We start from the raw sequence: 52,085 nt of genomic DNA, 5'->3' as shown, positions 1-52,085 counted from the left end.
GTGGGCGGACGCGGTCGTCGCGGCCGCCACGGGGGCTGCGATGGCGACGAGCGCGGCGACGGCAGCGGCCGCCGCCCTGTGGATGGTGCGACGTCGAGCGTCGCGCGTGCATGCACGCATGGTGTCCTCCTCCTGTCGGACACGGAGCGTCGGCCGTCGATGCGGCACGACGCAGCGAGAGGCGGGTCGACCGCTCGCGCCACCTGTCGGCGGCACGCACGATCGACGCCGGGATCGACGGGATCGTCGACCCTGCAGCGCTACGAGACGAGCGCCGCCGGAGGCCCGCGGAGGAGGGAGGGCGCGGAGCGCCGGGCGATGGACCAGGTACGCGGCTGCGCCCAGGTCGCGGCGAGCGCGACCGTCGAAGGCGGCCGCACGGGCACGAGCACGGCGACGAGGCGTCGCAGCACGAAGAACGCGAAGGATGCGAGACGCGCGAGCGCACGCTCGCCACGGGCGATGAGCGCGATCGTCGCGATGGCGGCGAGCGCGTGGTGGAGCCACATCGTCCCGTCGCCGTGCATCGCGTGCGCGCTGGCTGCCGTTGGGGCGGCGGCGAGCGCCGCAGCCATCTGCGCATCGGAGTGGCCGGCGTGGCCGGCACCCGACGTCGCGAGCGACGCGGCGGGCGTGCCGAGCACGAACAGGGCGTGGAAGAGCAGCTGGCTCGCGGCGACGGAGGGGATGAGGCGCCAGAGCGAGTGCACGCGACCCGACAGCAGCACGCACGCGAGGATCGCGAGCACCGTCGGCACGACGATGCCCACGAGGCCGGGCACGGCGCCACCGGCGCTCACGTGCGACAGCAGGGCGGCGAAGGTGGCGAGCAGCGCGACGACGAGGCCGCGCAGTGCGCGCACGTGCCTGGTCGCCATGCCTCGATCCTGGCACGATGCCGCGCACGCCACGCGGGTGCACCTCCTGCGCCGCCGAGGCGGCCACGACACGCAGAAGCCCGTCCGAACCGCGTCCGGACGGGCTTCATGGATCTCAGCGCCGGCGGCGCTCCTGGCCCTCGACGAAGAGGAGCGCGAACGGGCTGTTGCCGGCGCCGGTCGGCGAGGCGTCCGGTCCGCGCCAGCGCTCGAGGTGCGCGGCGATGGCGGGCAGCGCGACCTCGGGGATGTCATGCATCTCGAAGCCGACCGCGAGGTCGACGTGCGTCAGCTCCAGCCACGCGAGGTGGTCGCGCGCGCACAGGTCGTCGCCCTCCTCCTCGGGCATGCGTGCCTGGGGCTGGTCGTCGAGTCGGCGCACGACCGTCGTGAGCGACGTCGCGAGGGCGTCGACGAGGTCGGCGGCCGGCGCGCGCAGCAGCGAGTCGCTCGCGAGTCGCTGCGCGGCGTCCTCGCCGGGCGAGGCCGTGATGCGTCGTGCGTGGCGCACGAGCCGCGCGATGACGTGCCGACGCGTGCCGAGCCCGCTCGCCGCGGGATGCAGCAGCTCGACGTCGCCCAGGCGCATGGTGGCGCCCAGCAGTCGGTGCGTCGACAGGCGCACCTGGCGGTGCAACGCGCCCGCGTCGGGCTCGTCGCGGTCGATGGTCCCTCGCTCGGGTGCCGTCATCGTCATCGTGGATCCCCTCCCTCGACCACGCGTCGAGAGCCTCACGACGCCGTGGGGACGAGCGATCGTCGCATCGGATGGGGGACTCGATGCACGACGGTGGCTGCCCATCCATAGGAAACCGCGTGCCACCGACAGTCGCCAGCCGTTGACAGGGGGACACTGCCGTGCATGTCGCACGCCGAGACAGTTCTCCTTGTGGTAGTTGACCTGCGAGCCCGGGGGCTGAACGACTCCCACCCCCGGCCACGTCGCTCGCGGCCCTCCCGGGTCGACGCGAGGGACGCCCGTCGCGCGCGAGTCAAGACGGATGCCGCGTCAGGCGACGGCCTCCGGCCGCTTCTGCCGGAACATGCGCGCCGGGGTGTCCGGGCCGTCCCACACCTGCGTGATGCCCCACGCCACCGCGGCGATCGGCACCGACAGCACGGCGCCGACGATGCCGCCGAGCACCGTGCCGATCGTGAGCGCGATGAGGATGACGAGCGCGTGCAGCTTGAGCGAGCGGCCCATGACGACCGGCTGCAGGAAGTTGCCCTCGAGCTGGTTCACGAGGATGACCGCGCCGAGCACGATGAGGGCGGTCACGAGGTCGTTCGCGACGAGGGCGACGAGGGTGGCGAGCGCCCCGGCCACCGTCGCGCCGACGAGCGGGATGAAGGCGAGAAGGAAGACGAGCACGGCGAGCGGCAGCGCGAGCGGCACCTGCAGGATCGCGAGCGCCGCGCCGATGCCGATGGCGTCGACGGCCGCGACGGTCGCCGTGCCGCGCACGTAGCCGCCGAGCGTGCCGACGGTCTTGTCGCCGATGCGCTGCGCTCGACGGTACGACTCGCCCTCGAACGGGCGCAGGAGGAACTCCCAGATGCGGGGGCCGTCCTTCAGGAAGAAGAAGAGCACGACGATCATGAGCACGAGGCCCGTGAGGAAGTTGGCGGCCGCGCTCACGCCCGCGAGGGCGCCCGAGCCGAACTGCGCGCTCGTGACGAAGTCGATGACCGAGTCGCGCGCATCGGTGAGCTGCTGCTCCGACGGCGCGATCGGCAACGTCGACACCCACTCGACGACCTGGTCGAACCCGGCCACGGCCTGGTCGCGCAGCTCGCCGAACTGGTTGCGCACCGCGTTGACGATGAGCGTCACGACGCCGCCGAGCACCACGACGATCGCGAGCAGGGCGAGGATCGTCGCGAGGATCGAGGGCACGCCCTTGCGGCGCATCCACGACATCGCGGGGGCGAAGGCCGACGCGAGGATGAGCGCGAGCACGACGGGGATGATGACGAGCGTCAGCTGGGTCATCGCGAAGACGAGGCCGGCGACGACGATCAGCACCAGGATGATCTGCAGCGAGCGCGTCGCGAGCCGGCCGAACGAGTCGCCCCAGAGCGACCATGGTGCACGCGCTGCGCGCTGCACGACCTCGGTCGGACCCTTGTGCTGCTGGAACAGTCCCATCGCATCCCCCTCGCGGAATGCGACCACGCTATCCGCGACGGCGCTCGCGAACGCTGAGGCGCCCGGCGCTGGCGGCGGATCGACGGATGCGCTAGGTCGTCGCGCTCGGCGAACGCTCGACGACGCGTGGAACGCTGGGACGAGCAGGAGGGAGCCGCGTGGCGCGCAGGACGAAGGAGCGGAAGCCCGACGACCGGCGCTTCGTGCAGGTGGCGCAGCTGCCGAGCCTCGGGGTCGAGACGTCGACGGGGCGCGCCTGGGTGGGCGTCGACCAGCAGGTCGGTCACTTCTCGGCCGATGCCCTCTTCGCCCTCACCGACGACGAGTACGCCGGTGCGCTCGTCGACGCGTGGACCATCCGCGGCGTCATGTCCGAGTGCTGGCACGGGCGGCAGCCAGAGCGTCTGCTCTTCCATCCGGGCGGTCGCTCGCCGCAGCCCGAGCACCTCGCAGGGCGCCGGGGGCGTATGCTCCGCCCGCCCTTCGAGGGCGAGCTGTGGTGGCACCTCGACGCGCTCGCCGCGGTCGACGACGAGCGGGCGCTCGAGGTCAGCCGCGCGCTGTCCGGCGGCACGGCCCTCGTGCGGATGGACGACGACGGCGTGCAGGCGATCGCGCTGCCCCTCGTCGGCGACGGCGCGTACCCGCGACCCGCAGCCCTCGTCGGCGGGCTCGGCCCGGGCAGCGACCGCTCCCGCGTCGCGGCGATCCTCGGCGAGCCGAGCGCCGACGACGCGCACCGCGTCGAGGGCCACCGCGTCCGCGCGAGGTACCGCGACGACGGCCTGACCGAGATCGTCCTCGAGCGACTGCCGACCCCGCCTGCACCCGATGGTCCGCTGGGCGACGTCCTCGCCGCCCTCGGCGAGCCCGAGGAGGGCGAGGCGTTCCAGGTGCTGGCAGCGCTCGCGGGCGGTCGGAGTCGGCGCTGGGCCGTGTCGTCCGGGCATCCGCGTCGCCTGCTGGCGTTCGAGGGCGGCGTCGAGGTGCAGGTGGAGGCCGGCCGCGTGCTCGGCGTGCGCATCGACCTGCGGTCCTTCCCGATCGCCGCTCTCCTGCCCGGCTCCGTCGCGACCGCGTCGCGTGCGGCGCTGCAGCGCGAGCTCGGCGCGGCCGTCGACGTGCGGGGCTCGACGGCGCTGCACCGCTTCGGCCGGCGCGAGCTGCTCGTCGAGCACGACGGCGTCGGCGACGAGGCGGCCGTGATCGCCGTCACGGCCGTCCTCGGCGGCATCACGGTGTCCCCGAGCATCCATCGCTGGCGCTCGGGCGACTTCACCCGCTTCCTCGACGTGCTCGGTCGGCCGCCGAGCGACCCGCTCGTCGCGGCCGTCCGCAGGCTGCCCGGCGTCGACGTGCGCGAGTGGGCCGGGGTCGTGTCGGCCGTCGAGCTGCGCGTGCGCCAGGCGACGCCGGGATCGTTCGTCGACGGGATGCCGGACGCGCCGACGCGTCGCGACGTGCCGTTCGGTCGACCATGGGTCACGCTCGAGCGCGACGACGTCTGGGATCTCGACGTCGGCGTGGTGCATGTGCACGCCGGCGACGGCGTCCTCGTCGATCGCATCGTCGTGTGCCGCGAGGTGCCGCCGCACCTCGACGTCGACCGGTGGGTGCCGCTGGAGGATCGCGGCGCGTGGAGCACGAGCGGGGAGTGAGGGTCGCCGGGCTCGACCGCGGCGGACGTGGGTCGGAGGCCGGTCGGGTCAGCCCGCCGCGTCGCCTGCCCCGGGGCTCGCGCGCTCGGCGTCCTCGGCTTCGAGTCGCCGCGCGATGGCGACGGCCGCGGCCCGCCCTGCGCGGTTCGCGCCGATCGTGGACTGCGAGGCACCGTAGCCCACGAGGTGCACGCGCGCGTCGAGCGCCGCCTGGGTGCCCTGCAGCGGGATGCCGCCGAGCGGCCCGCGCAGCGCGAGCGGATCGAGATGGTCGAGGTCGCCGCGGTACCCGGTCGCCCACACGATGGCGTCGAGCGGCGTGCGCGACCCGTCCGCCTCCACGACGCCGCCCGGCTCGATCGCCGTCGGCATGGGCCTGCGCACCAGCACGCCGCGGTCGCGGGCTGCGAGCGCGTACGACGTCCAGCCGAGGCCCGTGTACGACACGATGCTGCCGGGCACGCGGCCGGCCGCGGTGTCGGCGGCGACGCGACGCTCGACGTCGACGCCGTCGGTGCCGTGCGCGAAGTCGTGGTCGAGGAACACGGGCTCGCGACGCGTGTACCAGCGCGTCTCGGCGACGCGGCTGATCTCCTCGAGCAGCTGCACGGCCGAGATGCCGCCGCCGACGATCGCGACGCGCATGCCCGCGAACGCCGCGGCCTCCACGTAGTCGCGGCTGTGCAGCTGGATGCCCGCGAAGCCGTCGCGCCCGGGGAGGTCCGGGATGCTCGGCGCGTTCCAAGTGCCCGTGGCGTTGACGAGCGCACGCACGGACCAGGAGCCGGCGTCGCTCTCGACGAGCAGCGGGCCGTGCGGGTCGGCGTCGGTCGCGCGCACGGCGGTCACGTGCACGGGTCGGAGGATCGGCAGCCGCTGCGCCGTCTCGTACGCGGCGAGGTAGCGCGGCACGGCCTCGCGGCTCGGCTCCTCCGGGTCGATGGGCGGCACGGGCATGCCCGGCAGGGCGAAGATGCCGTTCACCGTGGCCATCCGCAGCGACGACCAGCGGTGCTGCCAGGCGCCGCCGGGACCGGCGTTCGCATCGAGCACGACGACGGTGCGCGGCGCATCCGGCTCGCTCGTGGCGGGCGCGAGCCCGCGGCGCAGCAGGTGGTGGGCGGCGGACAGCCCTGCCTGCCCGGCGCCGACGACGGCGACGGTGACGGTGGCGGTGCGCGGCGCGGTGCGCTCGGACACGGGCGGCTCCTCCAGAACGTTCAGCGGAGCACGACGAACCCGAGCACCGCCGCGACGATCGACAGCCCCGCGAGCACGGCTGCCGGCACGGCGGACTCGCGCCTGCGCACATGGACGACGACGGCACCCACCATGATCGCGGCGAGCGCGACCGCGGCGACCGGGCTGAGGAGCGGCGCGACGCCGGTGAGCAGCGGCAGCACGAGGCCGAGGGCGCCGACGACCTCGAGCGCGGCGATGGCCTTGATGGCGCCCGGGGCGACGTCGGCGGCCCACGGCATCCCGCCGTCGACGAGGGCGGCGCGGGGGCGGACGAGCTTCATGACGCCCGCGGCGCCGAAGGCGAGGGCGAGGAGGGCGACGAGGATCCAGAGTGCGACGAGCATGGTGCGTTCCTTGGTGCGAGCGACGGCGCGCGCCGTCGGAGGGGTCAGTCGGTGGACGTCTCAGGCGCGGCGGCCGCCGCGCGTGCGTCGAGATGGCGGTGCAGGGCGGCCGTCGTGGTGCGGACGGCCTCGAGCTGCTCGGGCGTCAGGGCATCGACGAAGACCTCGCGCACGAGACGGAGGTGCGCGGCGGACGAGCTGCGGAAGATGCGGGCGCCGACGTCGGTGAGCGCGACGATCGCGCTGCGAGCGTCGTCGCCGGCCTGGCGGCGCGCGACGAGGTCGCGCTCCTCCATGCGCCGGAGGTGGTGCGAGAGCCTGCTGCGCTCCCATCCGCACAGGTCGGCGAGCGCCGACGAGCGGAGCTCGCGATCCGGCGCCTCGCTGAGCGCGAGCATGACCGAGTAGTCGCCCGGCGAGATGCCCGACGACGACTGCAGCCCTGCGGCGAGCGTGCGGCGGACGGCCTCGGAGGTCTCGACGTAGTCGCGCCAGACGGCGAGCTCGTCGACCGTCGGCGACCGACGGGCGGTCGCCCGTGCTGCTGGCTGCGCCATGCGTCCTCCTCTTGACATCCCCACCCTAGGGACTGATGATTGACACGTCAACCAATTCGGTCGACAGCAGGGGAAGAGGCAGCATCATGGGCGACATCGTCTTCGGGCTCGACACCTTCGGCGACGTGCCGACGGACGACGCCGGCGAGCAGGTCAGCCACGCGAGGTCCATCCGGCAGCTCGTCGAGGAGGCCGTGGTCGCCGACGAGCTCGGCGTCGACGTCTTCACCGTCGGCGAGCATCACCGGCCCGAGTACTCCGTCTCGTCGCCCGAGACCGTGCTCGCCGGCCTCGCGACCGTCACGCGCCGCATCCGGCTCGGCTCGGGCGTGACGGTGCTGAGCTCCGACGACCCGGTGCGGGTCTTCCAGCGCTTCGCGACGGTCGACGCCCTCTCGAACGGCCGGGCCGAGGTCATCCTCGGGCGCGGATCGTTCACGGAGTCGTTCCCGCTCTTCGGCTACGACCTGGCCGACTACGACGTGCTCTTCGAGGAGAAGATCGCCCTGTTCGCCGAGCTGCTGCACGAGACGCCCGTGACGTGGAGCGGCACGACGCGCGCGCCCCTCGTCGACGCCGACGTCTTCCCGAAGACCGAGCACGGCCTGCGCACGTGGGTCGGGGTCGGCGGCTCGCCGCAGTCGGTCGTGCGCACGGCCCGCTACGGCTTCCCGCTCATGCTCGCCATCATCGGCGGCCAGCCCGAGCGCTTCGCCCCCTACCTCGACCTGTACCGACGCGCGACGGCCGAGCTCGGCACGACGGCGCACCCCGTGGGCATGCACTCCCCCGGATTCGTCGCCGACACCGACGAGGAGGCGATGGCCGCGTACTGGCCGCACTACCGCGTCGTGCGCGACCGCATCGGCGCGCTGCGCGGCTGGCCGCCCGTGACGCTCGCCGAGTTCGAGCGCGAGGTGCGCAGCGGCTCGATGTACGTCGGCTCCCCCGACACCGTCGCCGCCAGGATGGCGCGCGCGATCGACGTCATGGGCGTCGGCAGGTTCGACCTCATCTACACGTCGGGCGCGCAGAGCATCCGCGCGCGCTCGCGTGCCGTCGAGCTCTACGGCAGCGTCGTCGTGCCGCAGGTGCGCGACCGTCTCGCCGCAGCCGCGGATCGTCGGGAGGACGCGGCATGACCCGCACGATCGCGATCCTGGGCGCCGGCAAGCTCGGCACGGTGCTCGGACGCCTCGCCGCCGCCGCCGGTCACCGCGTGCTCGTGGCCGGCTCGGGCGACCCCGAGCGCATCCGCCTCATCCTCGAGGTCGTCGCGCCGGGCACCGAGCCCGCATGGGCGGCGGATGCCGTGGCGCAGGCCGACCTCGTCGTGCTCGCGCTGCCGCTCGGCAAGGTCGACGCCCTGCCCGCCGACGCGATGCGCGGCACGGTCGTCGTCGACGCCATGAACTACTGGTGGGAGGTCGACGGCCACCGCGACGACCTGCAGGATCCGCGCGTCTCGACGAGCGAGCTCGTGCAGCGGCGCCTGCCGGGCGCGACGGTCGTGAAGGCCTTCAACCACATGGGGTACCACGACCTCGACGAGGGACCCAGGCCCGCCGGGGCGCCGGATCGGCGCGCCATCGCGGTCGCGGGCGACGACGCAGCGGCCGTCGCCGCGGTGTCGCAACTCGTCGACGAGCTGGGCTTCGACCCCGTCGCCGCCGGGTCGCTGCACGAGAGCATCGCGCTCGAGCCGCATGCCGAGGCGTTCGGCGCCAACGAGTCGGCCGCTGCGCTCGAGGCGATGCTCGCGCGCTTCGACGGCACGGCCCGCGGCCGCGCGGTGGCCCTGGCCCGCGCGGCCTGAGTGGCGTGGGAGGCCGCCGCTGGCCTGACCGCGTGAGCGTGGTCGGAGGCCGCCGCTAGCCTGACCGCGTGACCGACGACGCCCTCGCCTCCGGCTACCGCATGCTGCTCGAGCCGCCCACGATCGACGAGTATCGGCACCTGCGCGCGGTCAGCGGCCTCTCGCCCAAGACGCACGGGCAGGCGGAGGGGGCGATCGCCGGCAGCTGGACGTGGCGCACCATTCGAGTGGGCGGCGGCGAGGCCGGCGTCGGTGTCGGGGCCGGGGCCGGGGCCGGGGAGGCTGTCGCGATGGGCCGGGTGCTCGGCGACGGCGGCTGGTACTTCCTCGTCGCCGACATGGCGACGCTGCCCGAGCACCAGGGCCGCGGCATCGGCAAGGCCGTGCTGCGATCGCTCCTCGCCGAGATCCGCGAGCGCGCCGAGCCCGGCGCCTACGTCACGCTCACGGCCGACCCTCCGGGCCGCCGCCTCTACGAGGCGCACGGCTTCGCAGACGTCGCCCCCGCCCGCACGGGCATGTCGCTGCTGACCTGACCCCGCGGTCCGCGCCGCCCACCGTCGACCGTCGATCGTCGATCGTCGATCGTCGATCGGTCACGATCCCACCCGGACTGGTCACGATCTGCGCTGACTGGTCGCGATCTGCGCTGACTGGTCACGATCTGCGCTGACTGGTCACGATCTGCGCTGACTGGTCACGCTTGCACCCGGAGTGGTCACCGTTGCACCTCGACTGGTCACCGTTGCACCTCGACTGGTCACGGTTGCACCTCGAGAGGCTCGTCTGAGGTGCAATCGTGACCAGTCATGGTGAGGATGCGTCCATAGGCGACCTTTCGACGCAGAACGCGACCGATCGACGCAGAACGCGACCAGTCAGCGCAGAACGCGACCGATCGACGCAGAAGGTGACCAGTCAGCGCAGATCGCGACCGGTCGACGCAGGACGTGACCGGTCGCACGCTGGCGCCCCGCACCGCAGCCCGGTATCGTCGCCACCCGACCAGGCCGCGGTGAGAGCGCGGGCCCTTCGAGACGAAGTCGAGAGCATGACGGAGATCCTCCGCGACGCGACCATCGCGCGCTGAGAGCGGCACACGCACCGCATCGTCCTCAGCGCGCCACCCGCGCTCATGGAGGACACCGTGTCTTCGACCATCCAGCTCACCCACGTCTCCGTCGTCTGGCCCGACGGCACCGTCGCCCTCGACGACGTCTCCGGCACGTTCGGTCCCGGCACCACAGGGCTCGTCGGCCGCAACGGCACCGGCAAGTCGACGCTGCTGCGCCTCGTCGCCGGCGACCTCGACCCCACCTCCGGCACCGTGACGGCCTCGGCATCCGCCGTGACGCTGCCGCAGTCGCTGCCGTCGCATCCGGGCTCCGTCGCCGACGCGCTCGGCATCGCGAGCATCCGTGCCGCGATCGCCGCGATCGAGGGCGGCGACGTCGACCCGGCGCGCTTCGACGCCGTCGCCGACCGCTGGGGCGTGGATGCGGAGGCGCTCGCCGCGCTGCAGACCGCCGGCGTCGCCGGCGACGCCTCGCTGCTCGACCGGCCCATGCGGTCGCTCTCGGGCGGGGAGGCGATCCGCGTCGGCCTCGCCGCCATCCGTCTCTCGGGCGCGCCGATCGCGCTGCTCGACGAGCCGTCGAACAACCTCGACGCCGACGCGCGAGCCGATCTCGTCGCGGCGATCCGCGGCTGGCCGGGCACCCTCGTCGTCGCGAGCCACGACCGCGCGCTGCTCGAGCACGTCGACCGCATCGCGGAGATCCACGGGCACGAGCTGCGCACCTTCGACGGGCCATGGTCGGTCTACGAGGAGGCCGTCGCGATCGAGCAGGCGGCCGCCCGCCGGCACCTGCAGGATGCCGATCAGCAGCATCGCCGCGAGCGCGCGGATCGCATCGTGGCCGCCGAGCGTCGGCAGCAGGCCGAGGCGGCGGGGCGCCGCAGGCAGGCGGCGGGCGGCATCCCGAAGATCGTGGCGAACGGCCTCGCGGGACGCTCGGAGCAGACGAGCGCCGCGAGCCGGCGCCTGCACCGCGGGCGGGAGGCGACGGCGATGGCGGCGATCGCGACGGCCGAGGAGGCGGTTCGCGACGACCGCTCGATCCGCATCGCCATGCCCGAGACGCGCGTGCCGAACGGCACGACGGTCGTCGAGCTCGCTGCGCCGGGCGGCCCGATCGTCGTGCGCGGGCCGGAGCGCATCGCGCTGGCCGGTCGCAACGGCTCGGGCAAGACGACGCTGCTGCGCGCGATCGCCGAGTGGCCTGCGAGGCCGTCACGCGCGGCCGTCGCCACGGTGTCGCATCGCATCGCGGAGGTGGGGATGCTCGCGCAGCGCACCGAGGTCGACGAGTCGGCGACGCTCGTCGAGGTGCTGCGTGCCGCGAACCCGCAGGCGTCGCCGCACGCGGCGAGGGCCATGCTCGCGCGCTTCCTGTTCCGCGGCGACGACGGCGCCCGCACGGCCGCAGGGCTGTCGGGCGGCGAGCGGCTGCGGCTCGCGCTCGCCCGCCTGCTGCTCGCGGATCCGGCGCCGCGCCTGCTGCTGCTCGACGAGCCGACGAACGACCTCGACGTCGACGCGATCGGCAGCCTCGTCGAGGCGCTCGCCGGCTACGAGGGTGCGCTCGTCGTCATCAGCCACGACGAGCGGTTCCTCGCCGACGTCGGCGTCACGCGGCGCTGGACCGTGGAGGGAGGAGCGGTGCGCGACGAGCCCGTGCGGTGACGACGAGGCGTCCGTCCACGGCGGACCCAGGCTCGCCTGGCAGCATCGGGCAGACCCGAGGAGGAGCATGGCCGTCGAGATCCCGAGCGCCGTCGAGTGGGCGCGCGCCGTGCCGCGCGAGCGGCTGCGGCTCGCCGATCTCGACGCGCACCTGCTGCGGCACGATCACGATGCGCTGCGCGCGCTCGGCAGGCGGCGCCTCGACGACGCGGGCGGTGGCGCGGGCAGCGGCGTCGGTCGGGGGCGCGCGATCCTCCTCGGCCTGCTGGCGCTCGTCGCGCTCGTCGCTCCCGCGGCGGGGTTCGCGATCGCGGCGTCCGACGGCCGCGTCATCCTGCCCGGCACCGCGGCGCGACCCGACGTGTCGGATCCCGTCGACGCCGCGGTGGCCTTCCCCGTGGTCGCGCTCTGCTTCGCGATCGCGACGCTCCTGCCGCTCGCCTCGCTCATCGCGTGGGCGCGACGCCGGCGCATGCGCATCCTGTCGGATCTCGCGCTGCCGATCGTGACGCTCGGCCTCGCGCTGCTCACGATCCCGGTGCTCGTGCGGCGCGCGGGCGAGGGCGCCGACGCGACGGGCGCGCTCGTGGCGACCTCCCTCGCCGCTGCGACGAGCGTCGCGGTGCTCGCAGCGCTGCTGCTCGCCTCCCGCGCGGCGGAGCGCACGCGCGACTGGTTCCCCGCCGCGGGCACGCCGGACGTCGCGAAGGCCGCCGCCGCCATCGCGCTGCTGCCCGAGTCGGCGCGCGCGGGCATGGTCGCCGAGCGCTCCGACGCCCTCGCTGCGCTGGTCGAGCGAGGGCTGCTGGATGCCGCGGCGCGTCGCCGTGCCGAGGAGGCGCCGCTGGGCTCGCTCGTCGCGATCGATCGCGACCGCACGGCCTGAGCTCAGAGCGTCGCGGTGCCGTCGAGCGCGGCGAGCGCACGGTCGTAGATCGTCTCGAGCCGTTCGTCGCCACCCTCGTCGGCGACGCGCAGCCACTCCTCGATCGCGAGGCGGATGAGCACGGAGAGCCACTCGGCGAGCGCGCGCAGCTGCAGCAGGTCGCGCCCGGTCGATGCGGCGAGCGCGGCGACGAACGCCTCGTCGCGCTGATGCTCCTGCCGCAGCGCCGCCGCGAGGAGCGTCGGCTCGTCGGCGATGAGCCTGCGGATGCGCAGGTGGCGGCGGTGTCCCTCGACGTCGGCCTCGATGTCCGCGAGCCGGCCGCGCCAGGTGGCGACCAGCTGGGTGCGCAGCGGCGCGGCGGCGTCGACCTCGGCGGCGGACGCGAGCATCGAGGCGGCGAGCTCGACGTCGTCGAGCACCGCCTGCTCCTTCGTGCCGCACAGCCGGTAGAAGGTGCGCGGCGAGATGCCCGCGGCCTGGGCGATGTCCTCCACGGTCGTCGCGGCGACGCCCTGCCGCTCGAAGAGGTCGAGCGCGGCGTCGGCGACCTCGGAGCGCGTCTGGGATCGACGCCGCTCGCGCAGGTCGACGCCGTGCGGCTCCTCGATGGTCATGCGGCCATGCTACGGTAGTCCCCGCCTACTTGGCAGTCACTGCCAAGTAGGCACGACGCGCGGATCGACGTGGCTCGGCGCGGGCGGCAGGCGGCGACGCCGACCGCACCCGAGGCAGACGAGACGCAGCGCGACGACGAGGATCACCATGACCAGCTCCACCACCGCATCCATCCCGACGGTCGACCCGTCCCAGGGCCGGGCCGCCACGCCGCCGCGCCCCGGCCCCGTGCTGGCACTGCTCGTCGCGAGCGCCTTCGTCGTCATCCTCAACGAGACGATCATGGGCGTCGCGATCCCGCAACTCATGGTCGACCTCGACATCACCACGTCGTCGGCGCAGTGGCTCACGACCGGCTTCCTGCTCACGATGGCCGTCGTCATCCCCACGACCGGGTTCCTGCTGCAGCGCTTCCCGCTGCGCCACCTCTTCTTCGCGGCGATGGGTCTGTTCACCGCGGGCACCGCGATCGCAGCCCTCGCGCCCGGCTTCGAGATGCTGCTCGCAGGCCGCATCGTGCAGGCGTCGGGCACGGCGATCATGATGCCGCTGCTGTTCACGACCGCCCTGTCCGTCATCGCGCCCGAGCGTCGCGGCCGCATCATGGGCGTCATCTCGATCGTCATCGCGGTCGCGCCCGCCGTCGGCCCCACGGTGTCGGGCCTCATCCTCTCGGCGTTCGAGTGGCGCTGGCTGTTCGTCTTCGTCCTGCCGATCGCCGTGCTCTCGCTCGTGCTCGGCGCCGTCTTCGTCCGCAACCTCACCGAGACGCAGGCGAGCCACCTCGACGTGCCGTCCGTGCTGCTGTCGGCGATCGGCTTCGGCGGCCTCGTCTACGGCCTCGCCTCGATCGGCGAGTCGGCCGAGGGCCACGCCGCGGTGCCCGTGTGGATCCCGATCGTGATCGGCGTGGCCTCGCTCGCGACGTTCGTGTGGCGCCAGCTGCGCCTCGGCTCCACCGACCGCGTGCTCCTGAACCTCGGCGTCTTCCGCACGCGCTCGTTCTCGCTCGCCGTCGTGCTCGTGATCGTCGTCTTCGCGGTGCTGCTCGGCACGCTCATCCTCCTGCCGCTCTACCTGCAGCAGGTGCTCGGCCTCGACACCCTCGCGACCGGTCTCATGCTGCTGCCCGGCGGCGTGCTCATGGGCGTCGCGGCGCCGATCGTCGGTGCCCTCTTCGACCGCTTCGGCCCGCGCCCGCTCGTGCTGCCCGCCGCCATCGTCACGAGCGGCGCCCTGTGGTGGATGACGACGCTCGACGCCGACTCGACGGTGCCGACGATCATCGCGATGCACCTCGTGCTGAACCTGGGACTCGCGTTCATGTTCACGCCGCTGCTCACGTCGGCGCTCGGCTCGCTGCCGCGCCACCTGTACTCGCACGGCTCGGCCATCATGTCGACGCTGCAGCAGGTCGCGGGCGCCGCGGGCACCGCACTGTTCGTGACGCTCATGGCCGTCGGCGCGTCGGCAGCCGTCGCGAGCGGCACGACGGATGCCGCGGCGTCGATCGCCGAGGGCGTGCACCTCGCGTTCGTCGTGGGCGCGAGCCTGTCGCTGCTCGCGATCGTGCTCGCGGCCTTCGTGCGCGGCACCCCCGCGCGCGCCGAGGCATCCGCCTCGCACTGACGCACGAGCCCGCCGGGCGTCCCGCTGCACGCGGGGCGCCCGGCGTCGTGCGTCGCGGGCATGCGCAGGTACCGGCAGGCCCTCCCACGCGCCGCTCCCCCGTCGTACCGTGGGCGCATGGGCGACATGCGCGGCGAGATCCGGGAGTTCCTGACTACCCGGCGGGCGCGGATCACGCCGGAGCAGGCGGGGCTGCCGGCCTACGGCGGCAACCGCCGCGTCGCAGGGCTGCGTCGCGAGGAGGTCGCGATGCTCACGGGCGTCTCGGTCGACTACTACGTGCGGCTCGAGCGCGGCAACCTCGGCGGCGCCTCCGAGAGCGTGCTCGACGCGCTCGCCCGCACGCTGCAGCTCGACGAGGCCGAGCGCACCTACCTGCACGACCTCGCCCGCTCCGTCGCACCGTCGACGAAGGCACCCACCCCGTCGGCGACGAGCGTGCGAGCGTCGGTGCTGCAGGTGCTCGACGCCTTCTCGGGCGCCGCCTGGGTGCGCAACGGCAGGCACGACATCATCGCGGCGAACGCGATGGGCCGGGCGCTGTACCAGCCGGTGTTCGACGATCCGAGCAGGCCGGTCAACACCACGCGCTTCACCTACCTCAATCCCGCCGCCCGCACGTTCTGGCGCGACTACGACCAGGTCGCGAACGACGCGGCGGCGATGCTGCGGCTCGAGGCCGGGCGCGCGCCGCACGACCCCGACCTCATCCGGCTCGTCGGCGAGCTGTCGACGCAGAGCGAGACCTTCCGCGAGCGGTGGGCGTCGCGCGACGTGCACCTGCACCGCTCGGGTCGCAAGCGCCTGCACCACCCGATCGTCGGCGACCTCGACCTCGACTACGAGTCGATGGAGCTGCCCAGCGAGCCCGGCCTCGTGCTCAACGTGTACACGGCCCCGGCGGACACCCCGTCGGCGGACGCCCTGCGCATGCTCGCATCGTGGGTCGCGACGCATGACGCGGAGCCCGCCCGGGCGACGGCCGTCGAGGGCTGAGCCCGTCGGGGGCACCCGCGCCCTTCGGAGGCCTCGTCCGGTTCGGCCCTCCCCCGCTCCTGCCAGCGCGAGCGCAGGTCGCCCCCAGGTCCCGTGCGGTCGAATGGAGGCGGTGCGCCGCCCGGACCAGACGCCTCGAGGCGCGGCAGCCGCCGCCAGGAGACCGAGGACACCGTGACGATGCCGCATCCGCCCGCGTACCAGCCGCCCTCCGCCGTGTTCGCGGGAGCGCTCGGCGATCCCGCCTCGGGAGGCTGGTTCCCCGCGCGGGCCGAGGTCGCAGGCGGCGTCATCACCCTGTGGGTCGCGATGCCGAACGGCTGGACCCAGCACTTCAGCGTCCCGGCGCAGGAGGTCACCGTGAAGTCCGCAGCGCAGCGGATCACGCTCGTCGTCCACGGTCGGAGCTACCCGCTGCTGGCGGACTCCCGCACCGTGGGCAGGGGCATCCGCCACGGCATCGTCGGCGGCGTCGCGAGCGTGCTCGACAAGCCTGTGCTCGGCGCGGGCGTCGACGTCGCCCGCGGCGTCAACGTCGCGGCCGGCGCGCACTCCTTCCAGCTCGGCGGCGGACCGGCGTTCCTCGCCGCTGCGCAGCAGTCGGGCGCGCGGACGTCGCGCGTGGGCTACGGCCCGCTCCTGGGCATCGGATGCGGCTGCGGCGTGCTCGTCGTGGTCGGCGTCACCCTCGTCACCCTCGTCACCCTGGTCGCCATCAGCCTCTGACGCTCGGGCGCAGCCGCTCGGCGCACGAGTCGGAGGATGGCAGCCCGTCGACGCCGCAGCCGCCACGGACCTGCGATCCGCAGACGAGCGCAGCATCGTGGCGTGCACCGCGACGAGTCGAGGAGACGCATGAAGGCCATGACCTATCGCGGGCCGTATACGGTCCGCGTCGAGGAGAAGCCCGATCCGACGATCGAGCACCCCGGGGACGCGATCGTGCGCGTGGACCTGGCTGCGATCTGCGGATCCGACCTGCACCTCTTCCACGGCATGATGCCGGACACCCGCGTCGGCCACACGTTCGGCCACGAGTTCATCGGCACGATCGAGGAGGTCGGCTCGAACGTCGAGCACCTGCAGGTGGGCGACAGGGTGATGGTGCCGTTCAACATCTCCTGCGGCTCCTGCTACTTCTGCGCACGCGGCCTGCTCTCGAACTGCCACAACGTCAACGCGAACGCCACGGCCGTGGGCGGCATCTACGGCTACTCGCACACCGCGGGCGGCTACGACGGCGGGCAGGCCGAGCTCGTGCGCGTGCCCTTCGCCGACGTCGGCCCCTCGGTCATCCCCGAGGGCGTCTCCGATGAGAACGCGCTCCTGCTCACCGACGCCCTCTCGACCGGGTACTTCGGCGCGCAGCTGGCGGACATCGTCGAGGGCGACACGGCCGTCGTGTTCGGCGCCGGCCCCGTCGGCCTCGCGGCCGCTCGCTCGTGCTGGCTCATGGGCGCGGGCCGCGTCATCGTCGTCGACCACCTCGAGCACCGGCTCGAGATGGCACGGACGTTCGGATACGCCGAGACGATCGACTTCGGCCAGGTCGACGACATCGTGCGCCACCTCAAGCGCGCGACGGACGGCCTGGGCGCCGACGTGGCGATCGACGCGGTCGGCGCGGAGGCCGACGGACACGTGCTGCAGCACGTCACGGCGTCGAAGCTGAAGCTGCAGGGCGGGTCGCCCGTCGCGCTCGACTGGGCGATCGACGCGGTGCGCAAGGGCGGCACCGTCTCGGTCATGGGTGCGTACGGCCCGATCTTCAGCGCCGTCAAGCTCGGGGACGCCGTGAACAAGGGCCTCACGATCCGCACGAACCAGGCGCCCGTGAAGCGGCAGTGGCCGCGGCTGTGGGAGCACATCCGCGCCGGGATCATCGATCCGAGCGCCATGATCACGCATCGGATCCCGCTCGACGACATCGCCGAGGGCTACCACATGTCCTCGTCGAAGCTCGATGGGAACGTCAAGACCGTCGTGGAGGTGTCGGGCCGATGACCCTCGCCCGACGCCCCGGCACCCGAGGAGGAGACCATGCCGTACGCCGCTGACGACGCGACGCCCGGGCCCGATCGCGACGCGCTGCGCGCCCGCGTCCCCGGGTGGGGCATCGACCTCGACGCCGCCGACCGACCCGCCTTCCCGCGCGAGCAGCCCGGCATCCCCACGGGCGCGCACTGGCGGCTGCCCGAGCAGCAGGCGCACGGCGAGACCCGCGAGCGGTCGGTCGAGCACCCGCGGATCACGCCCGTGTTCGGCACGGCGCAGCCGCTGCGTGGGGTCTCGGGCGCCATCCGACGGCTGGCGTACGAGCGCTACAGCGAGGGGCAGACGCCGCACTGGCTGCTGCTCATCCTCGGCGACCGCGTCGAGACCGCCGGCTCGCGCGCCAGGTCCCTCCTGTCGACGAGGCCCGACCAGCCCATCACGCAGACCGGCGTGCTCGCCGAGTCGCGCAGGCATCCCATCCGCTCGCGGCGGAGCCCGGGGCGCGTCGACCTGCGTCACGCGTGGATGGATCCGCTGCTCGTTGCCGGACCCTGGCTGCTCGCGGCCGGTGCGCTCGTCGGCGTCGGCCGAGCGGTCGCGCGGCGGCGCTGAGCCGTCGCCCGCAGGCGGAGGCCGCAGGCGGGCGGCGTCAGAGCTCGCGCACCTCGCGTGCCGGCGCACCCACGACGACGGTGCGCGGTCGCACGTCGCGCGTGACGATCGACCCGGCGCCCACCACCGCGTCGTCGCCGATCGTCACGCCCGGGAGCACCGTCACCCGGGCGCCGAGCCACACGTTCCGCCCGAGCACGACGGGCGCGGGGATGAGGTCGCCGCGCCGCTCGGGCGCCATGCCGTGCTGCAGCGTGGCGATGATCGCGTCGTGCCCGATGAGGCAGTCGTCGCCGATGGTGATGCCGCCCTGATCCTGGAATCGGCACCCGGCGTTGATGAACACGCGCCGCCCGATCCGCGTGCCCCTGCCGAAGTCGGTCGTGAAGGGCGGGAAGAGGGTCACGGAGTCGTCGACGGGCGAGCCGATGAGCGCCGACAGCAGCGCGCGCACGCGCTCGGGCTCGTGGTAGCCGCCGTTCAGCTCGCCCGTGATGCGGAGGGCATCCTGGCTCGCGACGTGCATGACGGCGTGGAGCGGCGATCCGCCCTCGATCGTCTCGCCGGCGGCGAGGGCGTCGAGCAGGTCGTCGAGGGTCGCTGCGTCGGCCACGATCAGAGTCCCACGCGACGGAGGTGGACCTCGTCGTAGCGTGCGCCGACGACGGGGATGCGCTCGACGAGCCGGTCGAGGTCCGCCACGTCGTCGGCCGACAGCGCGACCTCGGTCGCGGCGACGTTCTCGTCGACGCGAGCGCGCGTGCGCGTGCCGGGGATGGGCACGATCCACGGCTGCTGCGCGAGCAGCCATGCGAGCGCGACCTGGCCGGGCGTCGCCTGGCGCGTCGTCGCGAGCGCCCGCACGTGGTCGACGAGCGCCTGGTTCGCCGCCAGGCTCTCGGGCGAGAAGCGGGGCGTCGACGCGCGCAGCTCGCCCGGTGCGAAGGTCGCGTCGGCGCCGATCGTGCCGGTGAGGAAGCCGCGACCGAGGGGGCTGAACGGCACGAGGCCGATGCCGAGCTCGGCGAGCGTCGGCAGGATCTCGGCCTCCGGATCGCGCGTCCACAGCGAGTACTCGCTCTGCAGCGCCGTCACGGGATGCTCGGCGTGCGCCCGGCGGATCGTGGCGGCCCCGGCCTCCGACAGCCCGAGGTGGCGCACCTTGCCTGCGGCGACGAGCTCGCCCACGGTGCCCGCGACGTCCTCGATGGGCACGTCCGGGTCGACGCGGTGCTGGTACAGCAGGTCGATGGAGTCGACGCCGAGTCGCTCGAGCGATGCGTCGACGACCCTCCGGATCGTCTCGGGGCGCGAGTCGACGCCGACCGAGCGCCCGTCGACGATGTCCCAGCCGAACTTCGTCGCGAGCACGACGCGGTCGCGGATGGGCGCGATCGCCTCGCCCACGAGCCGCTCGTTGTCGAACGGGCCGTAGACCTCGGCGGTGTCGACGAGCGTCGCGCCACGGTCGACGGCGTGCCGGATGACGCCGATCATGGCGTCGCGGTCGCCGGGGTTCGACGCGGCGCTCGTGGTCATGCCCATCGCGCCGAAGCCGATCGCCCCGACCTCAAGGCCCTCGCCCGTCGCGCCGCGTCCCAGGATCCTGGTGTGCATCGTCCGCTCCTCCTCGTCGCATGTGCGACGTCCGACTCCCAGTCGAGCGCATGTCGACGGCGGTGGGAAGGGTCGTGGCGTGCCGGGTACCGGCATGCCCTCCCACGCTCCCGGCGCAGGGCGGGGTCAGGGCAGCGGGCTGCGGCGCTCGAGCAGCACGGTGTCGTGCCAGACGCCGTCGGGCGTGCGCGCGATGCGCTCGCGCGTGCCGACGACGCGGAAGCCGGCGCGCTCGTGCAGGCGGATGCTCGCGGCGTTCTCGGGCAGGATCGCCGACTGGATCGTCCAGACGCCCGCCTCCTCCGACGCCTCGACGAGGCGCTCGAGCAGCATGCGGCCGACGCCGCGCCCGCGCGCCGCGTCGTCGACGTAGATCGAGTGCTCGACGACGCCCCGGTAGACGGCCCGCGACGACGCCTGCGACGCGGCGACCCAGCCCACGATCGTCTCGCCACCGACCGCGACGTGGCTCAGCCCGGCGACGCGGGTGGCGAGGAACGCCTCGCGCGTCGGCGTCGCGGCCTCGAACGTCGCGACGCCAGAGGCGATGCCCTCGGCGTAGATGCGCTCGACCGCCGGCCAGTCGTCGTCGGTCATGGGCCGCAGCGCGATCGTCACGCAGCGAGCCTGCCACGGTGCGTCGGCGGCGCGTCGCCCGCACACGACGATGGCCCCGGAGTCTCCTCCGGGGCCATCGATCTCGTGTGCGCGAGGGGGGACTTGAACCCCCACGCCCTTGCGGGCACTGGCACCTGAAGCCAGCGCGTCTGCCAATTCCGCCACTCGCGCGAGAGCGTGCATCGCTGCACGCCAACCCCGCGACTCTACCAGGTCGACAGGCCGCTGCGACGCGTCGCAGGGGATCTTCCCCTACCCTGGGGGGCGCACGAGTGAGAGGCATGACAGCAACGTGGGAATCCTCGACAGCTTCGAGCGTGGGCTCGAGCGGGTCGTCAACGGCGCATTCGCCAAGACGTTCCGCAGCGGCGTCGAGCCGTTGGAGATCGCGGCGGCGCTGAAGCGCGAGCTCGACACCAACGCCTCCGTCGTCTCGCGCGACCGCATCCTCGTGCCCAATCGCCTCACGGTGCGCCTCTCCCCCGAGGACCACGCGCGCATGCAGCGGCTCGGCGAGTCGCTCACCGACGAGCTGCGCTCCGCGGTGCAGAAGCACGCGGCCGAGAACCAGTACTCCTTCGCCGGCGGCGTCGACCTGGCGCTCGAACGCGACGACGCGCTCTCGACCGGCATCCTCGCCGTCGACGCCGAGCTCGCGAAGGGCGAGGTCGCCTGGCGCGCCGTCGTCGACATCAAGGGCAACCGCGTCTCGCTGCGCACGGGTCGCACCGTCATCGGTCGCGGTTCCGACGCCGACATCACGATCGACGACGCCGGCGCATCGCGCGCCCACGCCGAGATCGTGTGGGACGGCTCGCGCGCGCAGATCACCGACCTCGGCTCGACGAACGGCACGCTGCTCAACGGCAGGCGGCTGAAGAAGTCGCTGCTCGAGCCCGACTCGATCATCGACATCGGCTCGACGCGGCTCGTGTACCGGGTGCTCGCGGAGTCGAGGGGCGGGCGATGAGCGAGCTGACGCTGTTCCTGCTGCGCGTGGGCTTCCTCGTGCTGCTCTGGGTCTTCATCTTCATCGTCGTGTACTCGCTACGCAGCGACCTCTTCGCCTCCCGCATCACGCGCCTGCAGCAGCAGGGCTCGCCCTCGCCGACGCCGAGCGCGGCACCCGCGACCCCGCCCTCGTCGCGTGCAGCCGCACCTGCCGCCTCGCCCGACGCCGCCACCACCGTCACGACCATGGGTCGCGGGTCGCGCACGGCACCCGCGGCGGCGCGCGCGGCGAGCAGGCTCGTCGTCACGGGCGGTCCGCGCGCGGGCCTCGAGGTCGATCTGCCGTCGACGGGCCTCACGATCGGACGCTCGAGCAGCGCCGGCCTGCAGGTCAAGGACGACTACACGTCGTCGAACCACGCCCGCCTCGTGCTCGACGGCGACGCATGGCGCATCGAGGACCTCGGCTCGACGAACGGCACGTTCGTCGCCGGCCGCCGCGTGACGGGCTCGAGCCCCGCGAGCCCGGGCGTGGAGCTGCGGATCGGCACCACCACGTTCGAGCTGAGGCGGTGACGTGGCGCTCGCCGCAGCACGCAGCCACGTCGGCAGGGTCCGGAGCGACAACCAGGACTCGGGCTACGCCGGCGCGCACCTCTTCGTCGTCGCCGACGGGATGGGCGGCCACGCGGGCGGCGACGTCGCGTCCGCCCTCACCGTGCGCAGGCTGCGCGAGGTCGACCGCCCGCACGACAGCCCCGAGGAGGCGCTCGACGACCTGCGGGACATGATCCAGTCGGCGGGCGAGACGCTGCAGACGAAGATGCGCGAGCACCCTGAGCTCGTCGGCATGGGCACGACGGTCTCGGGCATCGTCCGCGTCGGCGATCGCATGGCCATCGCCCACATCGGCGACTCCCGCATCTACCGCTACCGCGTGGGCGCGCTCACGCAGGTCACGACCGACCACACGTTCGTGCAGAAGCTCGTCGAGGCCGGGCGCATCACGCGCGAGGAGGCCGAGACCCACCCGCGGCGCAACGTCGTGATGCGCGTCCTCGGCAACATCGAGACGCATCCGGAGGTCGACGGCTTCATCGAGGACGCGCAGCCGGGCGACCGCTGGCTCGTCTGCTCCGACGGGCTGTCCGGCGTCGTCGGCGAGACGCGGCTCGCGCAGCTGCTCGGCCAGCGACGCGACGCCGCCGCGACGGCCGACCGCCTCGTCCAGGAGGCGCTGAGCCACGGCGCCCCCGACAACGTCACGGTCGTGATCGTCGACGTCGACGAGTCGCCCGCGTCGAGCGTCGAGCCGCAGACGGTGGGCAGCGCCGCGACCGAGATCGACTACGCGGCGACCGAGCCCGAGCCGGCCCCCATGAGCCTCACGCAGCTGCTGCTGCACCCCATCCAGGCGAAGCAGCAGCCCGCGTACGAGCACTTCGAGCCCGAGAGCGAGGAGTACCTCGCCGAGCTGCTCGCCGAGCACCGCCGCTGGAAGCTCCGTCGTCGCATCACGTGGACGGTGGGCGTCGTGCTCGCCGTCATCGTCGTCGTCGGCGGCGCGCTCGGCTTCTACGCATGGACGCAGACGCGCTACTTCGTGGGCGCGAACGACGACGGCTACGTCACGATCTACCAGGGCGTGCAGAGCGACGTCGGCCCCGTGGTGCTGTCCTCCGAGGTGCAGGTGACGAGCATCGAGCTCGCCGACCTCACCGACTTCGAGCAGCAGCGCATCGAGCAGACGATCAACGCCGACGACCTCGACGCCGCGCAGCGCATCGTCGACCGGCTGGAGGTGTCGTCGCCATGACGAACGCGCTCCAGACCGGCATGATCCAGCTGCGCGACGCGACCGAGGCGATCCGCGTCCGCATCCGCAACCCGCAGCGGCTGCGCGCGCTCGAGCTCTTCCTGCTCGTCATCGCGTGGGCCATCGCGGCCGGCGCCCTCGTGCTCGTGCAGATCGGCGCCCTCGAGGCCGTCGACCTCACGCTCCTGTACCTCTTCGGCGGCCTCGCGGCCATGACGCTCGTCGTCCACATCGTGCTGCGCGTCGTCGCGCGCGACGCCGACCCGTTCCTCCTGCCCATCGCGACGGCGCTCAACGGCCTCGGCATCGCGATGATCTACCGCATCGACATCGCGCGCGGCGACCTCGGATGGGATGCCGCGGGCGTGCGCCAGATCGCGTGGACGGGCATCGCGATGATCGCCGCGATCGTCGTGCTGCTCGTCATCCGCAACCACCGCGTGCTGCTGCGCTACCGCTTCACCGCGATGGCCGTCGCGCTCGTGCTCCTGCTGCTGCCGATGATCCCGGGCATCGGCGCCGAGATCAACGGCGCGCAGGTGTGGATCCAGCTCGGCCCGTTCTCGTTCCAGCCCGGCGAGATCGCGAAGATCGCCCTCGCGGTGTTCTTCGCCGGCTACTTCGTCACCGCCCGCGACTCGCTGTCGATCGCCGGGCGCAAGGTGCTCGGCCTGCAGCTGCCGCGACTGCGCGACCTCGGCCCGATCGCGCTCGTGTGGGCGATGTGCATGATGGTCCTCGTCGTGCAGGGCGACCTCGGCACCGGCCTGCTGTACTTCGGCCTCTTCACGGTCATGCTCTACGTCGCCACCGGGCGTCGCTCGTGGATCCTCATCGGCCTCGTGCTCGTCGCGTTCGCCGGCGGCCTCCTGTGGCTGCTCACGCGCGGCGAGGCCGAGTGGATGCAGCGCGTCGGCATCGGCGTCATCGTGCTCGCGATCGTCGCGATCACCGGCTCGTTCGCCGTCATGGCCCTGCAGCGCTGGCGCGCGGGCGACGGCATCGGCTGGATCGTCACGGGCGGGCTCTCGGCGGCCGCCGGCCTCGTCGTCGCCGTGCTGCTGCTGCGCCTCGACCCCGCGATGCTCGAGGGCCTCGGCATCGGACGCGTCGAGGCGCGCGTCGAGGGCTGGCTGCGCGCGTTCGACCAGGACGTCTTCGAGCGCCAGTCGGGCAGCTCCTACCAGCTGGTGCAGGGCATCTTCGGCATGGCGGCCGGCGGCCTCATCGGCACGGGCCTCGGGCTCGGCAGGCCGAACATCGTGCCGCACGCCGAGTCGGACTTCATCATGGCGTCGATGGGCGAGGAGCTCGGGATGGTCGGGGTCTTCGCGATCCTCGCGCTCTTCCTCGTGCTCGCCTCGCGCGGCATCCGCATCGGCTACCTCGGCTCGGACGACTTCACGCGGCTCCTCGCGACGGGCCTCGCGTTCGTCATCGCGCTGCAGGTCTTCATCGTCGTCGGCGGCGTCACGCGCGTCATCCCGCTCACGGGCCTCACGACGCCGTTCATGGCCGCGGGCGGATCCGCCCTGCTGGCGAACTGGATCATCGTCGCGCTGCTGCTGCGACTCAGCGACACCGTGCGCGTGCAACGAAGGGTGGTGACCGCATGAACCGCGAGCTCTCGAGGGTCAGCGTGCTGCTGCTGTGCATGTTCGTGGCGCTGTTCGGCTCCACGTCCATCATCCAGTGGGCGCAGGCCGACGCGCTCCGCGACGATCCGCGCAACTCGCGCACGATCCTCGCGTCGTTCGCCGCCGAGCGCGGCTCGATCCTCGTCGATGGCACCGCCGTCGCGCAGAGCGTCGAGTCCGGCGACGTCTACGAGTGGCAGCGCGTGTACCCGCAGGGTGCGCTCTACGCTCCAGTCACGGGCTACAACACGCTCGGACAGGGCAACAGCGGCATCGAGGGCGCCATGAACGACGAGCTGACGGGGCAGGCGTCCAGCCAGTTCTTCCAGCAGGTCGAGCAGCTCATCACGGGACAGGATCCGTCGGGCTCCTCGGTCGAGCTCACGATCGACCCCGCCGCGCAGCAGGCCGCGATGGACGGCCTGGCCGCCGCGGGCGCCGGCGCGACGGGTGCGGCCGTGGCGATCGACCCTGCCACCGGCGACATCCTCGCGCTCGCCTCGAGCCCGACGTTCGACCCGAGCCTGCTCGCGAACCACGACACCGAGGCCGTCATCGCCGCGTACGACACGATGCTCGCCGACCCGAACGACCCGCTCGTGAACCGCGCGATCGGCGGCGACCTGTACTTCCCCGGCTCGGTCTTCAAGCTCGTCGTGACGGCGGCGGCGATCGAGTCGGGCAGCTACACGCCCGAGTCGACGTTCGGCAATCCTGCGTCGCTCGACCTGTCGGGCACGCAGACCCCCATCTACAACTCGACGCGGCAGGCGTGCTCGGGTGGCGAGGGCGACCAGGTGTCGCTCACGAGCGCGCTCATCTACTCCTGCAACATCCCGTTCGCCGAGCTCGGCGAGCAGCTGGGCGAGGATGCGATCGCCGACCAGGCCGCCGCGTTCGGCTACGGCGACCCTCTGTCGATCCCGATGTCGGTGACGCCGTCGACCTACCCGACGGGCCTCTCGCCCTCCGAGCTGCAGCTCACGTCGTTCGGCCAGTTCGACGTGCGCGTCACGCCGCTGCAGATCGCGATGACGACCGCGGCGATCGCGAACGGCGGCGAGCTCATGCAGCCGCAGCTCGTCGACGAGGTCATCGACACCGAGACCCTCGACGTGCTCGCCGAGCCCGCCCCGCAGTCGCTGGGGCAGGCGGTCAGCGAGTCCACGGCTCAGACCATGCAGGATCTGATGGTGCAGGGCGTCACCGAGGGACTCGCGTCGAACGCGGCCATCCCCGGCGTGACGGTCGGCGGCAAGACCGGCACGGCGGAGAACGACGAGTCGGGCGACAGCCCCTACAACCTGTGGTTCACGGGATTCGGCGAGGGTTCGGACGGCCAGCAGGTCGCCGTGGCCGTCGTCGTCGTCCCGGAGCAGAACATCGCGGCAGACACCTCGAACCAGGTGGCCGCACCCATCGGCAGAGCGATGATCGAGGCGGTGCTGAACTCATGAGGCCAACGAGCGGACTCACCTTCGGCGGGCGGTACCAGCTCACCTCGAGGATCGCCATCGGCGGGATGGGCGAGGTCTGGCAGGCCAGCGACCTCGTCATCGGACGCACGGTGGCGCTGAAGATCCTCAAGGACGAGTACATGGGCGACCCGGGATTCCTCGAGCGCTTCCGCGCCGAGGCCCGGCACGCCGCGCTCGTGAACCACGAGGGCATCGCCAACGTGTTCGACTACGGCGAGGAGGAGGGCAGCGCCTTCCTCGTGATGGAGCTCGTGCCCGGCGAGCCGCTGAGCGCGATCCTCGACCGCGACCGCACGCTGCCGGCCGACAAGGTGCTCGACATCGTCGCGCAGACGTCGGCCGCGCTGCACGCCGCCCACCAGGCCGGCCTCGTGCACCGCGACATCAAGCCCGGCAACCTGCTCATCACGCCCGAGGGGCGCGTGAAGATCACCGACTTCGGCATCGCGCGCATCGCCGACCAGGTGCCGCTCACCGCGACGGGCCAGGTCATGGGCACCGTGCAGTACCTGTCGCCCGAGCAGGCGAGCGGCCAGGCCGCCGCGCCCGCGACGGACATCTACTCGCTCGGCATCGTCGCCTACGAGGCGCTCGCCGGCCGTCGCCCGTTCACGGGCGAGTCGCAGGTCGCGATCGCGATGGCGCACATCAACGACGCGCCGCCCGAGCTGCCGGGCACCGTGCCCGAGCCGGTGCGCAACCTCGTGCTGTCGTGCATCGCGAAGAAGCCGGCGGATCGTCCGACGTCCGCCGCGCACCTGTCGCGCGCCGCGACGATGCTGCGCCGCGGCGACATCGCCGGTGCCGCCGCCATCGTGCCCGGCATCGCCTCGACCGACTCCTTCGCGACGATCGACGCGCCCACGCAGGCGACGACGCGCGTCATCGGCACGCAGTCGCAGCCGGCGACGTCGGCGCTCCCGATCGCCATCGACGACGAGCGGCCGGTCGACGAGCGCAAGCGCCGCCCGTGGATCGTCTGGGTCGTCATCGCGGCGATCCTGCTCATCGGTGGGCTCATCGCGCTCGCGTGGGCGCTGCTCGGCATGGGCGGCGACGACCCGGAGCCGTCGCAGTCCGCGCCGCCCTCGCCCACGCCGTCCGAGACGGCCGAGACGGTGCAGATCGACGAGGACGACTACCTGGGCCTCACCGAGGCCGAGTTCCGCGACGCCATGGCCGACCTCGAGCTCGTCGCCGACGTGCAGACCGGCAGCGAGGCCGCGCCGACGGCAGCCCAGGTGGGCACGGTGTACGCCGTGAACCCGACGGGTCCCGTCGCCACCGGCTCGACGATCTCGGCCGCGGTGTACGCGCCGCTGCCGACGCTCGCCGAGCCCGAGGCCGCGACGCCGCAGGGCGGCTCGACGGACGTGGAGCCCGGCGACGCGCTCACGGTCACGTGGCCGACGTACACGTGCCCTGCGGGCTACTCGGGCTCGTACACGGCGCTCATCGAGGGTCCGGCTGGCGTGGGCAACGTCGACGGCTCCAGTGCGCAGGTCACCTTCAGCGGCCCCGGCAGCGTCACCTTCACGTACACCGTGACGTGCGAGGCCGACGGTCGCGAGCCCCTGACGAGCCCGGCCTCCGCGCCGCTCGTCTTCACCGTGACCGAGCCGGTCGAGACGCCTGCCCCGTCGACGCCGCCGTCGGAGGAGCCCCAGCCGTCCGTCCCGCCGTCGCCCTGACCTCATCCACCTGCGGCACAGGTCCGCACCCCCTCCGGGCCGCTAGACTCGTGCGGTCCGGGAGGGGGTGCGCATGAGCGATGTCATCGCCTCGCTCGACGTGCTCGGAGACCGGTACGAGATCGGCGAGCTCATCGGTCGCGGTGGCATGGCCGAGGTGCACCGCGGTCGCGATCGCCGCCTCGATCGTCTCGTCGCCATCAAGCTGCTGAAGCCCGAGCTCGGCGAGGACGACGACTTCCGCGTCCGCTTCCGGCAGGAGGCGCAGTCGGCGGCGCGGATGTCGCACCCGACGGTCGTGCGCGTGTTCGACGCGGGCGAGCAGGTGACGAAGGACGGCCACGGCCGCACCGTCTCCGTGCCGTACATCGTCATGGAGTACGTCGACGGCCGCATGGTCAAGGACACGATCGCCGACGGGCCGCTGTCCGAGTCCGAGGCGGCGCGCATCACGAAGGGCATGCTCACGGCCCTCGACTACTCGCATCGCGCGGGCATCGTCCACCGCGACATGAAGCCCGGCAACGTCATGGTCACGCCCGGCGGGCAGGTCAAGGTCATGGACTTCGGCATCGCCCGCGCCGTGAGCGAGACCTCGACGTCGGTCGCGCAGACGGGCACGATCCTCGGCACCGCGCAGTACTTCTCCCCCGAGCAGGCGCGTGGCGAGGTCGTCGACGGCCGCACCGACCTGTACTCGACGGGCGTCATGCTGTTCGAGATGCTCACGGGTCGCCCGCCCTTCCGCGGCGACACCGCGGTCGCGGTCGCCTACCAGCACGTCTCCGAGCCGCCGGTCGCGCCGTCGACGCTGCGTCCGGGCATCTCCCCCGCGATGGACTCCGTCGTCCTCAAGGCGCTCACGAAGCGCAAGGAGGAGCGGTTCCAGTCGGCCGACGAGTTCCGGGACGCGCTCGAGGCGGCGCTCGCCGGCGAGGTCGTCGACGTCGAGGACGACGAGCCGGCGATCTTCACGACGGGCGTGCAGGGCGGCCCCGCGACGACGATGTTCCAGGTGCTCGAGGTCGACGACTACCGGCCCGCGCCGCAGTCGCGTCCGCCCGTGGCATGGCTGTGGGGCGGCGTGGCGCTCATCGGCGTCCTCGTCGTCGCCATCGTGTTCTGGGCCGCGAGCCAGGGTCCGAACCTGCCCATCGCCGGCCTGTCGGCGACGGTGCCCACCGTGACCGGGCTGTCGCAGGACGAGGCGACGACGGCCCTCCAGGAGGCCGACCTGTCGCCGAACGTGCGGCCCGCCGTCGACGAGGCCGACGCGGGCACGGTGCTGCGCACCGACCCGCCCGAGGGCACGACCGTGTCCCCCGGCACCTCGGTGACGCTCTACGTCTCGAGCGGTCCGCCTCCGTTCCCGCTCGTGAACGTGCTCGGCAACACCGTCGCGCAGGCGACCGCGACGCTCGAGGGCGACGGCCTCGTCGTGCGCGACGCCGTCACGTCGCAGGACCACCCGACGCTCCCCGAGGGCACCGTCCTGGGCTCCGACCCCACCGCCGGCACCAACGTGTCGCAGGGCGACGAGATCGGGCTCATCGTCTCGAGCGGCCAGGTCACGATCCCCGACGTCGTGAACCAGAGCATCTCGCAGGCGATCGCGACGCTGCAGGCGCCCGAGGTGGGCTACCAGGTGCGGCAGCTGTTCGTGACGAGCTGCCAGGGCGGCCGCGTCATCCAGCAGGACCTCGCACCCGGCTCGCACCCGCAGGGCGGCACCATCACGCTCACGTACTGCAACGGGCAGGCACAGCCGACGACGCCGCCCTCGACGCCTCCGACGGAGGCGCAGCCCACGACCCCGCCCGAGGACGGCGACGGCGGCTGAGCCGCCACGACGGGCCACCGTCGTGCGAGCGCGCGGCCTGCCGCCCGAGCGCGCGCGTCAGTCGCCGAAGGTGACGAGCGGCGTCTTCGACGCCGCGGCGTCGGCGGCGCCCGCGAGCCCGGCGCGCTCGAGCCAGTTGCCGAGCATGCGGTAGCCGCCCTCGGTCAGCACCGACTCCGGATGGAACTGCACGCCCCACACGGGGCTGTCGCGGTGCTCGAGCGCCATGATGACGCCGCGCTCGTCGTCCTGCTCGGTGCGCGCCGTCACGACGAGGGCGTCGGGCACCGTGCCGTCGACGACCGCGAGCGAGTGGTACCGCGTCGCGGTGAAGGGCGAGGGCACGCCCGCGAAGACGTCGGCGCCGTCGTGGACGACCTGCGACGTCTTGCCGTGCATGAGCTGCTCGGCGTGCGTCACGACGCCGCCGAGCGCCTCCGCGATCGCCTGGTGGCCGAGGCACACGCCCAGCAGCGGCACGTCGTGCTCGATCGCGGCGTGGACGATGGGGATCGACGCACCGGCGTCGGCAGGCGTGCCGGGACCGGGAGACAGGAGCACGGCATCCCACTCGACGATCGTCGCCGGGTCGACGACGTCGTTGCGCACGACCTCGACGTCGGCGCCGAGCTCGGAGAGGTAGCCGGCGAGGGTGTAGACGAAGCTGTCGAAGTTGTCGACGACGAGGATGCGCGTCATTCGACGGTCGCGTCCGGCGTCGGGAAGAACGTCTGCATGACCCACGGGTACGCGTGGAAGATCAGCGCGTATGCGACGCCGGCGAGCAGCGCGAGGACGATGAGCAGCCGCACGGGCCACGGTCCGGGCAGCACCCTCCAGAGCGCTCCGTACATCAGGCACCTCCCTGGATCGCCGCGAGCTCGGCGGGCATGGTCTCGGACCAGCCGACGAAGACGGAGTACGTGATGAGTCGCGTGGCGGCCGACCACTCGGGGTGGCACGTCGTCATCGTCATGATGCGGTCGGTCGGCGCGACGCCCGGCTGGTTCGGCACGGGGGCGACGACGTCGACCTGCGTCGGCTCGACGTACTCGCTGTCCCGGTACTCGTAGACGTACCAGACGCCGGAGGTCTGCACGTAGATGCGGTCGCCGACGACGAGCTCGTCGAGTCGCGTGAACGGCCCGCCCTGCCCGTTGCGGTGCCCGGCGATGGCGAAGTTGCCCGTCTCGCCCGGCATCGCCGACGTGTCGTAGTGGGCGAGGCCCAGGTCGAGGGAGTCGAGCACGAACCGGCTCGTGCCCTGGCCGACGACGCGCTGGAAGTCGCCGAAGCGGGGGATGTAGACGACGGCGAACGCCTCGCGGTCGCCGGGCGCCGCCGAGACGGGCGGCTCGTCGGTGCGCAGCTCGGCGGCGGGCTCGCCCGCGGGGGCCTCGCCGGACAGCGACTGCGCGAACGTCTCGGCCGCGGCCTGCTGCTGGCTGCCGAGGATGTCGTCGCTCAGCCACACCTGCCAGCCGACGAAGCCGAGCACGAGCACGCCGACGGTCACGAGGAGCTCGCCGAGCACGCCTCCGACGGTCGTGCGACGGCGAGGGCGGGGAGTCGACGGCACCCGAGCATCCTACGCCTGCGGCTGAGGTAGACTCGCGGACCATGGCCAGGAACAGCATCGCCCGCTCGCGCGCAGCGCGCGACCAGGAGGAGTCCCGCAACCCGTCGTGGTACGTGCCGGTCATGCTCGGCTTCATCATCGTCGGCCTGCTGTGGGTCATCGTCTTCTACATCTCCGGGTCGACGCTCCCCATCGCGACGATCGGACCGTGGAACATCGCGATCGGCTTCGGCATCATGTTCGTCGGCTTCCTCATGACGACGCGCTGGAAGTAGCCCAGCCCCACCCGCCTCGACGGCAGGCCCGCACCGTGTCGGTGCGGGCCTGCTGCACATCCGGGGTGCATAGGCGGCGTTCGAACGATTCGAATCACACCGCTGTCAGTTGTGCACAGGTGTGGACAACCCTGTGGAGAAGTCGACGACGAGCACCGTCGACGATGCCCTCGTCGACGGTGCTCGAGGCGTCAGAAGGCGACGACCACCAGGAGGCATGCGAGCAGCACGGCACCGGCGACGACGCCGATCGGCAGCCACGTCGCGCGCCTCGTCTCGCGGCCGCGCAGGTTCGAGCCCATCCAGAAGCCCAGTGCGAGGCCGGCGAGCAGCCCGCCGACGTGGGCCTGCCACGACACCCCCGCCAGCACGAAGCCGATGACGAGGTTGATGCCGACGATGATGAGGATCTGCGGGTCGAACCGACCGCCGAGCATGCGCTGCAGGCCGATGTAGACGCCGAACAGTCCGAAGATGGCGCCGCTCGCACCGACGACGAGCGTGCCGGGCGACAGGAACGACACCGCGATGCTGCCGGCGGCCGCCGTGACGAGGTACACGGCGAGGAACGGGAGCCCGCCGATGCGGCGCTCGATGTTCGGACCCACCATGTACAGCACGAGCATGTTGAACAGGAAGTGCAGGATGCTCGCGTGGACGAGGGCCGCCGTGACGAAGCGCCACGGCTGCACGACGGCGACGGGGGCGTAGAAGCCGAGCCACTGCTGCAGCAGGCCGCCCGTGAAGAGCTGCACGAGGCCGACGACGGCCGTGACGGCGACGATCGCGATCGTGACCGGCGCGGGCAGCCCGAGCCACCGCGTGAGGGTGCGCTTCACGGGACCGCCGTACGAGAGCCTGCGCTGCTCGCGGTGCGCCGCCATGGAGGAGACGCTGCCCTCGCGCACGCACTCGGGGCACTGCACGCCCACGGGCGCCTGGATCTGGCACTGGCCGCAGATGGTGCGACCGCACCGCTGGCACAGCGTCCAGCTCGCGCGGCCTGGATGCCGGTAGCACGCCTCGGCGCCGGGTGCGTCGGTCATGCCGATCGCATCCCGGCGCCGAGGCAGGGCTGGTGGTGCGTCACGCGACGGTGACGCCCGTGATCGAGACGTCCTGGAGCGGCTTGTCCCGACCGTCGGTGTCGACGGCCTGGATGGCGTCGACGACCTTCTTGCTCTCCTCGTCCTCGACGAGGCCGAAGATGGTGTGCTTGCCGCGGAGCCACGGGGTGGGCACGGTCGTGATGAAGAACTGCGAGCCGTTCGTGCCGCGGCCGCCCTGGATGCCGGCGTTCGCCATGGCGAGCACGTACGGAGCGTCGAACGTGAGCTCCGGGTGGATCTCGTCGTCGAACTGGTAGCCGGGTCCGCCGATGCCCTGACCGAGCGGGTCACCGCCCTGGATCATGAACTCGGGGATGATGCGGTGGAAGATCGTGCCGTCGTAGAGCGGCGTGGACTGGGTCTCGCCCGTGCCCGGGTGCTTCCACTCCTTCGCGCCGGTCGCGAGGCCGACGAAGTTGTCCACCGTCTTGGGTGCGTGGTTGCCGAGCAGGTTGACCTTGATGTCGCCGAGGGTCGTGGAGACCGTCGCGACTGCAGTGTGGAGCGCCATGCCTCGATCCTCGCACGCGCCCCGGCGGCTCTAGCATCCGTTCGACCACAGCGAAACCCATGCACCTCCCACATGCGCCGGTCAGCAGAGCATGCCAGGATGCTGAGCAGACACGACCCGGGAGGTACTCATGTCGCTGACGCTCACTCGCAAGCGCGAGAAGGAGATCAAGAAGCTCCGCAAGCAGGCCGAGAAGCTGTGGTCCGTGCAGCGCGACGTCGGGGAGCGTGCGAGCCTCCTGGCGACGCAGGCCGCCGACCAGGCGAAGGCCTACGGCAACGAGACGCTCGTGCCCGAGGCACGTCGCGTCGCCCAGCGTGGCGTGAGCAAGGGCCGCGACGCGGTCTCCGGCGTCACGCACGGCTGGAACGACAAGGTGCTGCCGAGCGTCGCCACGGGCCTCGGCTCGTTCGCCGCCTACGCGCAGATCGCCAAGGACCAGCGCGTCAAGGACGCCATCGCCAACGTGCAGCGCCTGCGCCTGCCCGAGGTGAAGCCCGCCAAGAAGAGCGGCCCCAGCGCCCTCCAGTGGGTCCTCATCGGCGTGGGCACGGTCGCCGTGGCCGGTGCCGCGTACGCCGCATGGCAGACGCTGCGCGCCGACGACGACCTGTGGATCCCGGACTCCGACGAGTCCGACTCCAGCAACTGACGCACGCGCCGCCCTCGAGGCGGACGTGACGAAGGCCCCCACCTCGCGGTGGGGGCCTTCGTCGTGCACGGGGAGGTCAGCGGGTGGCCGACCCCTCCCGCGCGGTGGCGTCGGCGTCGTCCGCATCGGCGGCGGCCTCCGCGTCGGCGCGCTCCTGCGCGTCGAGCGCTCGGCGCTCCTCGATCTCGAGCGCCGCGTCGTCGGCGGGGTCGAGATCCGGCTCCGCCGTCGTCACGAGCTCGCCGACGCCCTCGCCGGGCTCGGTCTGCTCGACCGTGAGCTGGAAGTCGTCGCCGTGCGAGGTGACGCCCGAGACGACCGCCTGCTCGACGGCTGCGATGGCGTACTGCCTCCGCACGACGACCGGGTCCTGGCTGAGGTCGCGGGTGAGCGCGACGCACAGGCCGATCATGATGACGATGAACGGCAGCGCGGCGATGATCGTGACCTGCTGCAGGCCGCTCAGCGCGTCCTCGCCGCCGATCGACAGCATGACGGCGGCTGCCGCACCCGTCGCGACGCCCCAGAACACGACCGTCCAGCGCGACGGGTTCAGCGAGCCGCGGTGCGACAGCGTGCCCATGACGATCGATGCGGCGTCCGCCCCGGAGATGAAGAAGATCGCGACGAGCACCATGACGAGGATCGAGGTGACCTGTCCGAGCGGCAGCTCCGCGAGCGCGGTGAACAGCGTCGCCTCCTGGCCGCCGGCACCGAGCAGGTCGACGCCATCGATCGTCTGCTGGATGCCGAGCCCGCCGAAGATCGCGAACCACACGAGCGACACGAGCGACGGGGCGATGAGCACGCCGACGACGAACTGGCGGATGGTGCGGCCGCGCGAGATGCGCGCGATGAACATGCCGACGAACGGGGTCCAGCTGACCCACCACGCCCAGTAGAAGATCGTCCAGCCGCCGAGCCAGTCGGCGAAGGCCGCGCCGCCTGCGGCCTCGGTGCGACCGGCCATCATGGCGATCTGCTCGGCGTAGCCCGCGATGGTCGTCGGCAGCAGGTTCAGGATGAACACGGTCGGGCCGACGACGAAGACGAAGAGGGCGAGCACGGCTGCGAGCACCATGTTGATGTTCGACAGCCACTTGATGCCGCGCGCGACGCCCGAGACGGCCGAGAGCACGAAGAGGATCGTGAGCACGGCGATGATGGCGACGAGCACGCCGTTGCCGACCGGGCCGATGCCCGCGACGATCTCGAGGCCCGTGCCGATCTGCAGGGCGCCGAGGCCGAGGGACGTGGCCGAGCCGAAGAGCGTCGCGAAGATCGCGAAGATGTCGATCGCCTTGCCGATCGGACCCTCGACGCGCTTCTTGCCCAGCAGGGACGTGAAGGCGGAGGAGATGAGCAGCGAGCGGCGCTTGCGGAAGACGCCGTACGCGAGCGCGAGCCCGACGACGGCGTAGATCGCCCACGGGTGCAGCGACCAGTGGAACATCGTCGTGGCCATGGCGGTGCGCACGGCCTCGGCCTGGTCGCCGCCCTCGGTGCCCGGCGGGGGCGTCACGAGGTGGCTGACGGGCTCGGTGACGCCGTAGAAGACGAGGCCGATGCCCATGCCCGCCGAGAACATCATCGCGATCCATGAGATCGTCGAGAACTCGGGCTTCGCGTCGTCGTCGCCGAGCGTGATGGTGCCGAAGCGGCTCGCGGCGATCCAGATGACGAACACGACGAAGGCCGTGCCTGCGAGGGCGAAGAGCCAGCCCGTGCCGTGGATGACCCAGTCGAAGCCGGTCTGCGCGGCGGTCGTGAGCGATCCGGTGGCGAGGGTGCCCCAGACGACGAACCCGAGCGCGACGGCCGCGGCGATCACGAAGACCACCTTGTCGAGCGGGGCCGCCGTGGCGTTCGGGTTCTTGCGCTTCACGGGCTCGAGGGCCGGGTGCGGAGGGGCGGCTGCCGCTCCGGGCGATGCTGCGGTGATCGACGCGTCGTGCGCGTCTGCGTGCGTGTCTCGTGTCATGTCGGTGTGCTGTCCCCGTCGGCTTCGTATGCTCTTCCGTGCGTCGACCGACCAGCGGCCAACCTTCCTACGGTAGCAAGCCTCCCGCCGGGTGGGCCCTGAGGGCCTGCCGAGACACGTCAGCGCAGGCGGGCGCGGCCGCGCACGACCGACTCGACGGTGTCGCGCACTGGAGCACCCAGCAGCAGGCCGAGCGAGGCGCCCGCGGCGAGCGCGAGGCCGATCGCCGCGGCGCCGGCGAGCTGCACGACGCCCGCGACGAGGCCCGCGGTGGAGTCGGCGTCGACGAGCGCGAGCAGGCCGCTGAAGACCGCGTAGCCGGGCACGAGGGGCACGATGGCCGCCGTCGTCACGGCGATCGAGGGCACGTGCAGGCGGTGGGCGACGAGGATGCCGGCGAAGCTCGTGACGAGGGCGCCGATCGCGCTCGACACGGGCGGTCCGAGGCCGAGGGCGATGCCCGCCGACCAGCCCGCCCAGGCGAGCGCGCCGAGCGCGGCGCTCAGCAGGATCGTGCGCAGGCTCGACCCGAAGACCGTCGCGACGGCGACGGCGATGAGGACGGAGCCGACGACCTGCTGCCCGACGGAGCCGAGCGGGAACGCCGTCGCGACGGGCACCGAGAAGCCCGCCATCGATGCGAGGTGCAGGCCGCCGAGCACGCCGGCGGCGACGCCGACCGTGAGCAGCGCGATCTCCATCACGCGACCCTGCGCCGTGAGGCTGAACCCGTCGATCGCATCCTGCGCCGCGGCGACGACCGACATGCCCGAGAGCATGAGCACGATCGCGGCGGCGACGATGAGCGATGGCCGCATGTCGACGAAGGGCTCGAGGCCCAGCTCCCCCGCCGCCGCCGTCGCAGCCGCGGCGGCCGTGACGACGAGCGCGCCGAGCACCTGCGAGAAGAAGAACGGGATGCGCATGCGAGCGAGGCCGCGCTGCGTGATCGCCGCGAGCACCGCGGCGACGAACGCGACGACCGTGAGCAGCCAGCTCGCGCCCATGAAGATGCACACGCCGACCGTGACGACGCCCTGCGCGGCCACGACGACCGGCGGCCGGTACGTGAAGGCGCGGCGGCGCGCGGCGTCGAACGCGGCGATGGCGGCGTCGAGGTCGAGGCCGGCCTCGATGTCGACGACGATCGCCTGCAGGCGCTGCAGCTTCGCGTGGTCGGGCGCGGGGGCGCGTACGACGCGCAGCAGGGTCGTGGGCTCGCGGTCCACCGTGCGCTGCCACGAGATCGTGATCGAGTTGTACGTGACGTCCACGTGCAGCGGCCGCACGCCGTACGCGGCCGCGATGCGCGTGCACGCGAGCGTGACGTCGTTCGCGGAGGCGCCGACCGTGAGCATCGCCTCGGCGACGCGAACGGCGAGGTCGAGCACGCGCAGCGCCATCGATCGGTCGACGACCATGAGCATCTCGGTGTGCGGCAGCTCGGGGTCGGCGCGCACCACTCCCAGGATGCGGTCGACGAGACCGCGACGACGCGCCCTCATGCGGTCGCGGGCCTCCACCCCTCGAGCATGCCGAGGGCGACGTCGACGAGGCTCACGCGGCGCAGGTCGGGGACGGCGGAGATGCGGTGCCAGCCGGCGTCGTCGGACGAGCCGTCGACCTCGATCGTCAGCTCGCCCCCGGTGATCTCCGCGGCGTAGACGATGCGGATGCCGTGCAGCGGCTCGCCCTCGCCCCGGAGTCGGTCGGAGGCGGGGATGACGATGGAGTCGACGCCGAGCAGGCCCGTGAGGCGCGCGTGGTAGCCCGTCTCCTCGAGCACCTCCCGCACGGCCGCGCGCTCGGGATGCTCGCCGGGGTCGATGCCGCCGCCGGGCAGCGTCCAGCCGTGACGGCTGCCGTCGCGCCAGTGCGAGAGCAGCACCTCCTCGGCGTCGCCCGATCCTCTGCGGATGACGCAGTAGGCGGCGGCTCGGATGCGCATCCGACCACCCTAGCCGCGGCCCGCACCCGCGATCGATCACCTGCTTGACTGGGTGCATGGACGCCGTCCCGATGTTCCCGCTCGGCAGTCCCCTGCTCCCGCACACCCCGCTGGCGCTGCGGATCTTCGAGCCGCGCTACCTCACGATGATGGGCCGCCTGCTCGACGCCGAGGATCCCGTGTTCGGCGTCGTGCTCATCGAGCGCGGCCACGAGGCCGGCGGTGGAGACCAGCGGGCCTCGATCGGCACGCTCGCGCGCATCGTCCGGGTCGAGGTGGGCGCCGAGGACCTGCACGTGCTGGCGGTCGGCGGCGAGCGCGCGACGGTGGACCGCTGGCGCGACGACGACCCGCATCCCGTCGCGGACGTGACGCCCATCCCCGAGCTCGACTGGGACGACGCCCTCGAGCCGGTGCGCCGCGAGGCCGAGCGCGTGGTGCGCCGCGTCGCGACCCTGGCATCGACGCTCGGGGAGTCGCAGTGGGATCCGAACGCTGCAGTCTCGGAGGATCCGGTGGAGTCCTCCTGGCAGCTCGCGGCGATGGCGCCGCTGGGTGCCTACGACCAGTACCGGCTGCTCCAGGCGACGAGCGCCGGCGGCCTGCTGCGCTCGGTGATCGACCTGTGCCTCGAGGAGGAGCCGGTGCTCGTCGCCCGCGCGTCCGATGCCCGAGAGGACGACGACGACTGAGCGCTCCGCCCGCTCCATCCGCTCCCAGAGCTACGAGCCGACCGCTCCACCCGCTCCCTGAGGTGCGAGCGAAGCGCTCCGCTCCGCTCCCTGAGGTCCGAGCGAAGCGCTCCGCCCCGCTCCCTGAGGTGCGAGCGGAGCGAGCCTCGAAGGGCTACGCCGTCGCGCTCGCCTCGCGACGAGGCAGCACCCAGTTCGGCCGTGCGAAGTGGCACGTGTAGCCGTTGGGGATGCGCTCGAGGTAGTCCTGGTGCTCGGGCTCGGCCTCCCAGAAGGGGCCGGCGGGCTCGAGCGTCGTGACGACCTTGCCTGGCCACAGGCCCGAGGCGTCGACGTCGGCGATCGTGTCGCGCGCCACGGCCTCCTGCTCGGGCGAGAGCGGGAAGATCGCGGAGCGGTAGCTCGTGCCGAGGTCGTTGCCCTGCCTGTTGAGCGTCGACGGGTCGTGGATCTGGAAGAACAGCTCGAGGATCTCGCGGTAGCTCGTGCGCGCCGGGTCGAAGACGATCTCGATCGCCTCGGCATGGCCGGGGTGGTTGCGGTACGTGGCGTGCTCGTTCGAGCCGCCGGTGTAGCCGACGCGGGTGTCGAGGATGCCGGGACGCTTGCGGATGAGATCCTCCATGCCCCAGAAGCAGCCGCCTGCCAGGACGGCGGTCTCGGTGCCGGGGCGCTGGGTGATGCTGCCGGTGTCGGTCATGCGCGGTGCTCCTTCGCGGTCACGGATGGTGCTTCGGTGCAGCGTTCGCTGCGCCTGTCATGGTCAACGTCTTCGGACCCGGAAATGGTCCCGGATGCCGGGATTCAGGTTCGCACGCGTGTCGAGCGGACGACGAGCGTGTCGCCGGCGCGCAGCAGCGCGGCGAGGCGCATGGGGTGGGCGATGGTCTCGTCGCCCGCGCCGAGACGTCCGCTCGTGCCGCCCTCGATGCGGGATGCCACCGTGAGGCAGGTCTCGTCGACGAGGTCGGCGGCGAGCATGGCGTACGCCCACGACGGCCCGCCCTCGCACTGGATGCGGGCGAGGCCGCGCTCGTGCAGCGCCGCGACCGCACGCCGCGGCTCGACGTGCTCGCCGCCGGCCGCCACGACGTCGGCCACCGCGGCGAGCTCGGGGTCGACGGCGGCCGCCGCGGCGTCGGTCGTCAGGACGATGGGGCGTCGAGGGGCGTCGCGCAGCATGGGATGCGCGGGGTCGAGGTCGAGGCTGCCGGAGACGAGCGCGAGCACGGGATGGTCGGCGAGGCCGCGCGCGCGTCGCCAGGCGACGGCGGCGTCGTCGACGACGAGCTCCTCGTAGCCCTCGGAGCGCGCCGTGCCCGCGCCGACGAGCACGACGTCGGCGACGCGGCGCGCTGCCGCGAGCATGCGGCGGTCGGCGTCGTCGCCGAGGTCGCCGGATGCGCCGTCGTGCGCGGTCGCGCCGTCGAGCGAGGCGATCATCGTCAGGCGCGTCCATCGATCCGCGACGTCGGCGAGGTCGGCGGCGAGGTCGTCGTCGTCGATCGCCGTCGCGGGCGTGGGCAGGATGCGGTCGAGGCCGGGTGCGTCAGGCATTCGCCACTCCCATGTTGTGGACGGGGTTCGCCGGCGCGCGCCAGCCCATGAGGGCCTCGGCCATGCGCACGGCATCCCGTGAGCGGGCCACCTCGTGCACGCGCACGATGCGCGCACCGCGGACGACGGCGAACACCGCCGCGGCGAGCGACCCGTCGACGCGGTCCGGCTTCTCGGCCTCGAGCACCTCGCCGATGAAGTCCTTGTTCGACATCGCCGCGAGCACCGGGAACCCGAGGTCGGCGACGACCGGCAGCCTGCGCGCGAGGCGCAGCGTGTCGAGGGTGTTCTTGTTGAGGTCGAAGCCCGGGTCGAGCACGATGCGGTCCTCGCGCACGCCGCCGGCGACGGCGCGGTCCACGCGCTCGCGCAGCAGCGCGGCGACCTCCACCTCGACCTCGTCGTACTGCGGCGTCGCGAACTGCGTGCGCGGGCCGGAGCCCGCGGGGGCCGCGAGCGAGTGCGTGATGACGAGCGTCGCGTCCGACTCGGCGACGACGCGTGCGAGGTCGGGGTCGTGGAGCGCCGTCGTGTCGTTCACGACGTCGGCGCCGGCGGCGATCGCGGCCTCCGCGACGGCGGCGTGGAACGTGTCGACCGAGATCACGACGTCGGTGGCGGCACGCAGCTCGCGCACGACGGGCACGATCCGCTCGAGCTCGTCCTCGACGGGCAGCGCCTCGCCGGGTGCGAAGGGCACGCCGCCGATGTCGACCCAGTCCGCGCCGGCTGCGACGGCGGCGACCGCGGCGAGCACCGCGGCGTCGAGCCCGAACGTGCGGCCCTGGTCGTAGAACGAGTCGGGCGTGCGGTTGACGATCGCCATGACGGCGACCTGTCGGCCGAAGTCGAACGTGTGCGTGCCGATGGCGCGCAGCGGGTGGGCGATCGGCGGCTCGTACGGCTCGGCTGGATCATTCGCGGACACGGGTCCCCCTCGGCCGGGGCATTGGCGTCGCCGACGTCCTGATCTTCGCGGCAATCCTGCCGAACACGCAATCGACACGGGACGTGGAGCGCGCCGCGAACGCGAAGACGCCCGTCCGGCAGCGGACGGGCGTCGAGGGGTGGAGCCTGGGAGAATCGAACTCCCGACATCCTGCTTGCAAAGCAGGCGCTCTACCAACTGAGCTAAGGCCCCAGTGGTGTGCGTGGTGGGGCTACATGGACTCGAACCATGGACCTCTTCGTTATCAGCGAAGCGCTCTAACCGCCTGAGCTATAGCCCCGCGCACACGATCGACAACGTTACCATGCGTCGGGCGTGCTGCTGCACGCCGACGCAGGAACGACCGCTACTGGTTGGCGAAGCCCACGAGCAGGCCGCCCGTGAAGCGCACCGACAGGTTGTACAGCGTCGCGAACACGGCGCCGAGCACCGTGATGACGACGAAGTTCAGCAACGCGACGACGACCGTGAACAGCAGCACCTGCGGCAGCGACACGAAGCTCATGACCGTGAACGACGAGTCGCCCAGGATGTCGGCCAGCGTCTCGTCGATGCGGCCGAAGAGGCCGAGCACGTTCAGCAGCGACCACAGCACGAACGTCGCGACGAGGAGCACGATGCCCGCGATGACGCCGACGATCGCCGACAGCTTCAGCGCCGACCAGAAGTCGATCCAGACGAGCCGCAGGCGCACCTGCTTGCCGCCCGACCGTCGCGGGCCCTTGCCCTGCAGTCGCTCCGCGATGCTCATGCTTCCTCCGTGTCGCCGTCCTCGGGCGCGTCCGTGTCGTCGGACCCGTCCACGATAGTGGCATCGTCATCCGACGCCGCATCGGTCTGCTCCTCGGAGATGATCCCGGCGGCGGCGAGCGACGCGGCGGGCACGCCGGCCTCCTCGACCTCCTCGACGGCCTCCTCGATCTGCTCCTCCGCGTTGCGGGTGATCGAGAGGATCGGGTCGGCGTCGCTGATGGAGGCGAACTGCACGCCCATCGCGCCTCGGCCCGTGGGCGTGACCTCGCTCGCGGCGGAGCGGATGACCTTGCCGCTCGCGCGGATCATGAGCACCTCGTCGGTGTCGCCGACGATGATGGCGCCTGCGAGCGCACCGCGATCGTGCTCGCCGCGCTTGTAGGTCATGACGCCCTGCGTGCCGCGGCCCTTCGCCGGGTACTGGCTCACGTGCGTCTTCTTCGCGTAGCCCTTGTCGGTCGCGACGAACACGTAGCCCTCGTCGCGCACGACCATGGCGTTCAGCACCGCGTCGCCCTCGAGCAGGGTGATGCCCTTCACGCCGGCGGTCGAGCGACCCATGGGACGCAGGGTGTCGTTGGCGGCGTGGAAGCGGGCGGCCTTGCCGTCGCGCGAGACGACGAGGATGTCGTCGGACTCGTCGACGAGCATCGCCGAGACCAGCTCGTCGCCGTCGCGCAGGTCGACGGCGATGATGCCGCCGGTGCGGTTCGTGTCGTACAGCTCGAGACGGGTCTTCTTCACCTGGCCGTCGCGCGTGGCGAGCACGAGGTACTCGGCTGCCTGGTAGTCGCGCACCGCGAGCACCTGCTGCACGGTCTCGTCGGGCTGCATCGCGAGCAGGTTGGCGACGTGGAGGCCCTTGGCGTCGCGGCCGGCCTCGACGATCTCGTAGGCCTTCGCACGGTAGACGCGACCGAGGTTCGTGAAGAACAGCAGCCAGTGGTGCGTCGACGTGACCTCGAAGTGCTGCACGAGGTCCTCGCCGCGCAGCTGCGCGCCGCGGACGCCCTTGCCGCCGCGGTGCTGCGCCCGGTAGTTGTCGATCCGCGTGCGCTTGACGTACCCGCCGCGCGTGAGCGAGACGACCATCTGCTCCTCGGGGATCAGGTCCTCCATCGACACGTCGCCGTCGCCGCCGGGCACGATGTGCGTGCGGCGGTCGTCGCCGTGCTTGTCGACGATCTCGGTGAGCTCGTCGACGATGATGGAGCGCTGCCTGGCCTCGTCGCCGAGGATGTCCTCGTAGTCGGCGATCTTCGTGGCGAGCTCGGTCGCCTCGTCCTGGATGCGCTGGCGCTCGAGGGCCGCGAGGCGACGCAGCTGCAGCTCGAGGATCGCGGTGGCCTGCACCTCGTCGATCGACAGCAGCTCCATGAGGCCCGTGCGGGCCTCCTCGGCGTTCGGCGAGCGGCGGATGAGGGCGATGACCTCGTCGAGGGCGTCGAGCGCGGCGAGGTAGCCGCGCAGGATGTGCATGCGCTCCTCGGCCTTGCGCAGGCGGTACTGCGTGCGACGGACGATGACCTCGACCTGGTGCGTCGCCCAGTGCGTGATGAAGCCGTCGATCGGCAGCGTGCGCGGCACGCCGTCGACGATCGCGAGCATGTTCGCCGAGAAGTTGTCCTGCAGCGGCGTGTGCTTGTAGAGGTTGTTGAGCACGACCTTCGCGACGGCGTCGCGCTTGAGGGTGATGACGAGGCGCTGACCGGTGCGGCCCGAGGTCTCGTCCTTCAGGTCGGCGATGCCCGCGATCTTGCCGTCCTTGACGAGGTCGGCGATCTTGATCGCGAGGTTGTCGGGGTTCACCTGGTAGGGCAGCGACGTGACGACGAGCGACGTGCGGCCGTGGATCTCCTCGACGGCGACGTCGGCGCGCATCCGGATGGAGCCGCGACCGGTGCGGTACGCCTCCTGGATGCCGCGCGTGCCGAGGATCTGCGCGCCGGTCGGGAAGTCGGGGCCCTTGATGCGCGCGATGAGCGCATCCTGCAGCTCCTCCTGCGACGCCTCGGGGTGCTCGAGGTGCCAGATGGCGCCGGCGGCGACCTCGCGGAGGTTGTGCGGCGGGATGTTCGTCGCCATGCCGACCGCGATGCCGACGGAGCCGTTGACGAGCAGGTTCGGGAACCGCGCGGGCAGCACGATGGGCTCCTGCGTGGAGCCGTCGTAGTTGTCCTGGAAGTCGACGGTGTCCTCGTCGATGTCGCGCACCATCTCCATGGCGATGGGCGACATCTTCGTCTCGGTGTATCGAGGCGCCGCTGCCTCGTCGTTGCCGGCCGAGCCGAAGTTCCCCTGGCCGAGGGCGAGCGGGTGGCGCATCGACCACGGCTGCACGAGGCGCACGAGGGTGTCGTAGATCGGCGAGTCGCCGTGCGGGTGGTACTGCCCCATGACGTCGCCGACGACGCGAGCGCACTTCGAGAACGCCTTCTCGGGGCGGTAGCCGCCGTCGTACATCGCGTAGAGCACGCGGCGGTGGACGGGCTTGAGCCCATCGCGCACCTCGGGCAGCGCGCGCCCGATGATGACGCTCATCGCGTAGTCGAGGTACGACCGCTGCATCTCGAGCTGCAGGTCGACCTGCTCGATGCGGCCGTGGTTCGGCTCGTTGGTGGTGGTATCGGTCATCGTGGGATGTCAGCTCTCAGGAGTTCGGATGCGTGGATGCAGGACATGCAGGCGGTCGCCTAGATGTCCAGGAATCGCACGTCCTTCGCGTTGCGCTGGATGAAGGTGCGGCGCGACTCGACGTCCTCGCCCATGAGGGTGGAGAAGACCGTGTCGGCGACGGCGGCGTCCTCGAGCGTGACCTGCTTGAGGACCCGGGTGTCGGGATCCATCGTGGTCTCCCACAGCTCGGTGTAGTTCATCTCGCCGAGGCCCTTGTAGCGCTGCAGCCCACCGTCGTTCGCCTTGGGCAGCTTGCGGCCGGCCTCGCGGCCGATGCGGATGAGCTCGTCGCGCTCGCGGTCGGAGAACGCGTAGTCGGGGTCGCCCTGCGTCCACTTGATCTTGTAGAGCGGCGGGGCGGCGAGGTAGACCCAGCCCTGGTCGATGAGCGGCCGCATGTAGCGGAACAGCAGCGTGAGCAGCAGCGTGGTGATGTGCTGGCCGTCGACGTCGGCATCGGCCATGAGCACGATCTTGTGGTACCGGACCTTCGCGGGATCGAAGTCCTCGCCGAGGCCGGCGCCGAAGGCCGTGATCATCGACTGGATCTCGATGTTCTGCAGCGCACGGTCGAGGCGCGCCTTCTCGACGTTGAGCACCTTGCCGCGCAGCGGCAGGATCGCCTGCGTGCGGGGGTCGCGGCCCTGCACGGCCGAGCCGCCTGCCGAGTTGCCCTCGACGAGGAAGATCTCGCACTCGGACGGGTCCTTCGACTGGCAGTCCTTGAGCTTGCCGGGCATGCCGCCCGACTCGAGGAGTCCCTTGCGTCGCGTCTGCTCGCGCGCCTTGCGGGCGGCGAGGCGGGCGGTCGCGGCCTGGATCGCCTTGCGGACGATCTCCTTCGCCGACGTGGGGTTGCGCTCGAACCAGTCGCCGAGCTGGTCGTTGACGACCTTCTGCACGAACGACTTCGCCTCGGTGTTGCCGAGCTTCGTCTTCGTCTGACCCTCGAACTGCGGCTCGCCGAGCTTGACGGAGACGATGGCGGTGAGGCCCTCGCGGACGTCCTCGCCCGTGAGGTTCTCGTCCTTGTCGCGCAGCTGGTTCGTCGAGCGGGCGTAGCGGTTGAGGAGGCTCGTGAGCGCCGCTCGGAAGCCCTCCTCGTGCGTGCCGCCCTCGTGCGTGTTGATGACGTTCGCGTAGGTGTAGACGGCCTCCTGGTAGCCGTTCGTCCACTGCATCGCGATCTCGACCGACATGCGCCGCTCGACGTCCTCGAGCTCGAAGTCGATGATCTCGTCGTGCACGAGGTCGACCTTCTTCGTGCGGTTGAGCTGCTCGACGTAGTCGCGCAGGCCGTTCTCGTAGTAGAACTCCTCGACGCGGGGACCGGTCGAGCCGTCGTCGCCCTCCTCGCCGTGGTCGACGCGCTCGTCGATGATCGTGACGCGCAGGCCCTTGTTGAGGAACGCGGTCTGCTGGAAGCGCTTCGCGAGGGTGTCGTAGTCGAACTCGGTCGTCTCGAAGATGACGTCGCTCGGCCAGAACGTGATCGAGGTGCCGGTCTGGTCGGTGTCCTCGCCCTGCACGATCGGGCCCTGGGGCGCGCCGTCGGCGTACGACTGGCGCCAGACGGAGCCCTGCCTGCGGATCTCGACGTCGAGCGCCGAGGAGAGCGCGTTGACGACGGACGAGCCGACGCCGTGGAGGCCACCGGAGACCGCGTAGCCGCCGCCGCCGAACTTGCCGCCCGCGTGCAGCACCGTGAGCACGACCTCGAGGGTCGACTTCGTCGGGTCGGACGAGTGCGGGTCGACGGGGATGCCACGGCCGTCGTCGACGACGCGCAGCCCGCCATCGGCGAGCATCGTCACGACGATCGTGTCGCAGTATCCGGCGAGCGCCTCGTCGACGGCGTTGTCGACGATCTCGTAGACCAGGTGGTGCAGTCCGCGCGGCCCCGTCGAGCCGATGTACATGCCGGGACGCTTCTTGACCGCCTCCAGGCCCTCCAGGATCTGGATCTGATCGGCCCCGTACTCGTCGCGCGTCTCATCCGTCATGCGTCGTGATCTCCCTCGGCATCGCCTCGCGCGCGCACGCGCGCGCAACTGCTCGATTCTACCTTGTTCTCTAGCGTGCGCTGCGGTCGGCAGGCCGCGGAGGGCCGGATCTCGCCCAGGGCGCACCGAGGCGCCGGCCGAGGACGATCGAGACGTCCTCAGCCCCAGGTGTCGCGCGGACCACGGCCGCGCACCGTGCGCGGGCCGCGCAGGAAGGAGTGCTGCTGCGGACCGACGAAGCGGATGCCCACGATGCCCGCCTCCGGGAAGGCCTGCACGATGCGGGTCGTGATCTCAGCGCGCATGAGCCGCATCTGCTGCTCCCACGCGGTCGACTGGCAGCGCACGACGAGCAGCCCGTCCTCGATGCCGTCGGGGGTCGTCTTGTCGGCGATGTCGGCGCCGACGATGCGCGGCCACTCGGCGAGCACGCCGCCCTGCGCCATCTCGCCCTGCCAGCCCGCCTCGCTCACGAGCCGATCGAGCGCGCCGCCGAGGCCGAGCGGGTCGCGGCCGGACGTGAAGGGCTCGGAGCCGCCCGCCTGCCGCGTGCGTCGCCGACCGTCCTTCGTCGTGATGGCGGGATCGCCGAATCGAGCACGGATGCGCATCCACACGCGCTCGGGCTCGTCGCGGTCCGCGTCGAGATCCTTCATGCAGCGCCCCTCGCCGAGTCCTCGACGACGGCGCCCGCGGCGATGCGGATGCGTCGCCCGGCGAGCACGTCCGGCACGTCGTCGTCGACCGCGGCGGTGATGAGCACCTGCTCGAACGTCGACACCGCCGCGGCGAGCCGCTCGCGGCGACCGGCGTCGAGCTCGGCGAAGACGTCGTCGAGGATGACGACGGGATCGCCGGCGGCGTCGTGGCGGATGAGCTCCGCAGCGGCGAGCCGCAGCGACAGCGCGTACGACCACGACTCCCCGTGGCTCGCATAGTGCCGGGCGAGCAGCCCGCCGAGGTCGAGGTCGAGGTCGTCGCGGTGCGGCCCGAGCAGGCTCACGCCGCGATCGAGCTCGTCGCGTCGGCGAGCGCGCAGCGCCTCCGCGTACGCGACCTCGTCGTCCGGCACCTCGCTCACGAGCCGGATCTCGGTGACGTGCTCGTCGCCCGCGACCGTGCGGTACGCCTCCGCGACGTGCGGCTGCAGCTCGTCGACGAGCGCCCGCCGAGCGCGCTCGACCGAGAGGCCGAGCTCGACGAGCCGTTCGTCCCACACGTCGAGCGTCGTGAGGTCGTCTGGCTTCAGCCGCGAGGCCCTCGCCGACTTCAGCAGGCTCGACCGCTGCCGCAGCACGCGCTCGAGATCGCTCATCGTCGATGCCATGCGCGGGGTGCGCTGCACGATGAGCTGGTCGAGCATCCGACGCCTGCCACCGGGGTCGCCGCGCACGAGCGCGAGGTCCTCGGGGCTGAACAGCACCGTGCGCAGGTAGCGCGGCAGCTCGCTCATCCGCACCGCATGCCCGGAGGCCTGCGCGCGATTCGAGCCCTTCGCCTGGATCTGCAGGTCGACGCCGATGGTGCGCTCGCCGTTCGTGAGGCTCGTGCGGATGAAGGCCTGCTCGACGCCGGCGCGCACGAGCGCCGCGTCGTGCGAGACGCGGTGGCTCGCCCCGGTCGCGGCGACGACGAGCGCCTCGACGAGGTTCGTCTTGCCCTGTCCGTTGCGGCCGATGAGCAGCGTGACACCGGGCTCGAGCTCGACGACGGCGCGCTCGTAGTTGCGGAAGTCGGTCAGCTCGAGGCGGCTCACGTGCATGACGCCGCCACGATCACTCCGACGACTTGACCGCGTGGCCGCCGAACTGGTTGCGCAGCGCCGCGACGGCCTTCATCGCGGGGCTGTCGTCCTGGCGCGACTCGAAGCGCGCGAAGAGCGCGGCCGAGATCACCGGCAGCGGCACGGCGTTGGCGATGGCCTCCTCGACCGTCCACCTGCCCTCGCCCGAGTCCTCGACGTAGCCCTCGATGTCGGACAGGTCGTCGTCGGCGTCGAGCGCGCGCACCATGAGGTCGAGCAGCCACGAGCGGATGACCGTGCCGCGCTGCCACGCCTTGAACGATCCGGGGACGTTCGACACGATCGGCGACTTCTCGAGCAGCTCGAAGCCCTCGGCGTACGCCTGCATGAGGCCGTACTCGATGCCGTTGTGCACCATCTTCACGTAGTGGCCGGCGCCGACGCCGCCCGCGTGCACGAAGCCCTCCTCGCGAGGGCCCTCGGGACGCAGCGCGTCGAACACGGGCATCGTGCGCTCGACGTCGGCCGCATCGCCGCCGACCATGAGGCCGTAGCCGTTCTCGAGGCCCCACACCCCGCCCGAGACGCCGACGTCGAGGAAGCGGACGTCGCGCTCGGCGAGCAGCGCGGCGTGCAGCGCGTCCTCGGTGAAGCGAGAGTTGCCGCCGTCGATGACGAGGTCGCCGGGCTCGAGGCGATCGGCGAGGTCGGCGATGACGGACGAGGTGATCTCGCCTGCGGGCACCATGACCCAGATCGTGCGCGGTGCGGCGAGCGAGGAGACGAGCTCCTCGACCGATGCGACGTCGGTCACGTCGGGGTTGCGGTCGTAGCCGACCACCTCGATGCCTGCGGCACGCACGCGCTCGCGCATGTTGCCGCCCATCTTGCCGAGGCCGATGATGCCGAGCTGGGTCACGATGGCTCCGATCAGCGCAGCAGCAGGTTCGGCTGCAGCAGGTACTGGAAGTCGGTGGCGCCGGCGTCGTCGCGCGACGTCTGGCCGGTGATGAGCATGGGGCCGGGCTTGTTCGTCGACTCGGAGCGCGTGAACGCGACGCGCACGAACTCGGAGTGCGTCGCACCGAGGCCGTCGAGCAGGAACTGCGGCTTGATGGAGAGCACGATGTCCTCGCCGGTGAGCACGGCGTCGATGGACTCCTGCGCCTGCGCCTGCTCGGAGCCGATCGCCTCGAGCGTGACCTGGCCGTCCTCGAACGTGCAGCGCAGCGCGGCCTCGCGCTCGAGCACGAGCTGCACGCGACGCGTCGCCTCGACGAGCTCGGCGGTGTTCAGCACGGCGTGGTGCGGCGTCTCCGCCGGGAACAGCCTGCGCACCGGCGGGTAGTTGCCCTTGATGAGGAGGCTCGTGACCGTCTTGTCGCCGGCGGAGAAGGCGATCTGCTGTCGCTCGCCCGGCTCGGACATCGTCACCGAGATCTGCGCCGCGGAGCCGAACGTGCGACCGACCTCGGAGATGGTGCGCGCGGGCACGAGGGCCGTGAGCACCTCGGTGTCGTCGCCGGCATCCCACGGGATGCTGCGGACCGAGACGCGGTAGCGGTCGGTGGCGATGAGCGAGAGCGTCGTCTCCGACGCCTCGAGCTGCACGCCGGTGATGACGGGGGTGACGTCCTCGCGCGATGCGGCGACGGCCACCTGCGAGACGGCCTCGGCGAACGCCGAGCCGGGGACGACGCCCGTGCGACCTGCGACCTCGGGCAGCGTCGGGTACTCCTCGATCGGCATCTTCAGCAGCGTGAACTTCGCCGAGCCGCAGGTGACGCGGACGATGCCCTCGGACTCCTCGACGACGATCTCGCGCTGCGGCAGACGGCCGGCGATGTCGCTCAGCAGTCGACCCGAGACGAGCACGGTGCCGTCCGTCTCGACGTCGGCGTCGACCGACGTCGTGGCGGAGACCTCGTAGTCGAACGTCGACAGCGTGACCTTGCCTCCGGCAGCCTCGATGCGCACGCCCGTGAGGATGGGCAGCGTCGAGCGCTGCGGCAGCAGCTTCACCGCGAACGACACGGCCTCTGCGAAGACATCCCTGTGGATGACGAACCTCACGGCGCACTCCTTCGATCCAGCCCGGTCATTGTGTCATAGCGAGCGGGCCGTTCCGCGGGGAGGCCGAGCCGAGCAGCGACGGTCATCGGGTCCTGGATGACATCTCTCTCAGTCAATGGTCATAACGCGTGTGGAACCTGTGCACTTCTCGGCGGATCCTCGTCGTGCATTGGGAACTACAGACGTGTGACTTGTGGAGCGCCTGTGCGCGGATCCGGCCCCTCTGTGCGAACGCGATCGAATGACAGGAATGTCATTCCACAGGCAGCGCCGCGTTGTGCACAGGGAGCCCGGCGCGGCGCACAGGCGTGACGACTGCGATTCCACAGGCCGGATCCGTCCCCTTCGAGGCTCGCTGCGCTCGCACCTCAGGGAGCGGTGGGGTGGCTGCGCCGCGTGATCGCGCGTGGACGGTGTGGTGGTTGCGCCGCGTGATCGCGCGTGGACGGTGTGGTGGTTGCGCCGCGTGATCGCGCGTGGACGGTGTGGTGGCTGCGCCGCGTGATCGCGCGTGGACGGTGTGGTGGCTGCGCCGCGGGGTGTCGTGTCCCGGCGGTCGAAGCGCGCGGCGACGTCGCCGGTGCGCGCGGGTGGGCGGCTCGCCCACCCGCTCCCTGAGGTGCGAGCGCAGCGAGCCTCGAAGGGCCACGACAGCGCGCGGGTGACGTTCCCGGTGCGTAGTGGTCGGGGGTGGCTCGCTCACCCGCTCCCTGAGCTGCGAGCGCAGCGAGCCTCGAAGGGAGACGTTCCCGATGCGCGGTAGTCGGGTGGCTCGCTCACCCGCTCCCTGAGGTGCGAGCGCAGCGAGCCTCGAAGGGCGACGTTCCCGGTGCGCGCTGCTCGGGGGGCTCCCCCACCCGCTCCCTGAGGTGCGAGCGCAGCGAGCCTCGAAGGGCCACGTCAGCGCGCGGGCGACTGCTTGATGCGAGCGGTCAGCTCGGTGACCTGCGTGTAGACCGAGCGCTTCTCCTTCATGAGCTTCTCGATCTTCTTGTTCGCGTACATGACCGTCGTGTGGTCGCGGTTGCCGAACAGCTGCCCGATCTTGGGCAGCGACAGGCTCGTCATCTCGCGGCAGAGGTACATGGCGATCTGACGGGCGAGCGCGACCGTCTGCGACCGCGAGGAGCCGTAGAGGTCCTCCTCGGTCAGCTGGAAGTAGCCCGCGGTGTGCGTGATGATGTCGCTCGGCCCGATCGCGACCTCGCTCGACGCCGCGAAGAGATCCTTCAGCACGGTCTGCGCGAGCTCGAGCGTGACCGGGAGCCGATTGAGGCTCGCGAACGCCGTCACGCGGATGAGCGTGCCCTCGAGCTCGCGGATGTTCGTCGTGACCCGCTCGGCGATCTGCTCGAGGATCTCGTCCGGCGCATCCATGCGCTCCGCGAGCGCCTTCTTGCGGAGGATCGCGATGCGCGTCTCGAGGTCGGGCGCCGTGACGTCGGTGATGAGGCCCCACTCGAACCGCGACACCATGCGCGCCTCGAAGCCCGTGAGGTGCTTCGGCGCGACGTCGGAGGTGATGACGACCTGCTTGTCGTGGTCGTGCAGCGTGTTGAAGGTGTGGAAGAACGCCTCCTGCGTCGACTCCTTGCCCTGCAGGAACTGGATGTCGTCGATGAGGAGGACGTCGACCTCGCGGTACCGACCCTGGAACGCCTGCCCCTGGTTGTTCGCGATCGAGTTGATGAAGTCGTTCGTGAACTCCTCGCTCGACACGTAGCGGACGCGGATGCCCGGGTACATGTTCTCGGCGTAGTGGCCGATGGCGTGGAGCAGGTGGGTCTTGCCGAGGCCGGACTCGCCGTA

At 72.1% G+C, this 52,085-nt stretch carries 50 protein-coding genes and 3 tRNA genes; 21 read left to right on the top strand and 32 right to left on the bottom strand.

Features of this window, described 5'->3' with window-relative positions; genetic code table 11:
• Window positions 1-260: 260 nt before the first annotated feature.
• The 3 genes from ABD249_RS15620 to ABD249_RS15610 form a co-directional block, all read right to left on the bottom strand.
• The gene (locus ABD249_RS15620) at window positions 261-878 is read right to left on the bottom strand and encodes a hypothetical protein (RefSeq protein WP_344344976.1); all 618 of its coding nucleotides are present in this window, start codon (window positions 876-878) and stop codon (window positions 261-263) included.
• 115 nt (window positions 879-993) lie between these two features.
• Window positions 994-1,575 (bottom strand): DinB family protein, encoded by a 582-nt coding sequence (locus ABD249_RS15615; RefSeq protein ID WP_344344974.1) that lies wholly within the window; start codon window positions 1,573-1,575, stop codon window positions 994-996.
• A gap of 312 nt (window positions 1,576-1,887) precedes the next feature.
• Window positions 1,888-3,027 (bottom strand): AI-2E family transporter, encoded by a 1,140-nt coding sequence (locus ABD249_RS15610; RefSeq protein ID WP_344344972.1) that lies wholly within the window; start codon window positions 3,025-3,027, stop codon window positions 1,888-1,890.
• Window positions 3,028-3,185: 158 nt separating this feature from the next.
• Between ABD249_RS15610 and ABD249_RS15605 the strand changes: the two genes are divergently transcribed.
• Window positions 3,186-4,685, top strand: a complete 1,500-nt coding sequence (locus ABD249_RS15605; RefSeq protein ID WP_344344970.1) for a hypothetical protein — start codon at window positions 3,186-3,188, stop codon at window positions 4,683-4,685.
• A 48-nt stretch (window positions 4,686-4,733) separates the two neighbouring features.
• On the opposite strand, the gene ABD249_RS15600 is transcribed toward ABD249_RS15605, so the two are convergent.
• From ABD249_RS15600 to ABD249_RS15590, 3 genes are read right to left on the bottom strand one after another with little or no spacing between them, the layout of a single operon-like run.
• Window positions 4,734-5,885 carry an NAD(P)-binding domain-containing protein gene (locus ABD249_RS15600; protein ID WP_344344968.1) on the bottom strand — a complete coding sequence of 384 codons (1,152 nt, stop codon included), beginning with the start codon at window positions 5,883-5,885 and terminating at the stop codon, window positions 4,734-4,736.
• A gap of 20 nt (window positions 5,886-5,905) precedes the next feature.
• Window positions 5,906-6,271, bottom strand: a complete 366-nt coding sequence (locus ABD249_RS15595; protein ID WP_344344966.1) for a DoxX family protein — start codon at window positions 6,269-6,271, stop codon at window positions 5,906-5,908.
• 44 nt (window positions 6,272-6,315) lie between these two features.
• The gene (locus tag ABD249_RS15590; protein WP_344344964.1) at window positions 6,316-6,828 is read right to left on the bottom strand and encodes a MarR family winged helix-turn-helix transcriptional regulator; all 513 of its coding nucleotides are present in this window, start codon (window positions 6,826-6,828) and stop codon (window positions 6,316-6,318) included.
• A gap of 86 nt (window positions 6,829-6,914) precedes the next feature.
• Here ABD249_RS15590 and ABD249_RS15585 point away from each other — a divergent pair, with 86 nt between their 5' ends.
• The 5 genes from ABD249_RS15585 (at window position 6,915) to ABD249_RS15565 (ending at window position 12,276) form a co-directional block, all read left to right on the top strand.
• Window positions 6,915-7,970, top strand: a complete 1,056-nt coding sequence (locus ABD249_RS15585; protein WP_344344962.1) for an LLM class flavin-dependent oxidoreductase — start codon at window positions 6,915-6,917, stop codon at window positions 7,968-7,970.
• Window positions 7,967-8,644 carry an NADPH-dependent F420 reductase gene (locus ABD249_RS15580; protein ID WP_344344960.1) on the top strand — a complete coding sequence of 226 codons (678 nt, stop codon included), beginning with the start codon at window positions 7,967-7,969 and terminating at the stop codon, window positions 8,642-8,644. The genes ABD249_RS15585 and ABD249_RS15580 overlap by 4 nt, the downstream gene beginning before the upstream one ends.
• Window positions 8,645-8,712: 68 nt before the next feature.
• Entirely contained in the window at window positions 8,713-9,180 is a 468-nt protein-coding gene (locus tag ABD249_RS15575; protein ID WP_344344958.1) for a GNAT family N-acetyltransferase, read from the top strand.
• 611 nt (window positions 9,181-9,791) lie between these two features.
• A complete protein-coding gene (locus tag ABD249_RS15570; protein ID WP_344344957.1) occupies window positions 9,792-11,390 on the top strand; it encodes an ATP-binding cassette domain-containing protein in 1,599 nt (532 codons plus the stop codon).
• Window positions 11,391-11,457: 67 nt separating this feature from the next.
• Complete coding sequence (locus ABD249_RS15565; RefSeq protein ID WP_344344956.1) at window positions 11,458-12,276, top strand: hypothetical protein; 819 nt, start codon at window positions 11,458-11,460, stop codon at window positions 12,274-12,276.
• Window positions 12,277-12,278: 2 nt separating this feature from the next.
• Here the strand turns inward: ABD249_RS15565 and ABD249_RS15560 are convergent, their stop codons facing one another.
• Entirely contained in the window at window positions 12,279-12,893 is a 615-nt protein-coding gene (locus ABD249_RS15560; RefSeq protein ID WP_344344955.1) for a TetR/AcrR family transcriptional regulator, read from the bottom strand.
• A 148-nt stretch (window positions 12,894-13,041) separates the two neighbouring features.
• Here ABD249_RS15560 and ABD249_RS15555 point away from each other — a divergent pair, with 148 nt between their 5' ends.
• The 5 genes from ABD249_RS15555 to ABD249_RS15535 all read left to right on the top strand — a co-directional run bounded on the left by ABD249_RS15555 (window position 13,042) and on the right by ABD249_RS15535 (window position 18,126).
• The gene (locus tag ABD249_RS15555; protein ID WP_344344954.1) at window positions 13,042-14,523 is read left to right on the top strand and encodes an MDR family MFS transporter; all 1,482 of its coding nucleotides are present in this window, start codon (window positions 13,042-13,044) and stop codon (window positions 14,521-14,523) included.
• Window positions 14,524-14,640: 117 nt separating this feature from the next.
• Window positions 14,641-15,519, top strand: coding sequence for a helix-turn-helix transcriptional regulator (locus tag ABD249_RS15550; protein ID WP_344344953.1), 879 nt, complete (start codon window positions 14,641-14,643; stop codon window positions 15,517-15,519).
• 180 nt (window positions 15,520-15,699) lie between these two features.
• Complete coding sequence (locus ABD249_RS15545; protein WP_344344952.1) at window positions 15,700-16,245, top strand: hypothetical protein; 546 nt, start codon at window positions 15,700-15,702, stop codon at window positions 16,243-16,245.
• A gap of 129 nt (window positions 16,246-16,374) precedes the next feature.
• On the top strand, window positions 16,375-17,523 hold the full coding sequence (locus ABD249_RS15540) for a zinc-dependent alcohol dehydrogenase (RefSeq protein WP_344344951.1): 1,149 nt from the start codon (window positions 16,375-16,377) through the stop codon (window positions 17,521-17,523).
• A 36-nt stretch (window positions 17,524-17,559) separates the two neighbouring features.
• Window positions 17,560-18,126 carry a hypothetical protein gene (locus ABD249_RS15535; protein ID WP_344344950.1) on the top strand — a complete coding sequence of 189 codons (567 nt, stop codon included), beginning with the start codon at window positions 17,560-17,562 and terminating at the stop codon, window positions 18,124-18,126.
• A gap of 37 nt (window positions 18,127-18,163) precedes the next feature.
• On the opposite strand, the gene ABD249_RS15530 is transcribed toward ABD249_RS15535, so the two are convergent.
• The 4 genes from ABD249_RS15530 to ABD249_RS15515 form a co-directional block, all read right to left on the bottom strand.
• On the bottom strand, window positions 18,164-18,739 hold the full coding sequence (locus ABD249_RS15530) for a DapH/DapD/GlmU-related protein (protein ID WP_344344949.1): 576 nt from the start codon (window positions 18,737-18,739) through the stop codon (window positions 18,164-18,166).
• A 2-nt stretch (window positions 18,740-18,741) separates the two neighbouring features.
• Window positions 18,742-19,743 (bottom strand): aldo/keto reductase, encoded by a 1,002-nt coding sequence (locus ABD249_RS15525; protein ID WP_344344948.1) that lies wholly within the window; start codon window positions 19,741-19,743, stop codon window positions 18,742-18,744.
• 126 nt (window positions 19,744-19,869) lie between these two features.
• On the bottom strand, window positions 19,870-20,361 hold the full coding sequence (locus tag ABD249_RS15520) for a GNAT family N-acetyltransferase (RefSeq protein WP_344344947.1): 492 nt from the start codon (window positions 20,359-20,361) through the stop codon (window positions 19,870-19,872).
• An 87-nt stretch (window positions 20,362-20,448) separates the two neighbouring features.
• Window positions 20,449-20,532: transfer RNA gene (locus ABD249_RS15515), tRNA-Leu, on the bottom strand.
• A 121-nt stretch (window positions 20,533-20,653) separates the two neighbouring features.
• Here ABD249_RS15515 and ABD249_RS15510 point away from each other — a divergent pair.
• The 7 genes from ABD249_RS15510 (at window position 20,654) to pknB (ending at window position 29,774) form a co-directional block, all read left to right on the top strand.
• Window positions 20,654-21,331 (top strand): FHA domain-containing protein, encoded by a 678-nt coding sequence (locus ABD249_RS15510; protein ID WP_344344946.1) that lies wholly within the window; start codon window positions 20,654-20,656, stop codon window positions 21,329-21,331.
• On the top strand, window positions 21,328-21,888 hold the full coding sequence (locus tag ABD249_RS15505) for an FHA domain-containing protein FhaB/FipA (protein ID WP_344344945.1): 561 nt from the start codon (window positions 21,328-21,330) through the stop codon (window positions 21,886-21,888). The genes ABD249_RS15510 and ABD249_RS15505 overlap by 4 nt, the downstream gene beginning before the upstream one ends.
• 1 nt (window position 21,889) lies before the next feature.
• Window positions 21,890-23,128, top strand: coding sequence for a PP2C family protein-serine/threonine phosphatase (locus tag ABD249_RS15500; protein ID WP_344344944.1), 1,239 nt, complete (start codon window positions 21,890-21,892; stop codon window positions 23,126-23,128).
• On the top strand, window positions 23,125-24,744 hold the full coding sequence (locus ABD249_RS15495; protein ID WP_344344943.1) for an FtsW/RodA/SpoVE family cell cycle protein: 1,620 nt from the start codon (window positions 23,125-23,127) through the stop codon (window positions 24,742-24,744). Before ABD249_RS15500 ends, ABD249_RS15495 begins: the two co-directional genes overlap by 4 nt.
• Window positions 24,741-26,222, top strand: coding sequence for a peptidoglycan D,D-transpeptidase FtsI family protein (locus ABD249_RS15490; RefSeq protein ID WP_344344942.1), 1,482 nt, complete (start codon window positions 24,741-24,743; stop codon window positions 26,220-26,222). The genes ABD249_RS15495 and ABD249_RS15490 overlap by 4 nt, the downstream gene beginning before the upstream one ends.
• Complete coding sequence (locus tag ABD249_RS15485; protein WP_344344941.1) at window positions 26,219-27,934, top strand: protein kinase domain-containing protein; 1,716 nt, start codon at window positions 26,219-26,221, stop codon at window positions 27,932-27,934. Before ABD249_RS15490 ends, ABD249_RS15485 begins: the two co-directional genes overlap by 4 nt.
• 73 nt (window positions 27,935-28,007) lie before the next feature.
• Window positions 28,008-29,774, top strand: a complete 1,767-nt coding sequence (pknB, locus tag ABD249_RS15480) for a Stk1 family PASTA domain-containing Ser/Thr kinase (protein WP_344344940.1) — start codon at window positions 28,008-28,010, stop codon at window positions 29,772-29,774.
• Between the two features lie 57 nt (window positions 29,775-29,831).
• Here pknB and ABD249_RS15475 read toward each other — a convergent pair whose 3' ends face one another.
• Genes ABD249_RS15475 through ABD249_RS15465 form a run of 3 tightly spaced genes read right to left on the bottom strand, consistent with a single transcriptional unit; the run spans window position 29,832 to window position 31,353 of the window.
• Window positions 29,832-30,473, bottom strand: coding sequence for an anthranilate synthase component II (locus tag ABD249_RS15475; RefSeq protein WP_344344939.1), 642 nt, complete (start codon window positions 30,471-30,473; stop codon window positions 29,832-29,834).
• Complete coding sequence (locus ABD249_RS15470) at window positions 30,470-30,628, bottom strand: hypothetical protein (RefSeq protein WP_344344938.1); 159 nt, start codon at window positions 30,626-30,628, stop codon at window positions 30,470-30,472. Before ABD249_RS15470 ends, ABD249_RS15475 begins: the two co-directional genes overlap by 4 nt.
• The gene (locus tag ABD249_RS15465; RefSeq protein WP_344344937.1) at window positions 30,628-31,353 is read right to left on the bottom strand and encodes a class E sortase; all 726 of its coding nucleotides are present in this window, start codon (window positions 31,351-31,353) and stop codon (window positions 30,628-30,630) included. The genes ABD249_RS15470 and ABD249_RS15465 overlap by 1 nt, the downstream gene beginning before the upstream one ends.
• A gap of 41 nt (window positions 31,354-31,394) precedes the next feature.
• On the opposite strand from ABD249_RS15465, the gene ABD249_RS15460 reads away from it, so the two are divergent.
• Window positions 31,395-31,628, top strand: coding sequence for a cell division protein CrgA (locus ABD249_RS15460; protein WP_344344936.1), 234 nt, complete (start codon window positions 31,395-31,397; stop codon window positions 31,626-31,628).
• A gap of 191 nt (window positions 31,629-31,819) precedes the next feature.
• Here the strand turns inward: ABD249_RS15460 and ABD249_RS15455 are convergent, their stop codons facing one another.
• The gene (locus tag ABD249_RS15455) at window positions 31,820-32,674 is read right to left on the bottom strand and encodes a rhomboid family intramembrane serine protease (protein ID WP_344344935.1); all 855 of its coding nucleotides are present in this window, start codon (window positions 32,672-32,674) and stop codon (window positions 31,820-31,822) included.
• Between the two features lie 40 nt (window positions 32,675-32,714).
• Window positions 32,715-33,248 carry a peptidylprolyl isomerase gene (locus tag ABD249_RS15450; RefSeq protein ID WP_344344934.1) on the bottom strand — a complete coding sequence of 178 codons (534 nt, stop codon included), beginning with the start codon at window positions 33,246-33,248 and terminating at the stop codon, window positions 32,715-32,717.
• Between the two features lie 130 nt (window positions 33,249-33,378).
• On the opposite strand from ABD249_RS15450, the gene ABD249_RS15445 reads away from it, so the two are divergent.
• Window positions 33,379-33,900: a hypothetical protein gene (locus tag ABD249_RS15445; protein ID WP_344344933.1), complete on the top strand. Its 522-nt coding sequence runs from the start codon at window positions 33,379-33,381 to the stop codon at window positions 33,898-33,900.
• A 76-nt stretch (window positions 33,901-33,976) separates the two neighbouring features.
• Here the strand turns inward: ABD249_RS15445 and ABD249_RS15440 are convergent, their stop codons facing one another.
• The 3 genes from ABD249_RS15440 to ABD249_RS15430 all read right to left on the bottom strand — a co-directional run bounded on the left by ABD249_RS15440 (window position 33,977) and on the right by ABD249_RS15430 (window position 37,829).
• Window positions 33,977-35,881: a BCCT family transporter gene (locus ABD249_RS15440; RefSeq protein ID WP_344344932.1), complete on the bottom strand. Its 1,905-nt coding sequence runs from the start codon at window positions 35,879-35,881 to the stop codon at window positions 33,977-33,979.
• Between the two features lie 119 nt (window positions 35,882-36,000).
• Complete coding sequence (locus ABD249_RS15435; RefSeq protein ID WP_344344931.1) at window positions 36,001-37,341, bottom strand: threonine/serine exporter family protein; 1,341 nt, start codon at window positions 37,339-37,341, stop codon at window positions 36,001-36,003.
• 41 nt (window positions 37,342-37,382) lie between these two features.
• The gene (locus tag ABD249_RS15430) at window positions 37,383-37,829 is read right to left on the bottom strand and encodes an NUDIX hydrolase (protein WP_344344930.1); all 447 of its coding nucleotides are present in this window, start codon (window positions 37,827-37,829) and stop codon (window positions 37,383-37,385) included.
• Window positions 37,830-37,885: 56 nt separating this feature from the next.
• On the opposite strand from ABD249_RS15430, the gene ABD249_RS15425 reads away from it, so the two are divergent.
• Complete coding sequence (locus tag ABD249_RS15425; protein WP_344344929.1) at window positions 37,886-38,521, top strand: LON peptidase substrate-binding domain-containing protein; 636 nt, start codon at window positions 37,886-37,888, stop codon at window positions 38,519-38,521.
• A 154-nt stretch (window positions 38,522-38,675) separates the two neighbouring features.
• Here ABD249_RS15425 and msrA read toward each other — a convergent pair whose 3' ends face one another.
• The 13 genes from msrA to dnaA all read right to left on the bottom strand — a co-directional run.
• A complete protein-coding gene (msrA, locus tag ABD249_RS15420; protein ID WP_344344928.1) occupies window positions 38,676-39,221 on the bottom strand; it encodes a peptide-methionine (S)-S-oxide reductase MsrA in 546 nt (181 codons plus the stop codon).
• A 104-nt stretch (window positions 39,222-39,325) separates the two neighbouring features.
• Window positions 39,326-40,078, bottom strand: a complete 753-nt coding sequence (locus tag ABD249_RS15415; RefSeq protein WP_344344927.1) for a dihydrofolate reductase family protein — start codon at window positions 40,076-40,078, stop codon at window positions 39,326-39,328.
• Window positions 40,071-41,006 (bottom strand): dihydropteroate synthase, encoded by a 936-nt coding sequence (folP, locus tag ABD249_RS15410; protein ID WP_344344926.1) that lies wholly within the window; start codon window positions 41,004-41,006, stop codon window positions 40,071-40,073. Before folP ends, ABD249_RS15415 begins: the two co-directional genes overlap by 8 nt.
• A gap of 140 nt (window positions 41,007-41,146) precedes the next feature.
• Window positions 41,147-41,219 (bottom strand) — tRNA-Ala (locus ABD249_RS15405).
• Window positions 41,220-41,230: 11 nt separating this feature from the next.
• Window positions 41,231-41,307, bottom strand: a tRNA-Ile gene (locus ABD249_RS15400).
• A 66-nt stretch (window positions 41,308-41,373) separates the two neighbouring features.
• A complete protein-coding gene (locus ABD249_RS15395; RefSeq protein WP_344344925.1) occupies window positions 41,374-41,778 on the bottom strand; it encodes a DUF3566 domain-containing protein in 405 nt (134 codons plus the stop codon).
• The gene (gene gyrA / locus ABD249_RS15390; protein WP_344344924.1) at window positions 41,775-44,414 is read right to left on the bottom strand and encodes a DNA gyrase subunit A; all 2,640 of its coding nucleotides are present in this window, start codon (window positions 44,412-44,414) and stop codon (window positions 41,775-41,777) included. The genes ABD249_RS15395 and gyrA overlap by 4 nt, the downstream gene beginning before the upstream one ends.
• 59 nt (window positions 44,415-44,473) lie before the next feature.
• Window positions 44,474-46,459 (bottom strand): DNA topoisomerase (ATP-hydrolyzing) subunit B, encoded by a 1,986-nt coding sequence (gene gyrB, locus ABD249_RS15385; RefSeq protein WP_344344923.1) that lies wholly within the window; start codon window positions 46,457-46,459, stop codon window positions 44,474-44,476.
• A gap of 158 nt (window positions 46,460-46,617) precedes the next feature.
• Entirely contained in the window at window positions 46,618-47,115 is a 498-nt protein-coding gene (locus tag ABD249_RS15380; protein WP_344344922.1) for a DciA family protein, read from the bottom strand.
• Window positions 47,112-48,221, bottom strand: a complete 1,110-nt coding sequence (gene recF / locus ABD249_RS15375) for a DNA replication/repair protein RecF (RefSeq protein WP_344344921.1) — start codon at window positions 48,219-48,221, stop codon at window positions 47,112-47,114. Before recF ends, ABD249_RS15380 begins: the two co-directional genes overlap by 4 nt.
• A 13-nt stretch (window positions 48,222-48,234) precedes the next feature.
• Window positions 48,235-49,122 carry a phosphogluconate dehydrogenase (NAD(+)-dependent, decarboxylating) gene (gene gnd, locus ABD249_RS15370; RefSeq protein WP_344344920.1) on the bottom strand — a complete coding sequence of 296 codons (888 nt, stop codon included), beginning with the start codon at window positions 49,120-49,122 and terminating at the stop codon, window positions 48,235-48,237.
• Between the two features lie 11 nt (window positions 49,123-49,133).
• On the bottom strand, window positions 49,134-50,276 hold the full coding sequence (gene dnaN / locus ABD249_RS15365; RefSeq protein ID WP_344344919.1) for a DNA polymerase III subunit beta: 1,143 nt from the start codon (window positions 50,274-50,276) through the stop codon (window positions 49,134-49,136).
• A gap of 900 nt (window positions 50,277-51,176) precedes the next feature.
• Window positions 51,177-52,085 (bottom strand): chromosomal replication initiator protein DnaA (dnaA, locus tag ABD249_RS15360; protein ID WP_344344918.1); only part of this gene is annotated, 909 nt, incomplete at its 5' end.

Origin of the sequence: Agrococcus versicolor, assembly GCF_039531815.1 — a bacterium.
Taxonomy (GTDB): Bacteria; Actinomycetota; Actinomycetes; order Actinomycetales; family Microbacteriaceae; genus Agrococcus; species Agrococcus versicolor.
The sequence above is the reverse complement of the archived record's forward strand: the minus strand, read 5'-3'. Positions and strand labels throughout refer to the sequence as shown.

Coding starts and splice junctions, on each gene's coding strand:
- ABD249_RS15425 (WP_344344929.1), top strand. CDS start 37,886: ATGGACGCCGTCCCGATGTTCCCGCTCGGCAGTCCCCTGCTCCCGCAC.
- ABD249_RS15550 (WP_344344953.1), top strand. CDS start 14,641: ATGGGCGACATGCGCGGCGAGATCCGGGAGTTCCTGACTACCCGGCGG.
- ABD249_RS15455 (WP_344344935.1), bottom strand. CDS start 32,674: ATGACCGACGCACCCGGCGCCGAGGCGTGCTACCGGCATCCAGGCCGC.
- ABD249_RS15590 (WP_344344964.1), bottom strand. CDS start 6,828: ATGGCGCAGCCAGCAGCACGGGCGACCGCCCGTCGGTCGCCGACGGTC.
- ABD249_RS15460 (WP_344344936.1), top strand. CDS start 31,395: ATGGCCAGGAACAGCATCGCCCGCTCGCGCGCAGCGCGCGACCAGGAG.
- ABD249_RS15535 (WP_344344950.1), top strand. CDS start 17,560: ATGCCGTACGCCGCTGACGACGCGACGCCCGGGCCCGATCGCGACGCG.
- ABD249_RS15540 (WP_344344951.1), top strand. CDS start 16,375: ATGAAGGCCATGACCTATCGCGGGCCGTATACGGTCCGCGTCGAGGAG.
- pknB (WP_344344940.1), top strand. CDS start 28,008: ATGAGCGATGTCATCGCCTCGCTCGACGTGCTCGGAGACCGGTACGAG.
- ABD249_RS15595 (WP_344344966.1), bottom strand. CDS start 6,271: ATGCTCGTCGCACTCTGGATCCTCGTCGCCCTCCTCGCCCTCGCCTTC.
- ABD249_RS15485 (WP_344344941.1), top strand. CDS start 26,219: ATGAGGCCAACGAGCGGACTCACCTTCGGCGGGCGGTACCAGCTCACC.
- ABD249_RS15415 (WP_344344927.1), bottom strand. CDS start 40,078: ATGCCTGACGCACCCGGCCTCGACCGCATCCTGCCCACGCCCGCGACG.
- ABD249_RS15620 (WP_344344976.1), bottom strand. CDS start 878: ATGGCGACCAGGCACGTGCGCGCACTGCGCGGCCTCGTCGTCGCGCTG.
- ABD249_RS15610 (WP_344344972.1), bottom strand. CDS start 3,027: ATGGGACTGTTCCAGCAGCACAAGGGTCCGACCGAGGTCGTGCAGCGC.
- ABD249_RS15495 (WP_344344943.1), top strand. CDS start 23,125: ATGACGAACGCGCTCCAGACCGGCATGATCCAGCTGCGCGACGCGACC.
- recF (WP_344344921.1), bottom strand. CDS start 48,221: ATGCACGTGAGCCGCCTCGAGCTGACCGACTTCCGCAACTACGAGCGC.
- ABD249_RS15440 (WP_344344932.1), bottom strand. CDS start 35,881: ATGACACGAGACACGCACGCAGACGCGCACGACGCGTCGATCACCGCA.
- ABD249_RS15525 (WP_344344948.1), bottom strand. CDS start 19,743: ATGCACACCAGGATCCTGGGACGCGGCGCGACGGGCGAGGGCCTTGAG.
- ABD249_RS15395 (WP_344344925.1), bottom strand. CDS start 41,778: ATGAGCATCGCGGAGCGACTGCAGGGCAAGGGCCCGCGACGGTCGGGC.
- ABD249_RS15505 (WP_344344945.1), top strand. CDS start 21,328: ATGAGCGAGCTGACGCTGTTCCTGCTGCGCGTGGGCTTCCTCGTGCTG.
- ABD249_RS15565 (WP_344344956.1), top strand. CDS start 11,458: ATGGCCGTCGAGATCCCGAGCGCCGTCGAGTGGGCGCGCGCCGTGCCG.
- ABD249_RS15430 (WP_344344930.1), bottom strand. CDS start 37,829: ATGCGCATCCGAGCCGCCGCCTACTGCGTCATCCGCAGAGGATCGGGC.
- msrA (WP_344344928.1), bottom strand. CDS start 39,221: ATGACCGACACCGGCAGCATCACCCAGCGCCCCGGCACCGAGACCGCC.
- ABD249_RS15380 (WP_344344922.1), bottom strand. CDS start 47,115: ATGAAGGATCTCGACGCGGACCGCGACGAGCCCGAGCGCGTGTGGATG.
- ABD249_RS15560 (WP_344344955.1), bottom strand. CDS start 12,893: ATGACCATCGAGGAGCCGCACGGCGTCGACCTGCGCGAGCGGCGTCGA.
- gyrB (WP_344344923.1), bottom strand. CDS start 46,459: ATGACGGATGAGACGCGCGACGAGTACGGGGCCGATCAGATCCAGATC.
- ABD249_RS15490 (WP_344344942.1), top strand. CDS start 24,741: ATGAACCGCGAGCTCTCGAGGGTCAGCGTGCTGCTGCTGTGCATGTTC.
- gyrA (WP_344344924.1), bottom strand. CDS start 44,414: ATGACCGATACCACCACCAACGAGCCGAACCACGGCCGCATCGAGCAG.
- ABD249_RS15545 (WP_344344952.1), top strand. CDS start 15,700: ATGCCGCATCCGCCCGCGTACCAGCCGCCCTCCGCCGTGTTCGCGGGA.
- ABD249_RS15580 (WP_344344960.1), top strand. CDS start 7,967: ATGACCCGCACGATCGCGATCCTGGGCGCCGGCAAGCTCGGCACGGTG.
- ABD249_RS15475 (WP_344344939.1), bottom strand. CDS start 30,473: ATGACGCGCATCCTCGTCGTCGACAACTTCGACAGCTTCGTCTACACC.
- ABD249_RS15445 (WP_344344933.1), top strand. CDS start 33,379: ATGTCGCTGACGCTCACTCGCAAGCGCGAGAAGGAGATCAAGAAGCTC.
- ABD249_RS15615 (WP_344344974.1), bottom strand. CDS start 1,575: ATGACGATGACGGCACCCGAGCGAGGGACCATCGACCGCGACGAGCCC.
- ABD249_RS15585 (WP_344344962.1), top strand. CDS start 6,915: ATGGGCGACATCGTCTTCGGGCTCGACACCTTCGGCGACGTGCCGACG.
- ABD249_RS15470 (WP_344344938.1), bottom strand. CDS start 30,628: ATGTACGGAGCGCTCTGGAGGGTGCTGCCCGGACCGTGGCCCGTGCGG.
- ABD249_RS15555 (WP_344344954.1), top strand. CDS start 13,042: ATGACCAGCTCCACCACCGCATCCATCCCGACGGTCGACCCGTCCCAG.
- ABD249_RS15450 (WP_344344934.1), bottom strand. CDS start 33,248: ATGGCGCTCCACACTGCAGTCGCGACGGTCTCCACGACCCTCGGCGAC.